Source organism: Pseudomonas sp. PIC25 (genome assembly GCF_002286785.1).
Lineage (GTDB): Bacteria > Pseudomonadota > Gammaproteobacteria > Pseudomonadales > Pseudomonadaceae > Pseudomonas_M.
Map to the genome: position 1 here is coordinate 1 of NZ_MUJY01000136.1, position 57,011 is coordinate 57,011.

The window sequence follows — 57,011 nt, forward strand, 5'->3', positions numbered from 1 at the left end:
AACCGTCGTGAGCTGGACTCCCGTCACGATGCGCTGGCCCACCCAGGCCACCCAATGGATGGACGACCTGGCGGCAGCCAAGAACCTGGCTGGCGGCGAGCTGGTCAGCACGACGGCGCGCTTGGCCTGTCTCGACGGATTGGCGACCACCAATCCCGGTCCGGTCGGCGCCGCCGCCCAGGACGCGATCACCAGTGGGCGCACCGCGCTGACCAAGCAACTGGGCGGGGTCCCGTCATGCCTCGCCGTGACGCCGTTCCAGAGTGGCATCGGACAAGGCCGTGGCCACCAACGCTTTCTGTCGGCGCCCAATCTCCTGGCCCACCTGGGCGACAAGCTGGTGGATGGCCGCGACCCCGCACGACCCGGCGGCGAGCTGTACGCCCTGGCGCTGATATTTCTTTCTACGCGCCTGGATCAACTGGCGGAGATCCTGGCCCGTTTCAACGCACTGCTACCGGTGCCAGACCTGGTGCGCGCCGAGCGGCGCGCCCGGCATCTTTCGCGACTGGAGGCGGAAAAGTGGGTGATCCCCGACGCTAGGCCGCTGCCGCGCTGGCAGCGCCTGCCGCTGGAACGCTGCACGCTGACCAAAGCGGCGAAGCGCTCCATGGCGGGCCAGCTGGCGGTGCTGGAGGGCTACGCCGCCGACAGCTCGCCGATGGCCGACCTAGCGGCCTTGGCCAGCCGCAAGAGCGCCCAGCAGCTGGGACGAGACCAGCAACTGGCCGACTTGCAGGCTCTGCTTGCGGAGGGCTCTACCGATACCAGCATACGCGCCCGGTTGGTCGGTCCCGGCGATCCGCTTCAATTGCGCTCGGCCCTGCTGGAGGGCGACGCGCCAGGACATGAGTGGGTGTTGAGCGCCGGAGTCGTACTGGTCGGCTCTTTCGACGGTTTGGCTTTTGTGCGGGAGCTGGTGGGCCTATGACACTGCTGTTGGATGGACAGAAGGTGCGCGGAAAGGGGCTCAAGGTAACTGCGAACCTGCGCATCGAAAGCGAGGATATGTCGGGCCAGACCAGCAACACCGCTGCGGCGCACAAGGGCTTCAAGCCCAAGTCCCTGACGGTCTCGCTACTCATTCCCTTCCGCGACAGCGCGCACCTGGCGCAGTTGATGAGCTGGGCCGAGGCAACGGCCGCCGGTGGCCAGCGCCGCACCTACCGCATCGTCAACGACACTGCCGAGGCCTTCGGCGTGCGGCAGGTGGAGTTCAGCGACAACCTGAGTGCCCGGGAAGACGACAGCTTGGCCGCCTGGCGGGTCCAGTTCACCCTGTCCGAAAAGCTGTCCACCGCCGAGCGCGTGGAAACCCGTCGGCCGAGTAACCCGGTCAAGCAGCAATCCGCCCCGGGGCAGGCCGTCAGTGCGTCAACCAGCGACGATGGGGCAGGCGATCAGCCCACCGAGCTGACCGGTTTCGAGGCCGTGCTGAAACGCCTGGACGATGCCCTCGCATGAAGCTGCACAAGGTTCTGACCATTGCCGGCCAGGTGTACCCGCTGGTGAGAGAGGAAGTCCGCCTGGATCTGCGCAGCCCGGGACGGGCCAGCTTCACCATCCAGGCCGGCGCGCCGGTGCGTGGGCTGGTGACGTTCGACATCAGCTACAACCAGCGCGCCCTGCAGCGCCACTTCATTGGTCACGTGGAGCGCTGCACGGCGGCCAACAGCCAGCAGCAGGTGCTGTTCTGCCGGGAGCTGACCAGCGTGCTGGCCCTGCCGCTGCCAATGAACCTGCGCCATGTGGACGTGCGGCAGGTGCTCGCCGAAATCAGCGCCCGGACAGGCCTGCGCTTTCGTGTGCCGGATCGTGCCTACGCCCGGATCAAGGCCCCGTATTTCTACAGCCTGGCCACCGGTTTCCAGGCTATGGACAGCCTGGCCCAGGTCTATGACATCGCCGATTTCACCTGGCAGCAGCAGGGCGACGGCGAGGTATTCGTGGGCAGTTGGGCCGACAGCTACTGGGGCGAGCGTCCCCCGCTGCAACTGCCGGTGGAACTGTTCGAAAGCTACCAAGGCAACCAGAGCGCCACCGTTGCGGCCCTCCCCGGGCTGCGCCCTGGCGCAACGATCAACCAAGGCGAGCGCGTCACGTCCGTGACCCTCGCCGGCACCCAGATGGCCATCCGATGGAAGACGCAATCCGCCGCACTGTAGAACGCCAGTTTCCCGAACTGACCGGCGGCTACCACCTGCCCCGATTCGGGCGCGTGGTCGCCGTGCCCGATGCCCCGGAATCACAGGGCCTTTGCGACGATTACCGCCCGCGCTTCGGCGTCGATGTAGAGGTGCTGTTGCCCGATGGCGAACCGGACCCGGCTCTGCCAATTCTGTACAGCCTGCCGGTTCCGGTGCCCATGGGTGGCCAGGAAGCCGGCTTCTACGGCTTTCCCGAAGAAGGCACCACCGTGGTGGTGTGCTTCGCCTACGGCCTGCCCCACAAGCCCTATATCCAGCAGGTTCTCCCGCACGGGCTCAGCCTGCCCCGGGTTCCGAAAGGGGATCAGGTGTGGCAGCACAGCGAGGCCTGCCAGCAGCGCGTGGACGCGGACGGCAACTGGCTGCGGCAGACGGATGGACGGATTCGCGATCAGGCCGTGGAGCGCGACGTGGAGGCCCTGGACAACGCCGAGCGCTACCAGAACAGCACGGTGGACGTGGACGATCACAGCACCGAGTCCGTGGGCGGGATCAAAAGGATCGAGGCGCTGGGCGCGCTCAAGCTGCTATCCGGTGGCTCCGCCAGCCTTGCGGCCGTGGACGACCTGCATCAGGCGACGGGGCGAGACTTGAACCTGGTGGTGGGGCAGAAGCACAACGCCACTGTGGGCGGCGACATGGTGGAGCGGATCCAGGGGCTGCGCCAGAGCGTGTCGGCCATGAGCCAACGCCTGCAGGCGCCGAAGACCTGGTTAGGATCCGGCTCGGTGAACGTGCTCCAGGTGCTCTGCGATTTGATCGACCTGGTGGAGCAAATGAACACCCAACTGGCCAGCCATACCCATAGTCCAGGACCGACACCGAGCCCTGGGGACGTCTCCGGCTTTACAGCCAAGGCGACACAAGCCGCTGGGCTTTCTGGTCGTCTCAAGCCGATAACGGCGTAAAAAGCCGGACAATTGTCCTTTGCGTCCCGTATCACATTACTGTTTGAGAGGTGAGTCTCAGCAACAAACAGTTACAAAGTGCCTGTAAACCGCATGGGCCGTGTGCCAGCGGGCGGTGCGCAAAAACCTGCCAACGAAAAAATATTTAGGGTCCGCAGCCTTGACCGTTTATTGCGGAGGACAGCGGATGTTCCAGCCTGCCGATACCCCTCAGTTCACCCTGGCCATTCCTGACGTTCGCCACGACCTGCAAGTGCTGGCGTTTACCGGCAAAGAAGCCATCAGCACCCCGTATGACTTCCAGATCGAGTGCGTCAGCGAGCATGCTGACCTGGATTTGCAGAGTTTTCTCAACCAGCCGGCCTTCCTGCGTTTCGGGCACAACGGCGAGGGTATTCACGGCCTGATCTATCAGATCGCCCAGGGCGAATCCGGCAAGCGCCTGACCCGCTATCACCTGACCCTGGTCCCGCGGCTCTTTTATTTGGCCCATCGGATCAACCACCGCATTTTCCAGAATCTGTCGGTGCCGCAGATTGTTTCCACGATCCTGAAAGAACACGGCATCCTCACGGACGCACACCGCTTCCAGCTCGGCCCCACCGTCTACCCCGAGCGCGACTACTGCGTGCAGTACGGCGAGACCGACCTCGCCTTCATCGCCCGGATTTGCTCCGAAATTGGCCTGCACTACCACTTCCGTCATAGCGAGGCCGGCCACGAGCTGGTGTTCGGCGACGACCAGACCGTGTTCCCCAAGCTCGCCCCGGTGGCCTACCAGCAGGACACCGGCTTGGTGGCCGATGAACCGGTGATCAAGCGCTTCGGCCTGCGCCTGGCGACCCGCACCAACCACATCGCCCAGCGCGACTACAACTTCGAAAAGCCCTCGGTGCTGATGGAAGCGGGCTACGTTAGCGATTTCTCGCCCGTCCTGGAGCGCTACGATTACCCCGGCCACTTCTCCGACCGGGATCGTGGCCGGCACCTGGCCAAGCGCATCCTGGAACGCGAGCGGGCCGACTACGAACTGGCCGAAGGTCAGAGCGACCAGCCCTTCCTGCGCAGCGGCCACTTCCTGCCACTGTCCGACCATCCGCGTGCGAATTGGAACGACCTCTGGCTGCTGACCGCTATTCGCCATGAAGGCAAGCAGCCGCAGGTGCTGGAAGAGTCGGTCACCAGCGGCGCCCCCGGTGATGAAGACTTCACCCAGGGCTACCGTAACCACTTCACCGCCATCCCCTGGGACGTGTTCTACCGTCCGCCGCTGCACGCCAAACCGACGATCCTGGCCACGCAGACCGCCGTCGTCACCGGCCCGCCCGGCGAAGAGATTCACTGTGATCGATTTGGCCGGATCAAAATCCAGTTCCATTGGGACCGCCGCGACCTCGGTAGCGACCAGAGCAGTTGCTGGGTTCGCGTGGCGTCGAGCTGGGCCGGCGACCGTTACGGCGCCATCGCCATTCCGCGAGTGGGGATGGAAGTCATCGTCAGCTTTCTTGAAGGCGATCCGGATTGTCCGGTGGTGACCGGCTGCCTCTATAACGCCAAGCACGTGGTGCCCTACGACCTGCCGGCGAACAAGACCCGTTCGGTGTTCAAGACGCTCAGTTCGCCCGGTGGCGGCGGCCACAACGAACTGCGCATCGAGGACCGCAAAGGCCAGGAGCAAATCTACCTCCACGCCGAACGCGACCTGGAACAGAACATCCAGCACGACCAGACCATCCACGTTGGCCACGAACGCCACGACACCGTGGAGGCCAACAGCTACAGCGACTTCATGGCCGAGGAACACCGCACCGTCCACGGCGACCGCAAGACCGAACTCAAGGCCGACGACCACCTCACCATCGCCGGCAGCGCGCATACCCGTGCCGGGCAGGTGCTGACCGTGCATGCCGGCCAGGAGGTCCACATCCAGGCCGGCGCCAAGGTCGTCATCGATGCCGGTGCCAGCCTGACGCTACAGGCCGGTGGGCAGCACATCGTCATCGGCCCTGGCGGCATCGTCAGCAGCGTCCCGATCACCCAGGGTGGCGCGCCCGTCAGCGGCACCCCGGCCGCGCCGAAGCTGCCGAAGGATGCCGAACCGGCGGACACCTCCATCCCCGGCAAGCCCACCGAAGCCCTGCGCAAGCAGGAAATGATCCTGCGCGATGCCATCGATCAAGGTGAAGGCGTGTGTGAAGTCTGCGAAGCCGTGAAGAAGGAAGAGCGGTTATGGATGTGATACGGGGACAAGGCTTTCTGTTCGTCGATGGGCTGCTGATCGACCCGGCGATGGCCTGGTGTTTCCAGTACCTGCCCGAGTGTGAGCCACCATTGCCGCTGCTGCGCGGCACCGCCTACGACGGCATGGCCGACTTCGGCCCGCTGTTGATCCCGGTGCGACCGGGGGACCAAGCCGACCGCGTTTGGCAGCAAGTGGACAGCCCGCTGCACCATGCCGTATGGCTGGAAAGCCGGCTGGACCCTTTTGCGATGCAGCCCATCCTGCGGCGTCGGCTTCAGGTACGCGATCCCAGCGGGCAACCCTACTGGCTGCGCTTCTACGATGCCCGCGCCTTGTCGCGTGCGCATCACGTGGGCCTGGAGTTTCCGCAGGGTTTCTGGCATGGCATCGATGCCGTCTGGCTGCCGCGTGACACCGGCCCCTTCCTCGCCTGGGCCAATCCGCATCCAGACGACGATGCGGCCCCACGCGACCTCGACATCGCCCCGCAAATCACTTTGGACTGGCCGTTGCTGCAAGCGTTGGCCAACACGGAAACGGAGATCCGCGCATGAACCAACTCACCAACCCCATGGACAGCTACCCCTATCCGGTCAAGGCGCTGAGCTGTCCGCTGCTGGTTGCCGTGTTGCCGTTGCGCTACGCCATCGGCCCGAATCGGGGCTTCGACGCCGCCACGCTCGGCCTGCCGCCGCTGGAGGGCGCCTTTCCGGCCCTCGGCGCCCGCTACAAGATCGATCCGTCCGCCACGCTCAACTACAGCCGACGTCTGCTGCGCGACGGCTGGCTCTACGTCTGGACGTCCCGGCATCGGCGTCTGATCGAGCACCAAGTCACGGACCACCTCATTACCCAAACTCAGCGCGCAGGATCGGTGGTGGACAAGCGCCAACTGCCCTACCTGATCCTGCGGGCGGGCGAGCCAGTTATGGTGGCTTGGTCGCCGGTGCAGTGGAGCGACGCGCAGTATCAGGCGGCCAAAACCCAGGAAGCGGTACGCCAGCGGGTGATGCGGGGCTTCACGCCCGGCGCCGGACCGTTCAGTGGTCCCACGGGCAACAGCGCGCCGCAGGAAACGCTGTCGGTGGGCGATTACATGAGCCCGGACAGCTACGCCTGGAGCTGCGAGCCCGATACCAGCAAGCGCCCCGACTGGATCAAGACCCACTTCGCCATGGGGCATTGCGAGCAGCAGGCCTGGGTGGCGGTGGACGATCCCTGGGGCGTTGCCTTGGACCTGGCCGCGCTGATGCGCACCTGCAAGCAGCGTTACGACAGCGTTCGTCGTCGGAGTGGCGAAGACTGGGCCATGGCCAACGTGCTGCGCAGCCTGGAGCGCGGCGACGAGCAACTGGGCCGCACGATGCGCGACATCACCGACTATCCGAAACTGGTGCGGACCTGGCAGGAACAGGACGCCACTGAACATCGCTACGCGGAAGACGTCCGCCGGCTCAGCGAACTGTGGGCGACCTGGTTCGAGACCCTGCGCAGCCGGGGCGTGGCCACCCTGGACACCGCCTGCGGCCACTTCGATATCACCCAGCGCGACAGCCGCGATGCACTGGAACAGCATTTCGCCGCTGCTTGCCTGGGGCCGGCCGAGACCAGTGCCGGCATCAAGGCCATCGCCCCCGCCCTGGCCCCGGCACAGGCGCCGGCCAAGCCCTGGCTGCTCTGGAGCTTGCTGGGCCTGACTCGCCGCCTAGGCCCCGGCGAACTCAAGCAACTGCTCGATGCCGTGGAGGGTACCAAGGGCAGCCTGCCGGACATCGCCGAGGCCAGCGAACAGATGGCCCGCGCCCTGGCCCTGAGTGCCGCGCTCAATGCCGGGGCCAGCCGTCTAGCCAGCTACACCCCGGCCCGTGCCCAGGAGCCGCTGTTCGCCGCGCTCGCCCCGGTGGCCGCCACCCGCGCCCGCAGCCTGCCGGAGACGGCGGACGACTTGCTGCGCTACTACACCCTCGCCGCCCTGGGGCGCAGCGGCCAGCGTCTGGACGTCCTCGCCGCCACCGAGCACGTGGTGGGCGACTGGCTCGGCAGCCTGGTAAGTACTAACCCCGCTGCGCCCCGAGGAGCCCGCAAGACGCCCATTGCCACCGCCGTCGAAAAAGCCCTGCCCATGCTGCGGCTGGTGCCGGCCAACGATCCGGGGCCGGCGATACCCAAGCCGGGCTATGGCGGCCCGACGCCTACACCGACACCCACCTCATCGGTGCCGAGCGTGCCCGCGCATGGGGGCGGCACCGCAACGCGGGTAACGGCCGACAGCGTTCTGGACCTGAGCAAGGATGCGCTGAAGCGGGCGCCGTTGAAGAGTTTGATTGCGGTGCTGGCAGCGGTGAATGTGGGGGTGGCGGTCAAGAATTTCGCCGGCGACCGGTCGGGGAAAAGTGCGCTGGACATAGTGGGAGGAGTGTTCGGAACGGGTACTGCTGTGGCAGCCGTGGTCCAGCGATTGGCGGAATTGGATTGGGAGGCCGCCGTTCGGGAGACTGGTGCGCTTTCGGCTGAAAGCCGCCGGGAATTGTTGCGGGCTCTGGGCCTAGGGATGGCCACCCAGTTTGCCCAATCCCTCACCTCCAGCGTCGACATCCTGATCTTTGGCTATGAAGCCATTGATGCCTACCGCGTGGGCGACTTCGACACAGCGGCGATCAATGCGGGCCTGACGGCGGCCTCCGCTGGCCAGTTGGCCCTGGCGGTCAAGGCGTACCGGGCATATCGTGCCGCTCGCCTGGCCGTGATGTTGGGCGAGTTGGCGGCCATTCGAGTTGGCACGTCCGTGGTCGGCGGCTGGGTCGGCGCCCTGACCTTGGGCCTGACCACCACTGTACTCGCCGGCCTGCTGGCCCGCAGCTACACCCAGAACACCCCGCTGGAGAAGTGGGTGGCGCAGACCCGCTTCGGGATCAAGCCGGCCGACTGGGCCAGCCGCTACAACGACGAGATGCGCGAACTGTACAAGACGGTGTTCCCCTTCACCTTCAACCTGGGGCGATTGGTCGAGTTGAACCCGTATAAAGGGCATATCGAAACGACTTGGCTTATCCTGCGCCTGCCTGGGCAGACTCGCCTGCAAGATTGGATGATCCACTTCAAGGGGGTGGAGGTCTGGGACAACCACGGCTGGTTCGGCCTGCGCGACATCGAGCGCCCGGTGGAGTGGACCGGCAACGCCTTCGAGGCGGACATTGGAACACGGCGTCCGCATGAGCCGGGCGTGGCGCGCTACCGCAAGCTCTATCGCGAGGAAAAGGACTTGGGACAAATCAAGAAGATCAAGGGAACGCTGACCTACTCGCCGCTGCCCGGCGTGTCGCTGCCCGCCATCGAAGTGGATGACGTGGCATGGCTTTGAAAGGCAAATTGTTGGCACTGATCGGTGAGAAGTTCGGTGCGCGATACCCCATAACGCCGCTCTTCGCGGATCGGGCCACCGGGCAGAAGCCCATGCAGCTCAACGAGGTGGACGAACAGACAGAGCACTACCTTGCCTTGAAGAGCGGGGAGGAAATGGCGAAAGGTTTGCCCACGGGGGTGACTGCAGGAATTGGTACGCCAACGTGTTTGTTGATGATGATTCCCCCTTTACAGCATGGCGAGATAGATTTCGCCTTGGGTTGCTTGGCGGTGGCCATCGCTTTTTTCGCGGTGCCATTCGCCTGGGAAATGCTTCATCCGCTGCCACTGCCCACGCTGTTCAATCGTCGCACCCGCGAGGTGTATTTCGAACTGGACGGCGAGCTGTACCACACCCCTTGGGATGGGATCGAGGCGGCCACCTATGAATACGAGATGGTGCACCAGAACACCGGCGCCATGCGCCATGCGCCCATCGAAGTGCTGATGCACCGTTACGGCAAGCCGGAGCAACAGATTCTGGTCAACTTGGTGATTCCTGTCGCCCGCAGCATTGCGATCAACCAGCACACCTGGGAATACCTGCGGGCCTACATGAACAACGGGCCGTGGTTCGACGAGAACGGCGCCAACAGCCCGTCCGATGCGTTCGTTCGAGAACAACTGGCGATTAGCAACGAAAAGCGCCGGCACGCCTACAAGTTCACTTGGAAAACGTGGCAGAAGTACCGGCGTCCTCGCTCGCTGGTCCGCATGGTTTTAGAACTTCTCTTCTACCCCATGGATGCCATTCAGGACTTCGTCTACGCCCTATCGAAACACCGTTCGCGCAACCAGTGGCCGGAAGAAGTGCTGGAACGCTTGCGCCCTGATGGCCCAACAACGCGCTTGATCGATCTGGAGCGAGAGCAAGGATTGCCTGCCGGCGTTAGCGCATGCAGTGAGTAATTCAGTCCGTTGCGGCTTCTGTTGGTTGGACATGAAATCCTCTCTCGTTCGGCGATCCATGGTGGGCATTCTCCCATTTCCCTAATCGGGACAGCGTTACATGCTGCTCGGAACCTCCATGCGACAGCTCAAAATACTATTATTTAGTAAAAACAATGAACCGGCTTCGGCCGGTTTTTGTTTGCCTGAAAAATCCAAGCCCCTGAAAAACCCAAGCATAAAATGCACTTCTCCCCCTCCCGCCGACGGGCCTTACGTGGCTTTTTTGTGCAAATAGGGATGGTGGTGAAAGAGGGTTTCGAGGCCAGCAGCGGCGCGGGCTTTTCCCATGTATGGGGTTTTCACGCTGTGAAAGGAAATGTCATAGGGTGAAGTTTTATATAGCTGGAAGCGTCCACATTGCGTCCACGCCTGTAATCAATATGTGCTGAAAATAAATGAATATGTTTCGGAAAATCAGGTGCTTAAGGCTATTTCCCTGTGGTCATGGCATATGATTCCGGACTCATAATCCTTTGGTCCAGGGTTCGAGTCCCTGCGGGCCCACCACCTTCAAAGCCGCGCATTGCGCGGCTTTGCACCTTCTACGGTTGTGACGGGTTCCAAGATCAACTTGGAACAGAAATAACCGAACCTACAGCCGAAAACCGATGCAGATACAGACTCATGCCTGGAAGCTTGTAGCCCTTGAGCTACAAATGACCTCCCGACGATGTTTCTGAAGTGTTGAAACAGGCGCATGAACCGGCTCAACCAACCCTGATCAGGAACACTTCTCAGTGAGCCGAATAGCCGGCATTATCGGCTCGCCATATGAGCCGAATAACTCCACTAATCGGCTCACAGACGAGCAACCCATGAATAACCCGCTTTGGATCTGGCGGCATCCCAACTGGCCGCATTTCAGCTGGCAAGCCGACACGCTTGCCCCCGCTGCTGCGCGCCTGCACCCAGGCTCAGGGGCGTTTGCTCGGCATGCTCGGCGCCGTGGGCAGTGACACCGAAGTGCAGAGCAGCCTGGATGCCATGCAGCAGAACATCATTACCTCTTCAGCCATCGAGGGTGAGCAACTGAATGTCGGTTCGGTGCGCTCATCACTGGCGCGGCGCCTGGGGCTGAACGAAGAAGGCAGCACCACGTCCCGCTCCGAAGGCTTGGCGGAACTGCTGCTCGATGCCACCCATGCGCATCAACAACCGCTGGACGAACAGCGACTCTTTACCTGGCACCGTTGGCTATTCCCCAGCGATGACCAACTGCTGGCGCGACCACTGCACATCGGTGCACTGCGCGGCGAAGAACCGATGCAGGTGGTTTCCGGTCGCATAGACCGCCCTACGGTACATTTTGAAGCTCCTCCTCGCGCAGGGCTGGAAGCGCAACTGACGGACTTTCTCGCCTGGTTCGAGAGCAGCCGTAGCGATGCCAGCCTCGACCCCTTTCTGCGCGCCGGCATCGCTCATTTCTGGTTCGTTACCCTGCACCCCTTCGATGACGGCAGCGGTCGCCTCACTCGTGCCATCACCGACTTGGCATTGGCCCAGGGCGAACAGCAAGCCATCCGCTTTTACGCGATGTCCGCGAGCATCCTTGATGACCGCGCCGGTTACTACCGCATCCTCGAAGCCAGTCAGAAAGGCACGCTGGATATCACCAACTGGCTGCAGTGGTTTCTCAAAACACTGCTTAATAGCCTGGAGCAAGCCCTCGCTCGCATCGACCGCGTACTGGTCAAGGCACGCTTCTGGCAGGCCCACCGCAGCCAAACCCTATCGACCGAGCAGATCAAAGTGCTGAACCGCCTGCTCGATGGCGGCGAAAAGGGTTTCGAGAACGGTATCAGCGCGGCGCAATACCAAGCCGTGGCCAAGGTATCCAAAGCCACCGCAACCCGTCATCTGAGCGACCTGCTGGAAAAGGGCTGCATCGAGCGACTGCCCGGTGGCGGGCGTAGCACCCGTTACCAGATAGCACGCTGAGCACCTGAGCCGACCAAGTCAGGCCCTGGTGCGCCATCGCGCCATAGGACAATGGTCGCGAACCCCGAGAAGGGTGCCTCTAAAAACGTAGGCGAGGCAGTCAGTACAAGGCAAAAGTAGGCGAGGAAGCGGAGTGTACTTTTGTACATGAGCATTCCGAGCCTGCTTTTAACGCAGTGATGACAACGCAGGTAGTTTTTAGGGGCTCCCTTGAGCCATTGAGAGCAATAAGCCATCATCCAGATGTGCCAGGCATCTGGATTTCGGCACACCTGCTCGCCTCTCCATCAAGCAGCTCGGCTCAAGGAAGAAAATGGATTACAGCCCGATACTCGCCCAGGTCTGGGGCATGCTGACCTGGTTCATCCCAGCAGCCCTGCTGATTGGCCTGCTCAAGTCACCCTGGGCCAAGGGGCAGACCGGTGAACTGCTGGTGCGCCTGTTCGCCCATTGGCAGTTGGACAAGCAAACCTACCGCCGCCTGCACAACGTGACCCTGAACACGCCGGACGGCACCACGCAGATCGACCACGTATTCCTCTCGCCCTACGGCATCTTCGTGCTGGAAACGAAGAACATGAGCGGCTGGATCTTCGGCAGCGAGAAACAGGCGCAGTGGACGCAGAAGCTCTACAAACGCAGCTTCAAGTTCCAGAACCCGCTGCGGCAGAACTACAAGCACCTCAAAGCGCTGGAAGCCACCCTTGGCGTCAGCCCCGCGCACCTGCACTCGGTCATCACCTTTGTCGGCGGCAGCACCTTCAAGACTGAAGTGCCGGCCAACGTGACCCAGGGCATCGGCTTTATCCGCTATATCAAGTCATTCCAGCAGCAGGTATTCAGCGCGGCTGAAGTCGACGCCATGCTGCACGCCCTGCAAACCGGTCGTCGCGCACCGACCCTCGCTACTCACCGCGAGCATGTGCAAAACCTTAAGCGCCGCAGTGATCCAACAGCCGAGCGGTGCCAAAAATGCGGCAGCGCCCAGGTTATTCGCACCAGTAAAATAGGGGCCAATGTCGGCCAACAATTCTGGGGCTGCTCCACCTTCCCCAAATGCAAAACCATGCAGAACCTTTGAAGGGCTGGCAGTGAAAGGAACAAGGACTCCCCATGCAGAAACTAAATCTGTCCCCTTTTCCTCTACGCCGTCTGGTGGCCCTCAACACCGAACCTGCCGCCGAAGAAGCCCGCAGCCATATTCGTTGGCTGCGCCCCCAGAACCCCAGCGCACAAACCGCCCCACAACAAAGCGAAGCCGAACTGGCGGACACAACGGATTTCGAATCCGCCCCCGAAGCCAGCACAGTAGCCGAGAAGCTCACCTGGCCCAAGCAGATGCGCGAGCAGGTCGCTGCCGTACGCCAGGCCCTTGTCCAAGGCCCGCTCCCAGCCGAAGCCAGCGCCGCGCAATTCAAAATCGCCGTACAGGCTGTTCTGGGTGCTCTGGAAGAGCTGAGCATGGTGCAGCAAGACGCAGATCAGTATCGTCTGGCCAGCTAATGCATAAGGAAGCCGGCAATGGCCAAGGATAACTACATAGAAGCGGTGGAGATCATCCGGCGACTGGAAGGTGGTATGACGCGGCCCTTCCTATGCCGTGCCAGCAATGGCAAACACTATGTGGCCAAAGGCTTAGAGCTGCCACCCGCCGAACGTATTGCGGAGCTGCTGTGCGCCCGCCTTGCGGCTGACTTCGGCTTGCCAATCCCCGGGCACGGCGTTATCTACATCGACCCCGCCCTGCTGCGCTACAACCCAGAAGCACGCAGCGACCTAGGGTCTGGGGACAGCTTCGCTCTGGCCTACGTCGCGGACGCTGCAGACCTGCTCTATTCGCAAGCACTGCGGGTTCCTGTCGACCTGCAAAAAGCCGTTTTCGCCTTTGATTACTGGGTTGGTAACGGTGATCGTCAGCTAGGGCCGCTGGGCGGCCGCCCCAATCTGCTGATGTGCAGCACAGACAATCAGCTGCAGCTGATTGATCATAACCAAGCGTTTCACTGGCCGCAGGATGCCCAAGAGTTTGCTAAGAGCCATGTGTTTGGCCCAAGCAATCGGGCATGGCGCCTGGACCTGGTCGATAAAGTTGAATACAGCCAGCGGATGCACGACACTGCCGAACGCTTTCGTGACCTATGCTCAGACATACCCGATGAATGGTGCGAATCTATGGGCAAACAGGGACTCGACATTCTGCTCGAAGAAATCGAAAGTAACCTGATGCGCTGCAATTCGGACGAGTTCTGGAGCGTCCTGCAATGAAATACTCCTGTCTTTACAGCATCGTGCGCTTCGCGCCTTTTGCCGAAACCGAAGAGTTCGCCAATGTCGGCATCGTTCTCTCGGCCCCGACTATCGGCCGCATGGAGTACAGGCTCGCCCGCAGAAACCTGAAACGAGTCAATCACTTCTTCGAGTGCAACAACCTGTTCGCCAAGGCCATGGAGATAGCCCAGAACGAACTGGATGCTGTACGAGCGATGACGGCAGAAGCACAAGAGAGCCAGATCGTTAACCACTTCCGCTTCCTGACCGAGCCCAAGGAGTCGCTGATTCGCTTCAGCCCCATGCGCTCGATCCTAGTGGAAAACTTTGACGCGACCCTTGATGAGCTGTTTGGCCGCTATATCGACCGCCAAGGCATGGCACGCGATCGTCGCGAAGAAGTCATGGTGCGTGAAATTCGCACCCTGTTCACGGAAGCCTCTATCCGTAGCTTCCGCGATGACACCCTGACCGGTGATCTGACCAAGCTGCACCTACCCCTGGTTCACCGCAATGAAGTTGTGGCCGCCATCAAGCCTTTAGCTTTTGACCAGGCCGAACCAAGCGGAATCCTTGACCACTGCGATCAGTGGCTGATGAAGTTCGTGCGTGCAGAGCGGGAAGGAGTTATTCAGTTGAAGAACGTGCTCATACCTGTTGCTGCCCCGGCAGAGAACGATTCGCCCCGCCACCGCAAAGCGGTGCAGATAGCCAAGGACAGCATCAAGGAACGCGGTCTGCAGTTGGTCGACTATCAGGCTACCCAGAAAATCGCTGCCTTCGCGCAGAGCTACGTTCAATAATCCCAAGCAGCTTTCCTGCTTAGCACAAGGCCCGGTAATCCGGGCCTTGTGCTTTTGTTCTTGCGTTACACCATCGAGCTATACCTCGATGATCAAATCCGAGCGAAAGCCAGTATCTTCGCCCGGTTACCCCCTTGGGTTGCAGCCCACACGCGTACCTGCCACGTCATAGTCGACGGCAGCCCATGGACCCACAGCGCCATCTGCTCGGCCATAAAGCCGTCCCAGCGGTTGGCATACGCAGCCCCCTTCCCAGTTCTCAGCTAAGCCACTGGACTTGCCCCTACCAACCCACCACCTTCGAAGCCACGTAATGCGCGGCTTCCGCCACCCAAAATCAACACCCGGTCCCCCACCACAAGCCCCCCAACCTCCCCACACAGTTCCCCCAGCCACTACTTCCCCCTCCCCCCAAACCCACCTATGCTCCGGTGGTCAATACAGGGACGGATGAACGAAGGATTCCCATGCAGGCGGGCAACCTGGAGCTACAGACTTCTTCCCGGCCTTTCCGGCTGGCCGTTTCCGGCGATTGGACGCTGGCGCACTATGCCGCGCTGAAGCGGCGGGTCGCGGAGGTGGTGCCGCAGTTGCAGGCGGATTGCCCGGTCAGTCTGGATGCCCTGGGTGCGTTGGATACGGCGGGGGCCGGGTTGTTGGTGGAGTTGCTCGGGCCGGCGCGTGCGCGCGAGGCGGCGGAGGGGTTGCCGGCGGAGCGGGTGGCGTTGTTGCGTACGGTGGCGGCCGCGCTCGATCAGGAGCCGATCCGCGACATTCCCCATCACTACGGCCTGGACGATGTGCTGGCGCATATTGGCCGGACTGTCGAGGCGGTGTGGCGGCAGCAGCGGACGCTGCTCGGCTTCATCGGCCTGACCCTGGAAAGCCTGGCCCGCACCCTGCCGCGCCCGCGCCGTTGGCGGGTGACGTCGCTGGTGGCGCACATCGAGACCAGCGGGCTGGATGCCATTCCCATCGTCGCCCTGCTGACCTTCCTGGTCGGCGCCGTGGTGGCCTTCCTCGGTGCCACGGTGCTGGCAGATTTCGGCGCCAGCATTTATACGGTCGATCTGGTGGCCTTTTCCTTCCTGCGCGAGTTCGGCGTGCTGCTCGCCGCGATCCTCATGGCGGGGCGAACGGCCAGTGCCTTCGCCGCGCAGATCGGCTCGATGAAGTCGAACGAGGAAATCGACGCCATCCGCACCCTCGGCCTCGATCCCATCGAGCTGCTGGTCCTGCCGCGTTTGCTGGCGATGCTGCTGGCGCTGCCGATCCTCACCTTCATCGCCATGCTCAGCGGCATCGTCGGCGGTGCGCTGGTCTGCGTAGTCAGCCTGGATATTTCCACCGCCATGTTCCTGTCGATGCTGCACGATCACATCGATGTGCAGCATTTCCTGGTGGGCATGGCCAAGGCGCCGGTGTTCGCCTTCCTTATCGCGGTGATCGGCTGCCTGGAGGGCTTCAAGGTCAGCGGCAGCGCGCAGTCGGTGGGCGAGCACACCACGTCCAGCGTGGTGCAGTCGATCTTCATGGTCATCCTGCTGGATGCGCTGGCCGCGCTGTTCTTCATGGAGATGGGCTGGTGACGGCGAGCGACGAAGTGCTGATCGAGGTGCGCGGGCTGGTCAACCGCTTCGGCAGCCAGATCGTCCACGACGGGCTCGACCTGGATATCCGCCGTGGCGAGATTCTCGGCGTGGTCGGCGGTTCGGGGACGGGCAAGTCGGTGCTGTTGCGCAGCATCGTCGGCCTGCGCCGGCCGAACGCCGGCAGCGTACGGGTGTTCGGCGAGAACCTGCTGGCGCTGGGCGAGGAGGCCCGCTCACGGATCGAACGACGCTTCGGCGTGCTGTTCCAGCGCGGGGCGCTGTTCTCCTCGCTCACCGTGCAGGAGAACATCGCCCTGCCATTGATCGAGCATGCCGGCCTCGGCCGCGACGACGCCGAGCACCTGGCCCTGCTGAAGATCGCCCTGACCGGCCTGCCGTCCGGCGCCGCCGAGAAGTACCCGGACGCGCTGTCCGGCGGCATGATCAAGCGCGCCGCCCTGGCCCGCGCCCTGGCCCTCGATCCGGAGGTGCTGTTCCTCGACGAACCCACCGCCGGCCTCGACCCCATCGGCGCGGCGGCCTTCGACCGGTTGATCCTGACCCTGCGCGACGCCCTCGGCCTCAGCGTGTTCCTGGTCACCCACGACCTCGACACGCTCTATTCCATCTGCGACCGCGTCGCCGTGCTGGCGAAGAAACGCGTGCTGGTGGCCGACAGCCTGGAACGGGTGGCCGCCACCGACGACGACTGGATTCGCGACTATTTCCACGGCCCGCGCGGCCGTGCGGCACAGCAGGTTGCCGCCCCCTTGCAGGAGACTCCCTGATGGAAACCCGCGCCCATCACGTGCTGATCGGCCTGTTCACCGTCGTGGCGGTGGGCGGTGCGCTGCTCTTCGCGCTGTGGCTGGCCAAGTCCAGCGTGGACCGCGAATTCGCCTACTACGACGTGATCTTCAACGAGGAGGTCAGCGGCCTGTCGCCCGGCAGCCCGGTGGAGTACAGCGGTATCAAGGTGGGCGACGTCACCCAGCTCAAGCTGGACCCGCAGGACCCGCGCAAGGTGCTGGCGCGCATCCGCGTCTACGGCGGTACGCCGATCAAGCAGGACACCCGCGCCCGCCTGGCCCTGGCCAACATCACCGGCAGCTCGCTGATCCGCATGTACGGCGGCTCGCCGGAAAGCCCGTTGCTGGAGGGCGTGGACGGCAATCCGCCAGTGATCGTCGCCGACCCTTCGCCGATCTCCAAGCTGCTGGCCAATGGCGAGGACCTCATCAGCAGCATCAACGAGCTGGTCAACCGCGCCAGCCAACTGTTCTCCCAGGAGAACGCCGAGCGCGTCGGGCAGACCCTGGCGAACCTGGAGCAGACCACCGCGGTGTTCGCTGCCCAGCGCGAGGACCTCGGCCAGACCCTGCGCCAGCTCGGCGACCTGGGCCGCGACACCCAGGCCGCGCTGCACGAGTTCACCCGTCTCGCCCACAGTGCCAACGGCCTGCTCGACGAGGAAGGACGCGGCCTGCTGGTACGCGCGGAAAAATCCATGGCCGCCCTGGAGCGCTCCACCGCACGCCTCGACCTGCTCCTGCAAGACAACGAGGAATCGCTCAACGACGGCCTCCAGGGGCTCGGCGACATCGGCCCGGCGGTGGACGAATTGCGCGCTACCCTCTCGTCGCTGCGCAGCGTCACTCGCCGCCTCGAGGAGAATCCGTCCGGCTTTCTCTTCGGTCGTGAAAAAGCCCAGGAATTCCAGCCATGAAGCGTTACCGCCTCCTGTTCCTCGTCTTCTGCGCCATGCTGTCAGCCTGCTCCGTCCTGCCGCAGTCGGAGCCGTTGCGCATCTACCGGTTGCCGAGCCAACTCGCCCCCGCAACGGCGACCGCCCCGGTCGAGTGGTCTCTGCGGGTCGGGACGCCGCTGACCAGCCGGGTGCTGGACAGTGCGCGCATCGCCGTCATGCCCGAAGGCGACCGCATCAGCAGCTACCAGGGCGCTCGCTGGAGCGATAGCGCACCGGCATTGGTACGCGACCGGTTGATCGAAGCCTTCCACGACGATGGCCGGGTACAGCGCCTGAGCAGCGACGAGAACCGCCTCCACGCCGACCTGGAACTGGTCAGCGATCTGCGGGCCTTCCAGAGTGAGTACCGGGACGGCACGCCGCACGTCGTGATCCGCCTGGACGCCCGCCTGGTGCGCAGTGCCAACCAGCGCATCGTCGCCAGCCGGCGCTTCGAGGTGAGCGAGCCGAGCCAGGGTGTGGCCGTGGAAGAGGTGGTCCGGGCCTTCGGCCGCGCCGCCGATGCCCTCGGCCGGCAGATCGTGGACTGGACCCTGGCCCAGGAAGGGGCGGCGGTCGCCCCCGTGCGCTGATCAGCGTTTGGCGATGATGTACACGGCGTGCACGATGCCGGGGATATAGCCCAGCAGCGTCAGCAGGATGTTCAGCCAGAAGGCGCCGGCGAAGCCAACCTGGAGGAAGACGCCAAGCGGCGGCAGCAGAATGGCGATGAGGATACGGACCAGATCCATGCGCGTTCTCCTTGTGAGGGGGCACGGCCGGGCGCCGGCCACGCCTTTCTACCGACACCCCGCCGCCGACCGGGTTCCTTGCCGCAGCCCCACAGCGCTGCCCATAATCGGCCGCACCTCCATCAGCGAACCCTGCGGACATGGCCATCACACGCGGCGACCTCGACGAGCACGGACTGATCATCGGCGTATCCCCCGAGCGCTTCCGCGCAGTAGCGATGCCGCTGCTGTTCGACCATCTCAACGCCCAGTGCGAGGGCACCATCGCGGTGAACCGGCAGGCACGGATCGTCTGGATCAACGACAAGTACGCCGAGAAGATCGGCATTCGCGACCCGCGCAGCGTGCTCGGCAAGGAGGTCGAGGAAGTGTTGCCGGCCAGCCAGTTGCGCCGTGTCGTCGAGAGCGGCCAGCCGAGCATGCTCGACCTGATGGCCTTCGGCGACGAACACTTCGTGGTTACCCGTATCCCGCTGCGCGACGAGGACGGCACCCTGGTCGGCGCCATCGGTTTCGTTCTGTTCGATCGCGCCCAGCACCTCAAGCCGCTGATGCAGCAGTACGCGCAACTGCAAAACCAGTTGGCCGCCACCCAGCGCGAGCTGGTCCGTGCCCGCCGTGCGCGCTACACCATCGCCGGTTTCATCGGCGCCAGCCCGGCCGCCAGCGAAGTGAAGCGCCAGGCCCGCCGTGCCGCCCAGCTCGACGCCACGGTGCTGCTGCGCGGCGAGACCGGCACCGGCAAGGAGCTGTTGGCGCAGGGCATTCACAACTTGTCGCTGCGTGCCAGCGGACCTTTCGTCGCGGTGAACGTGGCGGCGATTCCGGAAACCCTGGTGGAGGCCGAGCTGTTCGGCACCGCGCCGGGTGCCTTCACCGGCGCCGATCGTAAGGCGCGGATCGGCAAGTTCGAGGTGGCCAACGGCGGCACCCTGTTCCTCGACGAGATCGGCGACCTGCCCCTCGGCCTACAGGCCAAGCTGCTGCGGGTTTTGCAGGAGCAAGAGGTGGAGCCGCTCGGCTCCAACCAGGTGAAGCCACTCAACGTGCGGGTGATCGCCGCCACCCATGTCGACTTGGAAGCGCGGGTGGCTGCCGGCGAATTCCGCGATGATCTCTACTACCGCCTGAACGTCCTTGCCTTGCGCGTGCCGCCCCTGCGCGAGCGCCGCGAGGACATTCCGGCCCTGGTGGAACACCTGCTGGACGACATCGCCAGCCGCTCCGGCCAACCCTGCCCGGAACTCGCCGACGATGCCCTGGACTGGCTGGCGACGCGCTCCTGGCCGGGCAACGTGCGGCAATTGCGCAACCTGCTGGAGCGGGCGCAACTGGAGGCGGACAGCAGCCCACTGAGCGCAGCCGCCCTGCAACGCCTGCTGGCCGGACAGGATGCAGGGACGATTCCCAGTCCGTCGATTGAGGAAGCACCGCTCCCTCCGCCCGTGGAACCGCCCACCGAGGTGCAGCCCCTGGCCGAGACTCTCGCCGTCGCCGAGCGCGCCGCCCTCCAGGCCGCCCTTGCCGCCTGTAACGGCAACCGCCGTCGCGCCGCCGAACGCCTCGGCATCGCCCGCGCCAGCCTGTACAACAAGCTGCAACAGCATGGGCTCAGCGAGCGGTGATTCCTCCTCTCCCGGATTACGCTTCGCTCGTCCGGGCTACGACCCAAGGGGCGAATGAATTCGCCCTACATGAGTTCGATACCGCAACCGTAGCCCGGATAGCCCCCGACGCAATCCGGGTCGCATCGGGCATGCCGCGTCCATAAGGCTGGACATGCTCATCGCCCATTTTGTCCAAGGAAATGGACATGCCCAAATTCCAGACATGTCCTTCGCATCATCCAAATCCGGCTTTAATTCGCTGTAACCGCTCTAAATCGGACTATCCACGGTCCATCGCAGTGGCTGGCACGCCTTTCGCTCTCTGACCCGACAACGGGCACTGCCAGCCCGAGTGAACCGGCCGCTCGAACGGCCGCTCCGACAACAACAACAAGAAGGAACTGCCCATGGGCACCCTTGGAATCCTGATTTCCCTCGCATTGCTGATGTACCTCGCCTACCGGGGCATCAACGTGCTGATCCTGGCCCCGCTGCTGGCCCTGCTGGCGCTGCTGTTTTCCGGCGAGGCGGCGATGCTGCTGCCGACCTACACGCAAGTGTTCATGAAGGCCATGGGCGGCTACGTCATTCAGTTCTTCCCGCTGTTCCTGCTCGGCGCGCTGTTCGGCAAGCTGATGGACGACTCCGGTTCGGCCCGTGCCATCGCCCACGGCATCGTCGCCAAGGTCGGCAGCCAGCGCGCCATCCTGGCCATCGTGCTGGCCTGCGGCATCCTCACCTACGGCGGCGTCTCGCTGTTCGTGGTGGCCTTCGCGGTCTACCCGATCGGCGCCGCGCTGTTCCGCGAGGCGGGCATTCCCAAGCGGCTGATCCCCGGCGCCATCGCCCTCGGCTCCTTCACCTTCACCATGACCGCCCTGCCCGGCACCCCGGCTATCCAGAACGCCATTCCCAATCCCTTCTTCGGTACCGACGCCTTCGCCGCGCCGGGCCTGGGTTTGATCGCCGGGTTGATCATGTTCGGCCTCGGCACCTGGTGGCTGAGCGCCCAGGCGCGCAAGCTGATGGCCACCGGCGAAGGCTACGGCACCCACCGCGACGAACCGGAATCCCAGGACGGCCTGCCGATTCCCGGCTTCTGGCTGGCGCTGCTGCCGATCGTCCTGGTGATCGTGCTCAACTTCATCATGGCCAAACTGTTCCTGCCGACCCTGGACACCAGCTACTTGGCCAAACCGGAATACGGCGGCCTGCAGGACGCCAAGTCGCTGATCGGCATCTGGGCCATCATTGTCGCCCTCACGGCGGCTTGCCTGCTGCTCATCGCGATGCACTGGAAGCGCTGGCTGGACCTGAAGAAGAGCATCAACGAAGGTGCCTTCGGCTCCATGCTGCCGATCCTCAACACCGCCTCGGAGGTCGGCTACGGCACGGTGATCGCTTCGCTGGCCGGCTTCATCGTGATCCGCGATTTCGTCCTCGGCGTGTCCTCGAACCCTCTGATTTCCGAGGCGGTGGCGGTGAATATCCTGGCCGGCATCACCGGCTCGGCGTCGGGCGGCATGTCCATCGCCCTGAAGACTCTCGGCGAGCAGTACCTGGCCCTGGGCACCGCCGCCGGCATCAGCCCCGAGCTGCTGCACCGGGTCGCCGCCATGGCCTCCGGCTGCATGGACACCCTGCCGCACAACGGCGCGGTGATTTCGCTGCTGGCCATCTGCAAGCTCACCCACCGCGAGTCGTACAAGTTCATCTTCGTCAACACCGTGGCCTTCCCGCTGCTGGCGCTGGTCGTGGTCATCACGCTGGGCACGCTGTTCGGCAGCTTCTGATTTCACGCGCGGCGCTCGCCGCCGCGCCGATCCATTCGTTTTCCGAGAACGCAACATGAGCAAAGTCACCAGCGCCGCCGTAGCCGTCGCGCAGATTCCCGACGGTGCCAACCTGGCCACCGGCGGCTTCGTCGGCATCGGTTTCGCCGAAGAGCTGGCCATCGCCCTGGAGCAGCGCTTCCTCACCGAAGGCGCGCCGCGCGACCTGACCCTGGTCTACGCCGCCGGCCAGGGCGACGGCAAGGGGCGCGGACTCAATCATCTGGCTCATGAGGGACTGGTGCGGCGGGTGATCGGCGGCCACTGGGGACTGGTACCCGGCCTGCAGAAGCTCGCCGTGGACAACCGAATCGAGGCCTACAATCTGCCGCAGGGGGTGATCTCCCAGCTATTCCGCGACATCGCCGCGGGCAAGCCGGGGCAACTGTCGAAGATCGGCCTCGGCACCTTCGTCGATCCGCAGTACGGCGGCGGCAAGCTGAACGCGAAGACCACTGCCGATCTGGTCCGGCGCCTGCCCATCGACGGCGAGGACTACCTGTTCTACAGCACCTTCCCGATTCACGTGGCGCTGATCCGCGCCACCAGCGCCGATCTGGACGGCAACCTGTCCATGGAACGCGAGGCGCTGACCATCGAGAGCCTGGCCATCGCCATGGCGGCGAAGAACTCCGGCGGCCGGGTGATCGTCCAGGTCGAACGCATCGTCGAACGCGGCTCGCTGAACCCCCGCGAGGTGAAGATTCCCGGCATTCTCGTCGATCATGTGGTGGTGGCCGAGCCGCAGAATCACCAGCAGACCTTCGCCACCGCCTACAACCCGGCGTTCGCCGCCGAGATCCGCGTGCCGGTGGATAGCCTCCGGCCGATGCCGCTGGACGTGCGCAAGGTCATCGCTCGCCGCGCCGCCCAGGAGTTGAAACCCGGCGCCGTGGTCAACCTCGGCATCGGCATGCCCGAGGGCGTCGCCTCGGTGGCCGCCGAGGAGGGCGTGATCGACCTGCTCACCCTCACCGCCGAGCCCGGCGTGATTGGCGGCGTGCCCGCCTCCGGCCTGGACTTCGGCGCAGCGAGCAACCACAGCGCGCTGATCGACCAGCCCTACCAGTTCGACTTCTACGACGGCGGCGGCCTGGACCTGGCCTTCCTCGGTCTGGCCCAGGCAGATGCGGCCGGCAACCTCAACGTCTCCCGCTTCGGCAGCCGCCTGGCCGGCGCCGGCGGCTTCATCAACATCAGCCAGAGCGCCAAGGAGGTGGTGTTCGTTGGCACCTTCAGCGCGGGCGCCCAAGACATCCGGGTGATCGACGGACAGTTGCGCATCCATCAGGACGGCGCACTGCGCAAGTTCGTCCACACCGTGGAGCACCGCACCTTCTCCGGCAAGCTCGCCGCCGAACGCGGCCAGCCGGTGCTGTACATCACCGAGCGCTGCGTGTTCCGCCTCACGGGCGAAGGGCTGGAGCTGATCGAGATTGCCCCCGGAGTGGACCTGGAGCGAGACATCCTGGCGCGCATGGACTTCCGCCCGCTGGTCCGCGAGCCAAAGGAAATGGACCGTGCGCTGTTCCTCCCCGAACCCACCGGCCTGCGCACCCACCTGACCGGCCGCCCCGTTGCGTGACGGCCGGGCCGCCTTGGCCCGGTTGTTTTTTTCAGCCTGCGTGGGCGACTGAATTCGCCCCTAAAGATTGACTGCAAGCCGGCCCGCTTCTGTAGGAGCCAGCTCTGCTGGCGAAGCGTTTGCTCCGCCCATTCGCGAGCAAGCTCGCTCCTACACAGGAAATGCTGACTTGTAGGGGCGAATTCATTCGCCCAAGGGAACCCGACCATACGCCACGGCGGGCGAACTATAGTTATCCGCTCCAGTCTTCAGCCTTCTACCCGTCCCGAAAGAAGGAGCATTCATGAGCAAGGTCTATAAGGTCGCGGTCATCGTCGGTAGCCTGCGCAAGGCGTCCATCAACCGCAAGCTGGCCAATGCGCTGGTCGGGCTGGCGCCGTCCTCGCTGAACATGGAAATCGTCGAGATCGGCGATCTGCCGTTGTACAACGAGGACATCGACGTCACCCCGCCACCGGCGTCCTACAGCGCCTTCCGCGACAAGCTGAAGGCCGCCGATGCGTTTCTCTTCGTGACCCCGGAGTACAACCGCTCGATGCCAGCGCCGATGAAGAACGCCATCGACGTCGGCTCACGCCCCTATGGCCAGAGCCACTTCACCGGCAAGCCGGGCGCGGTGCTCAGCGCCTCGCCGGGGGCCATCGGCGGCTTCGGTGCCAACCATCACCTGCGCCAGTCCATGGTGTTCCTCGACGTGCGCATGATGCAGCAACCCGAGGCTTACCTCGGCGGTGCGGCCAGCTTCTTCGACGAAGCCGGCAACCTCTCCGACGGCATCAAGCCCTTCCTGCAGAAGTTCGTCGGCGCCTATGCCGACTGGGTGGCGCTGCACGCCGGCCGCTGAGTCGCCTCGCGCAGCTCTGCCATCAGAGCCTGTACCAGCTCCGCCGCTGGCAGCTCCCGCGCCAGCGGCGCACCCTGCCCGGCCCATTGCACGGCGAAATCGCCATTGCCCTGGGCCGTGGCGGCGGCGACCAGGGCCTTGGCCGCGTCGTAGGCGATGGGGTAGTCCGGCAGCGGCGGCGCATTCGGCTCGTCGACCGTCTCGAACAGGCGATTCGGCAACCCGCGCGCGGCGCGCCCGGATATCCCGGCGATCACCTGGGTACGCTGGCCGCGCTCGCTCCTGAGCGCCGCGCGGAAAGCGGCGTTGGCAGCGGATTCCGGGCAGCCGATAAAGGCGGTGCCAAGCTGCCCGGCCTCAGCTCCCAGCGCGAAAACAGCGGCCAGACCGGCGCCATCCATCAACCCACCAGCCGCGATCACCGGCAGCCGGCAACGGCTGGACAGCAAGCGCACCAGGGCAAAGGTGCCGATCCGCGCATCGCCCCGTTCGGGCTCGAACACCCCACGGTGGCCGCCCGCTTCGTAGCCCTGGGCAACCACCGCGTCGATTCCCGCCGCCTCGACCTGCTCCGCCTCGGCCAAGGTGGTGGCGCTGGCCAACAGGCGAATCCCGGCCGCGCGCAGCGCATCGATCCACTCCCGGCGCGGCAGGCCGAAATGGAAGCTCACGACGGCGGGACGCTCGGCCAGCAGCATCTCCAGCATCGCCTCGTCCTCGACGAAGCTCTTGTAGATCTCCGCCAGCCTTGCCGGCGGTTCGGCGCCGAACTCGGCGAACACCGGGCGTAAATGCGCCAGCCAGGCGGCCTCGCGTGCCGGATCGGCCTGGGCCGGGCGATGGCAGAACAGATTGACGTTGAATGGCTTGCCAGTGAGTGCGCGGGTCGCCGCGATCATTGCGCGCGCCTGCTCCGGCGTGCTGGCGCCGACGCCGATGGAGCCCAGCGCGCCAGCATTGCTGACCGCCGCGGCCAGCGACGGCGTGGACACACCCACCATCGGTGCCTGGATGATGGGATGCTCGATACCGAGCAGGCGGGAGAGGCGAGTGGTCATGCTGAATCCTTCCAGGTGATGCGACTTGACCAAGTTATCTCAAGAAAAGATGATCATTACAAATGCATTCTCTAATTGAGATATAAATGGACCTCACCACCCTGGAAATCTTCCGCCTGGTCGCCCTGGAGAACAGCATCACCCGTGCCGCCCAACGCCTGCAGCGGGTGCAGTCGAACGTCACCACGCGCATCCAGCAACTGGAAGAGGAGCTGGGCGTGGCGCTGTTCCTGCGCGACGGCAAGCGCATGTCCCTGACCGAGCAGGGCCGAGCATTCCTCGACTACGCTGAGCGCCTGCTGTCGCTGGCTGACGAAGCGCGCCAAGCGATGCACCCCGACCGCCCCGGCGGACGACTGCGCCTGGGCAGCATGGAAAGCACCGCCGCGACACGTCTACCACGGCCGCTGGCGGCGTTTCACGGCGAATGTCCCGAGGTCACATTGGAAGTGAGCACCGGCACCAGCGCCGCGCTGATCGACGGCGTGCTCGCACGACGGCTGGATTGCGCGCTCGTGGCGCTGCCGGAGAACCTGGACGCCACAGCGCTGCCGGGACAAGGCCTGCAAGGCGACGCGGTGTTCCGGGAGGAGTTGCTGCTGGCCCTGCCGCCCGGTCATCCCGTCGTGGAGAGCCCGGCGCAGGTGCGCGTGCAGACCCTCGCCGGCTTCGCCAAGGGCTGCACCTACCGCCAGATCGGCGAGCAGTGGCTGACCGCCGAGGGCACCCCGCCCGGTTTCCGCGTCCAGGAAGTCGGCTCCTACCATGCCATCCTTGCCTGCGTCGCGGCCGGCACCTGCATCGGCGTGCTGCCGCGCTCGGTACTCGACTTGCAGCGCGACCCGGCGCCGGTCGTCACTCACTCGCTGCGCGAGATCGACACCTGGCTGGTCTGGCGCGACGGCTACGCCACAGCAGCGTTCCAGCGTTTCCGTGGATTGTTTGGCCAAAACGGAGCGTAGAAGCAGCCGTTGTGACGGAGCGGATCGTCAGATCGCCTGGTCCGCGCGGAATGCCTGCGCCAGCCCGAGCTCACGAAAGCGCTCACTGAGATGATCGATGAAAGCCCTCGTCTTCGCCGGCAACAACCGGCTACTGGCGAAGTAGAGCGAGATCGGCCCGGCGTCGGCATACCACTCCGGTAACACCCGTACCAGCGCTCCGCTACGCAGATGGGGCAGCACATCAGGGACCGCCAGCAGCCCTACACCAAGACCGAGCAGCACGCTGCGGCACAGTGCTGCCGGATCGTTCATCCGCATCCTGGCGCGGAATTCCACCGGCATTTCCCGGCCGTCCCCATGGCGCAGTTGCCATTGCCGTATGCGGCCAGTGCGCATCGAGCGCATGGCAATGCCGTCCCATGCCGCCAGATCGGAAGGATCGAGCGGCAACGGGCGTCCTTCCAGATAGGCGGGCGAGGCCACCGCAACGATGTGCAGACGGGTCAGCTCCCGTGCGGCCACACCCGGCGTCAGTTCGAAGCCACCGCCGATCGCCACGTCGAAACCTTCGGCAATCAGGTCCACGGGACGGTTATCGAATTGCCATTCCAGCTCCACCGCCGGGAAACGCGCACAGAACGCCGGCATCAACGGCAGCAGATGGTCACGGCCGAACGCGGGCGCCGCACTGATCCGTAACACACCGGAAGGCTCGCTGACCGTGCCGGCCAGCTCGGCAATGGCCACCTGAATGCTTTCCAGCCCCCCGCTGACCGAACCGAGGAAGCGCTCTCCAGCTTCCGTGAGCGTGAGACGCCGGGTGCTGCGCTGGAACAGGCGTACGCCGAGGTTGCGCTCCAATTGGGCGACATTGCGGCTGATCGCAGCAGGGGTGAGGCCGAGCCGGCGAGCGGCGGCGGAAAAACTGCCGAGTTCGGCACTGCGAACGAAGGATTCCAGATTGGCCAGGGTTTCCATGATGGAGCATCTTCAACTATCGATTGAAAGTGATTCTAGCCATTACCTGCTACCGAAGGATAAGTCGAACACCGATAGTGGCTTCACCTGACAACGCAACCCGAGATCCCCCCTATGTCCACTCCCCTTTCCCAATCCATCGACAACCCGCTCCAAGGAGACGCCATGACCCTTTCCATTATCGGCGCCGGTGCCATCGGTACGGCCATTGCCCAGCGCCTGGCCGCCGCCGGCCTCGACTTCAGCATCGCCAACAGCCGGGGGCCGGAAAGCCTGACCGCCTTGGTTCGCGACCTGGGACCACATGCCAGCGCAGTAACCACTCGCGAAGCCGCCCAGGCCGATATCGTCTTCCTGGCGGTGAACTGGTCGAGATTGCCGGAAGCCGTGAAAGACCTCGGCCCCTGGGATGGGCGCATCGTCATCGACGCCAACAATGCCATCGAGGCGCCCAGTTTCACCGCGGTGGACCTCGGCAGCCGCGCCTCCAGCGACGTGGTATCGGACCTGATGCCCGGCGCGCGGGTGGTGAAAGCCTTCAACCATTTACAGGCAGCGCTGCTCGCCAGCGACCCGCAGACCGAAGGCGGCCGACGCGTACTGTTCTACTCCGGTGACGATACCCGGGCGAAAGCCGAGGTTGGCAAGCTGATCGAGCGCCTTGGTTTTGCCGGTATCGATCTCGGCACCCTGGCCGGCGGTGGCCGTCTGGCACAATTCCCGGGCGGTCCGTTGCCGGTGCATAACCTGGTGCGCTTCGGCTGAAACCAACACCCCCACGCCACTTATTCCAACAACCGCAAACCACGTCACACTTGACTTGCTTCGGACCTCTCGGAGACAGCAAGCCCACCCCCCGCATGATCTTGTGCGTCAAGCCGCCGCACCCCGGCGGCCATGACGGCAGTCCATTGGCAATACGAGAGAAACGCCATGAGAAGATTTCTGCTGGGGGCGGTGAGCGCCCTGTCCGTTTCCGTCGCGCTGGCCGCCGAGCCGACACCGCCGACGCACTGGAGCTACCAGGGCGAAAACGGCCCGGACCATTGGGCCCAGATGGATCCGGGCTTCAGCACCTGTGCACTTGGCAAGATGCAGTCGCCGATCGACATCCGTAACGCCGTGAAGGCCGATCTTCCGGAAATCCAGTTCGACTACACCGCCGGCCCGGCCGAAGTGGTGAACAACGGCCACACCATCCAGGTCACCCTGCCCGAATCCGGCAGCATCGACATCGGCGGTACCCGCTACTCGCTGGTGCAATTCCACTTCCACACGCCGAGCGAAGAGAAAGTCTCCGGCATGGCGTTCCCCATGGTCGCGCACTTCGTGCACAAGAGTGCCGACGGTCAGTTGGCGGTCGTCGCCGTGCTGATCAAGGAAGGCCACGAGAACCCGGGCCTGGCCAAGGTGCTCGACGCCCTTCCGACGAAGGAGGGTGAGAGCCATCCGCTGGAGGTCAAGCTGAATCCGGCCGACATCCTGCCGCCGCAACATGGCTACTACGCCTTCACCGGCTCGCTCACCACCCCTCCATGCAGCGAGAACGTGCGCTGGCAGGTGCTCAAGCAGCCCATCGAGCTGTCCCACAAGCAGATTGCCGAGTTCCAGCACCTCTACCCGATGAACGCGCGCCCGACCCAGCCGCTGAACGGCCGCAAGATCGAGGAAAGCCGTACCTGATGTACACCGGGGCAGCGCCCCGGTCCGAACCGATTTTCCATAACCAGCGGGTGCAGCTTCCCCTATTGCCCGCTGGTTTTTTTTATTTCTCCGTGACGGTGCGAGTGCCGGAGGATGAGCTGTAGGGGCGAATTCACTCGCCGATTCAGCATCGCCGGGCGAATGAATTCGCCCCTACAGGTTCAGGCTAAACACCACCGGTTCCGAACGCCTGCCGCTGGCAGGGGCCTAAACGTGTAGGCCCCCTTGAGAAATGGCGAGGTGTCCATGCTTATTCACAGCCTGTCCTGTCTGGACCACCGGAACGACCGGTTCAATCCCGCCTGGCTGGCCGACGAGTCGCCGCTGAACGACCTCGATCAGGCCGAGAGCGAAGACCAGCAGGAAGCCCCCGATCTCGACGAAGAGACGCTGGAAAACCTGGAAGAACTGCCCCCGCCGCCCGACCCGATCCCCGACCCTGGGCCGATGTGATCAGGGTCGGCGCGCATTCCACGGCTGTGCGGCGAGGTGCTCGCCGAGATAGTCGAGGAAACAGGCGATGCGCGAGGCAAGCGCGGTGTTGCGGTAATACACCGCGTGGATCGGCTGGCAAACATCCAGCGTTTCTTCCTTCAGTACCTGGACCAACCCGCCGTTGGCGCGGTCGTGGGCGGTCATGAAGTCGGACAGACAGACCAGCCCCTCTCCGGCCAGCGCCAGTTGGCGCAGGGTCTCGCCGCTGGAAGCCTGCAGCGTCGGCGTCACCGCCAAGCCGTCGCCATGGGCGTGGCGCAGCGGCCACTGGTTCAGGCTCTCCGGCAGGGTGAATCCGAGCAGGCTGTGCCCGGCCAGCTCATCCACGTTGGCCGGTGTCCCTCGCGCCGACAAGTAGGCCGGGCTGGCCAACACCCGCAGGCGGCTGGCGCCGAGCGCACGGGCGTGCAGGCTGGAGTCGCGCAGCGTGCCGATGCGGATCGCCAGGTCGGTACGCTGTTCGATCAAGTCGATGATCCGGTCGCTGGTATGCAGCTCCAGCTCGATGTCCGGATAACGCTGGCGGAAGCCGCCGACCAGCGGCACCAGCACGTGCAGCATGAACGGCGAGGCGGCGTTGACCCGCAGGCGTCCGGACGGGCTTTGGCGCCGCACCGCCATCTGCTCTTCCGCTTCCTCGACACTGGCCAGAATCCGCCGGGCCTGGGCGAGGAACGCCTCGCCCTCCTCGGTCAGCTCCAGGCGGCGGGTGGTACGCCGCAGCAAGGTGACTTCCAGCTTGTCCTCCAGGCGGCCGAGGGCCCGGCTGATGCCGGAGGCGGTCTGCCCCAGTTGTTCGGCGGCAGCGGTGATGGAGCCGCTGTCGACCACCGTGGCGAAGGCCTGCAATTCATCCAGCGTCGTTTTCATTCATGACTCGCAAGCAAATATCCTTGGCGTAAGACCCGGTTTTTCCGCATGAGTCTGGCGTACAGACTGCGTGCCATCAATCACCGGAGCCTCATTCCATGCCCATCGCCTTGCTCGCGCTCACCCTGAGCGCCTTCGCCATCGGCACGACGGAGTTCGTCATCGTCGGCCTGATCCCCACCATCGCCAGCGACCTCGGCGTCAGCCTGCCGTCGGCCGGCCTGCTGGTCAGCCTCTATGCCCTCGGCGTGGCGGTCGGCGCCCCCGTGCTTACGGCCCTCACCGGCCGCGTGCCGCGCAAGCGCCTGCTGTTGGCGCTGATGGCACTCTTCACCATCGGTAACCTGCTGGCCTGGCAAGCGCCCGGATACGAATCGCTGATCCTGGCGCGCATCGTCACCGGCCTCGCCCACGGGGTGTTCTTCTCCATTGGCTCGACCATCGCCACCAGCCTGGTCTCCAAGGAGAAGGCCGCCAGTGCCATCGCCATCATGTTCACCGGACTCACCGTGGCCCTGGTCACCGGCGTGCCACTGGGTACCTTCATCGGCCAGCAGTTCGGCTGGCGCGAAACCTTCCTCGCGGTGTCGGCGCTGGGCGTAATCGCCTTCCTCGGCAGCCTGTTCTTCGTCCCCGCGGATATCGCGCACAGCAAACCGGCATCGCTGCTGCAACAGCTTCGGGTGCTGAAGACCCCGCGCCTGCTGCTGGTCTACGCGATGACTGCTATCGGCTACGGCGGCTCCTTCATCGCCTTTACCTTCCTCGCGCCGATCCTGCAGGAGATCACCGGGTTCAGCGCCGGCTCCGTGGGCTTGGTGCTGCTGGTGTATGGCGTATCGGTGGCGGTGGGGAACCTCTGGGGCGGCAAGCTGGCCGACCGCCGCGGCCCCATCGGCGCGCTACTGACTATCTTCGCCCTGCTCGCGGCGGTGCTGTTCGTCTTTACCTTCACCGCCGCCACGCCCTGGCTGGCGCTGGCCACCGTACTGGTGTGGGGCGCAGTGGCGTTCGGCAACGTACCGGGCCTGCAGGTCTACGTGGTGCGCCAAGCCGAACACCACACACCGGGGGCGGTGGACGTCGCCTCGGGTTTGAACATCGCGGCCTTCAACCTGGGCATCGCCGGCGGCGCCTGGATCGGGGGACATATCGTCGCCTCCCTGGGTCTGATTCATACCGCCTGGATCGGCGCCCTGATGGTGCTGGTGGCGCTGGCGCTGACCGCCTGGAGCGGCCGCCTCGACCGCAACGGTCCGGTGTCCGCCCATTCCGGTGAAACAGCATTCGCCGCCGGCCACTGATTTTTCAATCACGGAGACAACGCATGAGCATTCCCGCATTCGGCCTCGGCACCTTCCGCCTCAAAGGCCAGCAGGTGATCGATTCGGTCCGCACGGGCCTGGAGCTGGGCTATCGCCACATCGATACCGCACAGATCTACGAGAACGAGGCCGACGTCGGCCAAGCCATCGCCGAGAGCGATGTGCCGCGCAAGGAGCTGTTCGTCACGACCAAGGTCTGGACCGCCAATCTCGGCCGTGACCGGCTGATTGCCAGTCTCGAGGAGAGCCTCGCCAAGCTGCGCCTGGAACAGGTCGACCTGGCACTGATCCACTGGCCGTCTCCTGGCAACGAACTGGACGTGGCCGACTACCTTGGCAGCCTGCTGGAAGCCAGGCGCCAGGGCCTGACGCGGTCGATCGGCGTCTCCAACTTCACCATCGCCCATCTGCAACGGGCCATCGACACCGTGGGCGCCCACGAGATCGCCACCAATCAGGTGGAAATCCACCCCTTCCTGCAGAACCATGCCCTGGTGGACTTCGCCCGCCGCCACGGCATCCACCTGACCGCCTACATGCCGCTGGCCTACGGCAAGGTGCTGCACGATCCGCTGCTCCAGGGCATCGCCGCCCATCACGATGCCACGCCGGCTCAGGTGGCCCTGGCCTGGCTGCTGCAACAGGGTTTCGCGGTGATTCCGTCGTCCACCCGCCGGGAGAACCTCGCCAGCAACCTGGAGGCCCAGCGGCTGCGCCTCTCCGACGAAGACATGGCTGCCATCGCCGGGCTGGACCGCAACGAGCGCATCGCCAATCCCAGCTTCGCGCCGAACTGGGACTGATCGCCTGCTACGCTGCGGCGACTTCGTCGCTCTGCTCGAGGAGAACCCGATGATTCATGTAATTGCCGACATCAGAACTGCACCCGGCGCACGTCCGCGTGTCCTCCAGGCGCTCGCCGCCATCACCCCGCTCGTGCGTGCCGAGGCCGGCTGCCTCGGTTACACCGCAACCCTGGACGCCGACACCGATCTGCTACGCCAGACCAGGGATGACACCAGCATCCTGATGGTGGAGCGCTGGGAAAGCCTGGAACATCTGAAGGCCCACCTCGAAGCGCCCCACATGCTGGCCTATCGCAAGCAGGTAACCGCAGACGTGGTCGACGTCAGTCTACGGGTGCTGACGGAAGCCTGATCGGGGAAAGCGCCGAACCTAGAAAACCGCGCAGGCACGAGCCGGCGCGGTTTCGCTCATACGTTACGCTCAGCGGCGTTCAGCGGGGGTTGCCGATGGTGCTGACCCTCTTCTTCCTCCACGATCTCCAGCACGACGTGATCGCCCGTTTCGTTGGTGCCCGAAGGTGGTTGGCCTCCCCCTTCCATCGTCTCCAGCTCGGTGTCGTCATGCGGCTCGCTGGGCAGTGGTTGCGAACCGGATGGGCGACCGTGCAGACGGTTGGCCGCCTGGTCGAGCAGCGAGCCCGCTTTCTCCTGAATGAGACTGGCCGCCTTGTCGAACACCGGCCCGCCCAGAACAGCAGCTGCCGTCCAGACTCCAAACACCGGAGCCGAAACGGCGGTGTTCACCGCCTGACCGATGGCCGCGGTACCGACGGCGCCGATCCCGGCCTTTTGCGCTGCTTCGGTCGCGGCGACCTTCGCTGCCACGGCGCCCGCGAAGCCGCCGCCCAGGATACCTACGCTGAGGGTCAGGTTGGTGGCCGTGCCCAGGTTGCGGATCGATGCCAGCGTTTCGGTCGTCGCATCCACCGGAATCTGGAGAAGACGCTTTCCACCATTGATCAGAGGGTCCTTCCACGGATTGACTTCCTTCAATGCCGTGTATTGCGCCTCCCAATCCTGGCGGCCCAGCAGGTATTCGGGGCCGACTCGGTGATTCTGCTCGCTCACGGCGTTGAGCCCCGCATAGGAGGCAACGCCTGCGGCCACGCCCCCCGCAGCACTCATCCAGGAATCCAGCTCCGCCGCTCCCTTTTCCGACAGTTTGTCCGCCCCGACGGCCGCCGTGCCGATACGCAGCACATTGCGCAGGCTGTAGGTCTGGAAGGCCACAGTCACCTCGGCGGCAGTCCGCCCTAATCCAGGTTCCCTGGCCTTGGCGGCATCGGCCATCACCGCTTCCAGTTGCTCCGGTTTCGCTGTCAGCCATTGAGTATCGCTGGTGGCCTTTTTTAGCAACCCGCTCCCGCCACCGACCGTATCGACAGCGCCCGAGAACAAGCCGGCGATGAAACCGACCATTTGAGGCGTCTTGGCGAAGGCCGTGAGACCGGGCACCGTATCGATCAAGCGCGAAGCGATTGCGAAGGGGACCGAGCGCGCGGCCCCTACCACCCCCTGGGATAGACGATCCAGCTTCTGCCCCTTGGCCAGCGTGGCCTCGACGCTTTCCGGCGTCTCGCCCATCTCGTTCAGGCGGATTGCCCGCTGGTCGATCAGTTGCTGGAACGCCTCCCTGTTCTGGCCGGTGATGTGCGGCTCGAAAAGCTGCTGCAGCTTGGCGCGTAGAGCGACGGCATTCGGAGAATGCTCGGGATCGGCTACGCCGACGACGGTATTCACCCAACGGGTCGAGCCCATATAGGTCGCGCCGGTGCTCGACGGAGCATTCGACCGGCCGGAAACGTTTCCGGCATCGGGGTCGTGGTCCGAGCGGAAGGAATCTCCCAGCAGGGAGAGCGGGCTTTGATTACCTGGGTTGCCTACATGCATGATGACCTCTTGAGGTGACGATTCGTTCAACAAACAAACCGGACTTGAGTCTCGTCAACCGGAGTCCCAAGCCCATTGCGGCTTTGTTTCAGTGGTATGAGCGCACGATGGGGTTCCACCCGACAGGATGAGGCCAGGCGGAAGCGGCGGTGGCAGCCGCCCTGGCGCGTTTCTGCATGATCGATGTGGTGGTGAACAACATCGGTTATGGCCAGATGGGCGGTTTCGAGGAGATCGATGCCCTGGCCATCGAACAACAGTTCGCACCAATCTATTCGGCACCTTTCACGTCACCCGCGCCGTGCTGCCCGCCATGCGCCGCCAGCGCGCCGGGTGTATCTTCAACTTGTCGTCGGTAGGCGGCATGCTCGGCTTCGCCGGTGCCTCGGTGTACTGCGCGACCAAATTCGCGCTGGAGGGCTTCTCCGAGTCCTTGGCCCTGGAGGTGGCGGACTTCGGTATCCGCGTCACCATCGTCGAGCCCGGCTTCTTCCGGACCGACTTCCTCGATGGCAGCTCGGGGCGCTACGGCAACCGCCCGGTCGATGATGCCGACTACGCCAGCCGCTCGGCGCAATGGCGCGACACCTACGAGGTGCACAACCATCGACAGGCCGGCGACCCGGCGAAACTGGGCCTGGCCTTGGTGCGCCTCGCCGGCGAGGCAAATCTACCGCTGCGTTATGCGGCCGGTGCCGATGCCCTGCAAAGCATTCTCGACAAACTCGAGCAGGTCCGCGGCGAGATGGAGCAGTGGAGCGAGTTGTCGCGTTCGACAGATGGGCCGTTCCGATCATGCCGCCGTAGGGGTTCACTCCTACGACGGCCAGGTCGGATTCCGTGGGACGAAGTCATTCGCCCCCCAGTGGAGCGAGCTCTGCTCGCGAATTCGCCAGCAGAGCTGGCTCCTACAAGGCCCGGCCATTGCAGATGAATTCGCTCCCAAATGGAGTACCTGTAGGGGCGAATTCATTCGCCCCTTTCCCCTGTCCCGCTACCAGGGCAACGGATTCAGCAGATAGGCCGCCATGTAAGCGGCAACCAGAAGAACGCTGGCGATCTCGATAAGGGTTCTGTGCATTTCCATGGCGTCCTTGCCGGGGCTCGGCGGGTCAGACGGCTCTTCCCGCTCCGACCCTCTGAAAAGCAACTTGTTCCGTCTCAGCGCCAACAATCGACGGCGTTGCCGGTCCCGCTGGTGCCTCGCTCGCCCGTCGCCGTCAAAGTGAGGTTGGCGCATTCGCTGTCCTTAGCCTGAGTGCCCTGCGCGACAGCGCTGAGCAGGTAGCCACCATCTTCGTCCTCTCCTTCGGCCAGGGTGAGCTGGTAGTAGCCGGTATCGCTGAGGCCGCTGTTGCGCAGGCCGAGCTTGGACAGGCTCACATCGCTGGTCACGTAGCCGTTGTTCTGCGCGTAGTAGCGCTCCTCCCGCGCCGCCGCCTCGTTGAGCAGGGCGATCCCTTCCGCGCGGTGGGCACGGAGGACGTAGCGCTGGTAGCTGGGGACGGCGATGGCAGCCAGGATCGCCAGGATGACCACGACGATCATCATCTCGATCAGGGTAAAGCCGTGCTGTCGACGCATTGCCGTCACTCCTTGTTCTCGATACTTCGCCAGCTTTGCCGGCCGGACGCGCTAGCACTGCCGGAGAGGGTCTCGCAGCCGTCCGAACCGCAGGCCACGACGTTACCGTCCGCGTCGCGGCTGATGGTGAAGCCCCCGGTGAGGCCGTCCATCTGTACCGCCGAGACGGAAGCACCGTCGTAGCTGTCCTGGCTGTCGACGACACCGTCATTGTTCAGATCAAGCGCGACGGAAGCGAGCGCACCGCCGGTAGTGGGGTCGAGGGTCAGCAGCCACGTGGTGACGCCGTCTTCGCAGGGGTCCTCGTTCGGAGTCAGGGTGCTGGCGATCAGTACCCCGTCGGTGACGTAGGGGTTGGTGACGACCATTTCCCCTTCCAGGGCGTTGCCCACCTTGAGGTCGAGATACCAGCCGTAGTGGTGCACGTCGCCGTCATCGTCCAGCCAGTCGATTTCGTTGTCGCTGCTCGTCCGGATAGTGGAGGTCACCGCGGTGCCGTTGTTGTCGAAGCTAGCGGTGGTCTGCAGCTCGAAGGTCTGCTCCAGCAAGTCGTCGCGGCTCAGGCTGGGCGTACTGCTGGCCGTGTCGGCGACGGTGGCCGCGGTGTCCCAGATGCCGTAGAGGCTCATGGCGACGCTGGTGTTGGGGTCGGCATCGTCGTGTTCCAGGTACTTGCCGGTGCCGAAGATGACGATGTAACCCGTGCCGTTGGGATGCTTGGCCAGGTAGGGACGGGACGTGATCGGCTGGACGGTCCCGTTGGAGGACCTGGCGCTGTAAAGCGGCTCGCCGCTGAACGACACGTCGTAGCCGCCGGTGGTCGTACCCAGCACATCGAAGCGCCACAGGTTACCGTGCAGGTCGCCGGCGTAGATATAGTCGGCGATCAGGTCGCCATTCAGATCGGCGACATAGGGGCTGGCCATGCCGTTGGCCCCGGAGGAATCGTCTTCGACGGTGATCGCCTTGATCAGGCTGCCGTCCTCGACGTCGATCAGGTAGAGCACCGCCTGGTCGCTGTCGCTGTTGTAGCCGTTGCCGGCGACCACCGCCCATTGGCCGTTGTGCAGCCGAGTGACAGCCGGCTTGGAATAGGTGAAGCCCAGCTCGCTGTAGTCGCTGTCGTCCGCGCTGATTTCCCAGAGCAGCGAGATATTGTCCGGATCAGTGACGTCCAGGGCGAACAGGCTGCGGCCGCCGCCGCGCAGGCTGCCGATCACCACACTGTGCCAGGCACCGTCGAAGAACACGTCCGCCTCCGTCGGCGAACCGTCGACGTAGTACTGGTGCGCGCTGCCGCTGTAGTCCTCGTCGGTCAGTTCGTAGAGGTTGTCGAGGACCGCGCTGGGGATGAAGGCGAAGGTCTCGCTGCCGTCTTCGTCGAAGGCATGCAACATGCCATCGTTCGCGCCCACGTAGATGCGCGTCTCACGCTCGGCGTGGGCATTCTTGAAGGCGGTGTAGGAGGTGCCGTCCGAAGCGCTCTGCCCTTCCGAGGCGTTCATCCGCGAGGCCAGCCGGCTGGGTTTGCGCACGATGACCGGGGTGGAGTCGATGATGTCGCCGAGGATGTGGTCGCGGGTACGGAACAGCCCTCCTTCGTTGCTGCGATCGCCGCGGATGAAGGCCACGCGGCTCTCGCCGTTGCTGTCGGCCACCCCATCCAGCGCCCGGTTCAGGCTGGTCTGCTGCGCGCTGGTCAGGTTGCTCCAGGTGAAACTCTGCAGATCGCCGTCACTGTCGGCGATCTTGATCTTCCGCGAGCCATAGGCCGAATTGCCGGAGCCGTAGGCGTTGTCGAGGATGTCCTGGGCGCTCCAGATTTCTTCCTTGGTGCCGGTGGCGGTGTCCTGCTGGTATTTCTTCAGGTCGCCGCTCCAGTCCTCGCTGGAGAAGCTGGGGGTGTAGGTATAGGTGTCGTAGCTGTTGCTGCCGTCGCTGTCGAGCAGCGGCGAGGTCACCGCCGGGCTGGCCGCGGCGCCGGTGCGTTCGGAGATGCGGTTGATCACCTCTTGCAGCGCGGTTACCAGCTCGCCGGGAGAATCCACGCTGAAGAATTCGCCGCGGGAGTTCAGCGCCGCGTGCCAGAGGTCGTAGACGTTGTTCTGGCTGGCCGCGGACGCCGCCGGCCAGACGATATTGCCGGAAACCAAGTTGTCGTAATCGCCGCTGTAGGTACTGCCGCCCCAGGCCGGGCTGGTCAGCGAGTTGGTCAGGCCGAGGCCGACGAAGAAGCTGGTCATGTGCTGCCAGGTCGCCGGGTTGTTCTTCGGATTCCAGTATTGGGTCGTGGCGTTGGTGCTGGTTTCCTTGGTGTAGGTCGGGACTTCGTCATCCACGTCGGGCTGGGCATCGGTGGCCCAATACTTGAACGCCAGGTCGGCCATGGTGTTGCTGGTGCTGTCCTGGTAAGGCGCCTTTGGGCTGTATTCCTGGTCGTCCGGCAGGGTCTGGCTGGCGTTGTCGTATTCGCCATGGCTGCCGGCGGTAGTCCAGATGCCGTCAGTCAGGGTGATGCTGTAGCTCGCCCGGCAGGCATAAACGGGGCTCTCGGTGCTGCCCAACGAATACGCATAGGGCCCGTTCACGCCAGTGGCGGTGAGGAAATTGCCGACCCGGTCGACCGCCGCCAGCAAGGGGGTGCCCTGGTTGTAGTAGATATCCCCCAGCCATTCGAAGAACTTGGCCCGATGCGCGCCGGAGAAGTTGCGCAGGCGGTTGTCGTAGTAGCTGGTGCTGCTGTTGCTCAGGCCACGGCAGTTATAGCTGCTCAGGTAGGAGGTGCTGGTGATGCAGGTGGCATCGGTGCCCAATGCTTGCCAGCTCAGGCGGGTGCTGTCGGATAGCGACGAGAACGCCAGGTTGGCCGCGGATTGGGTCGCCAGTTCGCGGTTGCGGTAGAAGCTGTACCAGTTGGCAAAGTTCTGCCGTTCGTCCGTGCCGCCAACACCGGATGAGGACGACACCGTGACCAGGCTGTAGCAGTCTTCATCGTTGACGGTGCCGTCGCAGTTGGTGAGCGAGCTGTCGAAGACATAGTAGTAAGCCGGTACGCCGGTGGTGGTTCGGTCCGACGTGGTGACGGTGGTGGTCGTCGTCGGCGTCGAGGTGGTGGTCGCGGAAATAGTGTAGGTGTTGCCCCACCGGCCATTGCCTCCGCGGGAACAGGTGACGTTCGAATATTGGGTGACCGTGGTGGTGACGATCGTGGTGGTGGTTCCGTTGCTGGTGCTTTCTTCGGTACTGGTGGACGAAGTGCTGTCGATGCTGGCCGAGCAGGATGAGTTGCCACTGCTGCTCACTACGACGCTGACACCATTGATGGTCTGCGTCCCGATGTTATTGGTACTGCCACTGAAGGTTCCGCTCGTCGAGTCGCCCGTCGTGGTCGTCGTGGAGGTGGTGGCGCTGGCGAAATCCGCGGACGGGTTGGCCGCCAGCCAGTACACCCGGTTCGGGCTGGCATAGCTGGAATACTTGCTATACGACCCCATGCCCGACGCGGAGGTACTGCGCTCGGTGTCGTACTCCCAGGTGACCATGTAGTTGGAACTGAGGTCATAGGTGCCCTTGCTGGTCTTGAAGCCGTTCACATAGGCGGCGGTGAAGCTGGTGCTCATCGGCGTGCTGGTGATCTCGCCGCCGCTGTAGGTGACCTGGTAGGGCGCCTGGTAGGTAACGCTCGGGTTGTAGTACAGCGGGTTGAAGGCCGACGACTTGGCCCGGCGGCTGGTGCGGATCTGGTCCGCCGTATAGCCGTTGTAGATGGTAGTACCCGTGGGGTTCATACCATCCGGTGCGAATGCCCAACGCATGCTCGCGGAGTTGTCGATGGTCACCATGATGTTCGGCGCCACGCCCTCGGTGAGGAACAGCGGGAGCTGGCTCAGCGACAGGTTGGCGGCCTGGCTGTGTGCCGAACCGAGGATGCATAGACCAGCGAGCAGGTTGGAGAGGGTCTTGCCGAAGAATGCCGGACGTTCCATCGAGTCTTTCCTCAGTAGCGACGCACGGTGACGCTTTGCAGTACTTGGGTGATGCGTTCGCCCTTCGCCTGACCGGCGCCGCTGGCGACGTAGTAGTGCGGCCCTACGCCGTAGGCCGCTTCCTCCACATTGGTGACCTCGTTGCCCGGGTCGTAGCCGTAGTAGGCGAGGTTCCAGCGGGGCGCCGGGGAGAAGCTGGAGCTTTCGTCGGTGCCGCTGTAGTCGATGGCGTACTCGTCCTGCTCCCACCAGTTTTCCAGGGAGCCATCGCTGCCGGCATGACTGGCATAGGCGAAAAAACTTTCCCCGCTCTGGAGGATGCACAGATGGGCGTGGCTGGCGACGCTCGTGGTGCAGTCGACGCTGCCTTCGTCCAGGCTGGCGTAAGCCGCCAGGCGGCGCTCCGCCTCGCGCAAGGCCGCTTCGGCGGCGTTGCCGGCCACCTTCCGCTCGGCTACGTTGCCGCTGATGCGGGCCTGGATCGTGGCTTCGCGCATGCTGTTGGTCGCCAGCAGGGTCAGGATCAGCAGCATGACCAGGGCAACGACGAGTACAGCGCCGCGTTGGTGGGCAGGAAGAATGGGCATGGCTTCCCTCATGGCATCAGGTTGCGTAGCGCGACGCTGCCTTGGGCGATCTGGTAGATCCGCTTGCTGTCGCTGGACAGCGTCTCCCCGCTGAGGCTGTTCCAGCGCGTGATCACATCGCTCTCCACTCCGCCGCGCAGGCTGGAGCCGCTGCCCAGCAACACGGCGAAGCGGATGGACTGGTTGGTGGCATCGCTGTCGGGCAGGTCGCCCACGACGAACCCGGCGACATTGTCGATCAGGACCGCGGACGCTCCGGAAACGCGGCAGGACAGAGTGCCCTCTGCGCTGTCGTACGCCAGGTTGAGCAGGACCGAGGCATCGGCCTCGACGTCTTCGCCGAGGCAGTCGAGGTCGTAGTCGCCCGCGTCTTCGGCGGCCTGGTAGCGGATGCAGAGGCCGTTGCCCGCCGAGTTGGCCTTGACGGTTTCCCCGGCCGAAAACGCCGGGCAACCGTTGCCGGCGCTGATCGCCGGGAAGGCAACAGCCAGGCTGTTCCAAGGCTCCGCGCGATAACCGGCACGGGCCAGGACCTGCTCCAGCATGAGCACGGCGAAGCGCCCCTTGTTCAGGTTGCTGGACTGCCCTTGCTGGAAGAGGTAGTTGCTCTTGTTGTCGATGTAGAACTGGGTGATGCCCAGGATCAGGAAGCTGCTGATGGCGAGCGCGATCATCAGTTCGACGAGCGAGAGGCCATTCTGGCGCCGGGAAATTCCGTTCATGTCAAAGCTCGCTGCGTAGCCGGTAGATGCAAAGGTTGTCGTCGCACTCGCCGGAGTTGTCCGTCCAGGCGATCTGGATCATCACCACCGAACTGCCGCTGGCGGAGCAACTGTCCGGGCTGGCGCTCGGGCAGATGGCGAAGCTGGCTTCGAGCGCATCGTCGGTCACCGGCAGGAGGCTCTGCACTTCCTGCCGCCAGCAATCGAGATCGGCGGTCGCCACCGTGCTGCCACCGTTGCTACGGTCACGGCTCAGGCATTCGTCAAGGCTCGTGGAGGTGCTGGCGAATGCCGAACCCGGCGCCTTGTAGTACGTCGAGGAAGTCGTGAACAGATCGTCCGTGAGGGCACCGCTCGGGTTGCTGCGCATCATTTCGAGCAGGTTGTCGGCCAGCAGGATCGCCTGGTTGTGGTTCACGGCGCTCTGGGTGTAGTGGATGCTGCGCGCCTGCAGGGCAACCATGCCGAGCACACCGATACAGGTCAGCACCAGGCCCACCAGCACTTCGATCATGCTGAAGCCATGGAAGCGGGGGAAGCGGGTGGAAAGCCCGGTCATTCGCATGAGGCGTCCTCCGGGGCGGAAACCTGGCCACTGCGGGAAATGACGATGGACTTGCCGGTGATCGCCGGATAGCCGTCGTAACAGAGGGTGATGGTGGTTGCGTTGGCGCTGGTGCCATTGGCCCGGAACACAATGCTGCTGACCGTCGAATCGGCCGCACTGGCGACGACGTTGGCGAAGTTCAGGTTGTCATAGTGACGCAGGGTCTTCGTTTCCCCGCCGCTGGCCGCCCGCACGTCCAGGGCCCCCGCCCAGGCGTCGGGCGCGTCGGCGCCGATCGTCACGCTATGGCCACGAGTGACGGCCTCCCCGCGGACATACTGCAACAGGCCGTACAACTCGTTGCTGGCCGTCTCGACGTTGCTGCGCCGCACCATGTTGGCGAAGCTGGGGACCGCGAAAGACGCGAGAATCGCCAACAGGCTGACGGTGATCATCAGCTCTATCAGCGAGAAACCGGCGATGCGTCTGAAGGAAAGCACGGGTGAAACCCCACGGAGGATATTCGACCGCGTCTTTATATCCAGGGATACGTAGAAGCTTATGGGTGAATGGTATCGGCCCGCTTACGCTAGCCTTTTGCCTGTATCGACAGAGACAAGAAGCCAGCATCTGTATCGAAAACGATACCCGATGGTGCGACGGGTGGCAGATATCGCCCCTTGCAAAAGCTGGCGGGGCAACGAAGAACCAGGCAACCGAGAGATATGAGCGCCTTGCGGTCGCACGCCACGACTGGGGAGAGAGGACTTGAAAAGACTTGGCGGAAAAAGAAAAACCCCGCAGTGCGGGGCTTTGCAGACTGAATCCTGACATCCGTGATCGAGCCGCCTCCCTGGCGGAAATCCTCGTATCCCTGTGCGTTCTTGGCGCTTCCTGCGCGACGTCCATGCGAAGAAGATTAATGGGCTGTTCAATGGGCCGGTAGAAGCGATAAGCGGCACCTTGTGTAAGCCTTTTCCTACACGGCGCCCAAACAAGCCGGAAGTCAGGCTTATTTTGTGACACAGGTCTTGTTAGACTGATTTTTGTCCTACAAAGACCAAGACACCAGGCAAACCATGCGAGCAGTTGCGATTGCCCTCTTCTGTCTGACGACCTGCGCCTCCCCCGCCTTTGCCGGCGGCCAGACCCGCAACGCGGATCACAAGGCCGTCATCGATCAGGCGTTCTGGAAAGAACTCTATGGCGCCGGCGGCAACACGCTTTACTGCGGCAAGCCCTTCTCCGGGGAAAGCAGCCAGCTCGCCGCCAGCCCGCTGTACAGCACCCGCCAGATCAAGAATGCCCTGCGCTGCATCACCGATAACCAGTGCAGCGTGGTTAATCCGCAGTACCCGTACATGCTCGCCGACCTGCACAACCTCTATCCGGCCCTGAGCCGGGTGGAGCTGGCGCGGCGCAATGCCCAGTTCGGCGACTTGGACGACAGCGTGCCGAGCAAATTCACCGACATCGACTGTGACCTGAAGGCTACCTTCCAACTGGTGGAGCCCCGCGATGCCGCCAAGGGCAACATCGCCCGGGCGATCTTCTACATGTACCGGGAATACCACTTGCCCATCCCGGGCCAGGTGCAGATGTTCAAGGCCTGGCACCGCCTCGATCCGCCCGACGACGACGAACGCCGGCGCAACGACCGGATCGAGGTGCTGCAAGGCACCCGCAATCCGTTCATCGATAATCCGGCAGCGGTAGATGAACTGATTCCGGATTGATTCAGGTAAATAGAAAAAGCCCCGCGATTCTGCGGGGCCTTTTTCGTTACGGCAGCAGGATCAGAACTGCGCGGCATCCAGCAGATAGAGCGACTCGCTGCCGGCGCGAACCGATGCGGTCAGTGAGTGGATGCGCGGCAGCAGGCGGGCGAAGTAGAAGCGCGCCGTGCCCAGCTTGCTGGCGTAGAAGTCGTCCTGCCCTTCCTTGCCCAGCGAGGTCCGTGCCATCAACGCCCACATGTAGGCATAGGCGGTGTAGCCGAACACGTGGAGGTATTCCACCGACGCAGCGCCGATCTCGTTGGGGTTGTTCTTGGCGCGATCGAGTACCCAGGCAGTCAGGTCGTCGAGGTTTTCCACGGCGGCCTTCAGCGGGCCGGTGAACTCGGCCAGCTCGTTGCTCGCAGACGCGACGAATGCCTTGATCTCCGAGGAGAAGTGCTTGTAGAACTCGCCGCCGCTACCCACCACCTTGCGGCCGATCAGGTCGAGCGCCTGGATGCCGTTGGTGCCTTCGTAGATCTGGGTGATGCGCACGTCGCGCACCAGTTGCTCCTGGCCCCACTCACGGATGAAGCCGTGGCCGCCGAACACTTGCTGGCCATGCACCGTGGTCTCCAGGCCGACGTCGGTGAGGAACGCCTTGGCGACCGGCGTGAGCAGCGCAACCAGGTCTTCCGCACGCTTGCGCACGCTCGGATCTTCGCTGTACTTGGCGGTGTCCAGTTGCATCGCCACGTAGGTGGAGAACGCGCGGCCACCTTCGTTGAGGGCCTTCATGGTCAGCAGCATGCGACGCACGTCGGGGTGGACGATGATCGGGTCGGCCGCCTTGTCCTTGGCCACCGGGCCGGTCGGCGCACGGCTCTGGATACGCTCGCGGGCATACTCGATGGCGCTCTGGTAGGAGCGCTCGCCGGCGGCCAGGCCCTGGATGCCGACGCCCAGGCGCTCGTAGTTCATCATGGTGAACATCGCGGCGAGGCCCTTGTTCACTTCGCCGACCAGCCAGCCGGTGGCGCCGTCGAAGTTCATCACGCAGGTGGCCGAGGCCTTGATGCCCATCTTGTGTTCGATGGAGCCGCAAGTGACGGCATTGCGCTCGCCCAGGCTGCCGTCAGCGTTGACCATCACCTTCGGCACCAGGAACAGGGAGATGCCCTTCGGACCGGCCGGCGCGTCCGGCAGCTTGGCCAGCACCAGGTGAATGATGTTCTCGGTCAGGTCATGCTCGCCGCCAGTGATGAATATCTTGGTGCCGGTGACCTTGTAGGACCCGTCGGCCTGGGGCTCGGCCTTGGTGCGGATGATGCCCAGGTCGGTGCCGGCATGCGGCTCGGTCAGGCACATCGAACCGGCCCAGACACCGGAATACATGTTCGGCAGGTACTTGTCCTTCAGCTCGTCGCTGGCGTGGGCGTTGATCGCCAGACAGGCGCCAGCGGTGAGCATCGGATAGAGACCGAAGGACAGGTTGGCCGAGTTGACCATCTCCTCGACCTGGGCGCCGATCACCTTGGGCATGCCCATGCCGCCGTAGACCGGGTTGCCGCCGACGCCGACCCAGCCGCCCTCGGCGTAGGTGCGGTAAGCCTCGACGAAACCGGCCGGAGTGGTCACGGCGCCGTCTTTCCACTGGCAGCCTTCTTCGTCGCCGCTGCGGTTCAGCGGGGCGATGGTGCCGCCGGTAACCTTGCCGGCCTCTTCGAGAATGGCGGAGGCGGTGTCTTCGTCGACCACTTCGGCGATGCCGGGCAGCTCGTTCCAGAGCTTGGCCACTTCGAAAACTTCATTGAGGACGAAGCGCATATCGCGCAGGGGCGCTTTGTAGTCAGCCATGGGAAGAAACCTCGCGTGACTCAACGAATGAGGCCGGGAAAAGCGGCCGTTGAACGGGAACCCAGTGTAACCGAACAACACTTTTGACTCATAGAGTCTTTTAGTGACCATAAACAAATAAAAAGTCACACCCCAATCCCATTTCCTATTGAGACAGGCAATCGATCCCATGGCTTCAATCAATTAAAAATTCGCCGGGCCTATCGGTAGTCTTTGCGGTGTTTCCTTCACATCCCATCGAGGAGTTCACATGTCCCTGATCAACACCGAAGTCAAACCGTTCAAGGCCACTGCCTACCACAACGGCCAGTTCGTCGAAGTCACCGAGGCCAGCCTGAAGGGCAAGTGGTCCGTGATCTTCTTCTACCCGGCCGACTTCACCTTCGTCTGCCCGACCGAGCTGGGCGACCTGGCCGACAACTACGCCGAGTTCCAGAAGCTGGGCGTCGAAATATACGGTGTGTCTACCGACACCCACTTCACCCACAAAGCCTGGCACGACACTTCCGACACCATCGGCAAAATCCAGTACCCGCTGGTTGGCGATCCGACCTGGGTTCTGTCGCGCAACTTCGACGTGCTGATCGAAGAAGCCGGCCTGGCCGACCGCGGCACCTTCGTCATCGATCCGGAAGGCAAGATCCAGATTGTCGAGATCAACGCCGGCGGCATCGGCCGTGACGCGTCCGAGCTGCTGCGCAAGGTCAAGGCCGCCCAGTATGTCGCCGCCCACCCGGGCGAAGTCTGCCCGGCCAAGTGGAAGGAAGGCGACGCCACCCTGGCGCCCTCTCTGGACCTGGTCGGCAAGATCTAAAAACGGCCGTGAAACTGGCCGCGAGACTACTGCGCGATGCTGATGCTGCGTTGAAATCAGGTGGGACCGCCCAGGCTCGGGCTGCTCATTTACAGCTCGTAAACTCCGCGCCCTCGCCTGATTTCGCCTTGCCTTAGCACTGCTCGCTACGTTTCCCAATCCGTTTTACGTGAGAGACGTGACCCGTTTTCTCCGTGCCCGACGCCCGGGTGCGATCCGCCCGGGTGTTTTTTCTCCGAATTCTGTAATGGGTACCGCCAATCATGTTGGACGCCACGCTTAAAACTCAGTTGAAGGCCTACCTCGAGAAGGTCACCCAGCCGTTCGAGATCGTCGCGTCCCTCGATGACAGCGACAAATCCCGCGAACTGCTGGCGCTGTTGAACGACATCGTCGGCCTGAGCGACAAAATCGCTCTGCGGACCGACGGCAGCGATGCCCGCCGGCCGTCGTTCTCCCTCAACCGCCCGAACGGGAACATCGGCCTGCGCTTCGCCGGCATTCCCATGGGCCATGAATTCACTTCGCTGGTGCTGGCCCTGCTGCAAGTCGGCGGCCACCCCTCGAAGACCGCCGCCGATGTGATCGAGCAGATCAAGAGCATCGAAGGCGAATTCAACTTCGAAACCTATTTCTCGCTGTCCTGCCAGAACTGCCCGGACGTGGTCCAGGCGTTGAACCTGATGGCCGTGCTCAACCCGAACATCCGCCACGTCGCTATCGACGGCGCGCTGTTCCAGGATGAGGTCGCGCAGCGTCAGATCATGTCGGTGCCGAGCATCTACCTGAACGGCCAACCGTTCGGCCAGGGCCGCATGGGCGTGGAGGAAATCCTCGCCAAGATCGACACCGGCGCCGCCGCCCGCGATGCCGAAAAGCTCAGCGCCAGGCAGGCATTCGACGTGCTGGTGGTCGGCGGTGGCCCGGCCGGCGCTTCCGCCGCCATCTATGCCGCCCGCAAGGGCATCCGCACCGGCGTAGCCGCCGAGCGTTTCGGCGGCCAGGTGCTGGACACCATGGCCATCGAGAACTTCATCTCCATCCAGGAAACCGAAGGCCCGAAACTGGCCCGCGCCTTGGAAGAGCACGTCAAGCAGTACGACGTGGACATCATGAACCTGCAACGCGCCGACAAGTTGATCCCGGCAACCCAGGCCGGCCAGTTGCACGAAATCCGCTTCACCAGCGGTGCCTCGCTCAAGGCCAAGACCGTGATCCTCGCCACTGGCGCCCGCTGGCGCGAGATGAACGTCCCGGGCGAACAGGAATACCGCGGCCGTGGCGTCGCCTACTGCCCGCACTGCGACGGCCCGCTGTTCAAGGGCAAGCGCGTGGCGGTGATCGGCGGCGGCAACTCCGGCGTGGAAGCGGCCATCGACCTGGCCGGCATCGTCGCCCAAGTGACGCTGATCGAGTTCGATAGCCAGTTGCGCGCCGATGCCGTGCTGCAGCGCAAGCTGTTCAGCCTGCCCAACGTCACCGTGATCACCAGCGCACTGACCAGCGAAGTGAAGGGCGACGGCCAGAAGGTCACCGGTCTGGTCTACAAGGATCGTAACTCCAGCGAGTTCCACTCGCTCGATCTGGAAGGCATCTTCGTGCAGATCGGCCTGGTGCCGAACACCGACTGGCTGAAGGGCACCGTCGAACTGTCGCCGCGCGGCGAGATCGTGGTCGACTCCCGCGGCCAGACCTCGCTGCCCGGCATCTTCGCCGCGGGTGACGTGACGACCGTGCCGTACAAGCAGATCGTCATCGCCGTGGGCGAAGGCGCCAAGGCTTCGCTGGGGGCGTTCGATCATTTGATCAGGACGTCTGCGCCGGCTTGATAACCGGGCTGGGGAAAGAAGAAAGGCGCCACTGGTGGCGCCTTTTTCATGCCCTGGCGCAACCAGCCATATCGGAATGCGCAGGAAATGGGGTAGCACTCAACTGCTACCCTCCCTTCTCAGAGCATGAAATGCTCCGCCTCCAACTTCATCAGGCACTCACTCCCCGCCTCCACTGCCGCTCGATGCGACGCCGTGCGGGGCAGCAATCGCTTGAAGTAGAAGTCGCAGGTGACCAGCTTGGCCTGGTAGAACGCCGTTTCGCCCTCGCCCGCGTCCAGCTTCTGCCGGGCGACCACGGCCATGCGCAGCCAGAAGTAGGCCAGGGTCACGTAGCCGGCATACATCAGGTAGTCCACCGAGGCCGCACCGACTTCGTCCGGGTTCTTCATCGCTGCCTGGCCGATCTTCAGGGTCAGCTCGCCCCATTCCTTGTTCAACGCCGCCAGCTCGGCAACCTGCGCGCTGAGTTGCGGGTGCCCGGCCTGGGCTTCGCAGAACTTATGGATCAGCTTGGTGAAGCCGCGCAGCAGCTTGCCCTGGCTGCCCAGCACCTTGCGGCCGAGCAGGTCGAGGGCCTGGATGCCGTTGGTACCTTCGTAGATCGGGGCGATGCGGCAGTCGCGTACCAGTTGTTCCATGCCCCACTCGCGGATGTAGCCGTGACCGCCGAAGACCTGCATGCCGAGGTTGGTGGCTTCCAGCCCGGTATCGGTCATGAATGCCTTGCAGATCGGCGTCAGGAAGGCCAGCAGGTTCTCCGCTTCCTCGCGCTGCGCGGCGTCGTCGCTGAGGTGGGCGACATCGAGCAGTTGCGCGGTGAAGTAGGCCAGGGCGCGGTTGCCTTCGTTGAAGGCTTTCATGGTCAGCAGCATGCGCCGCACGTCGGGGTGGACGATGATCGGGTCGGCCGGTTTGTCCGGCGCCTTCGGCCCGGTCAGGGCGCGCATCTGCAAACGGTCGTTGGCATAGCGAACCGCACCCTGGTAGCTCGCTTCGCCGAGGCAGAGGCCCTGCATGCCGGTGCCCAGGCGGGCATGGTTCATCATGGTGAACATGCAGTTGAGGCCCTTGTTCGGCTCGCCGATCAGGAAGCCGATGGCCTCGTCGAAGTTCATCACACAGGTGGCCGAGGCCTTGATACCCATCTTGTGCTCGATGGAACCGCAGGACAGCGCATTGCGTTCGCCCACGCCGCCGTCGGCGTTCGGCAGGAACTTCGGCACGATGAACAGCGAGATGCCCTTGGTCCCGGCCGGCGCGTCCGGCAGCTTGGCCAGCACAAGGTGAACGATGTTCTCGCTCATGTCGTGCTCGCCGGCGGAGATGAAAATCTTGGTGCCGGAAATTGCGTAGCTGCCATCGGCGCGGGGCACGGCGCGGGTCTTGATGATCCCGAGATCGGTGCCGCAGTGCGGCTCGGTCAGGCACATGGTGCCGGTCCAGCGGCCCTCGGTCATGCGGGTCAGGTAGGTCTGCTTCTGTTCTTCGCTGCCGTGGGCGTGGATCGCCGACATGGCGCCGTGGGTCAGGCCGGGGTACATCGCCCAGGACTGATTGCTGGAGGCAACCATCTCGCTGAAGATCAGGCCGAGCGAATGCGGCAGCCCCTGGCCGCCGTAGGCCGCATCGGCCGACAAGCCCATCCAGCCGCCCTCGGCGTACTGGGCGAAGGCTTCCTTGAAGCCTTTCGGGGTGGTCACCACGCCGTTGTCGAACCGGCACTCTTCCTCGTCGCCGGAACGGTTCAACGGTGCCAGCACCTGCTCGCAGAACTTCGCGCCCTCTTCGAGAATCGCGCCGACCATGTCCGGCGTCGCATCGCTGGCGCCCAGCGCCGCGTAACGCGCGGGGAAATCGAAGACTTCATCGAGCAGGAAGCGCATGTCGCGCAGCGGGGCCTTGTACTCGGGCATGGACGGTTCTCCTTGGCAGGGGCGCGATCGCGCGATCCGGCCACGCTATGCCCAGCCGCCAGGAGGAACAACGACATTGCGCCGGCTGAATGCAGGGCCATAAATGCCCGCCTTCTACTCTGCGCCGGCCACCCGCACGGCGCCACGCCGGTTCTGGCCATGGGCCCGCACGCAATTGCGGCCCGCACTCTTGGCGCTGTAGAGCGCCTGGTCGGCGGCCTTGATCACCTCTTCCGGGGTGCGCTGCTCCTGCTGGCGCTCGGCCACGCCGAAGCTCATCGTCACCGACACGCTGGTAGCCGTGGCCGCACCGCGACGCTGGCGGCCCTGGCGATCGTTCTTCGGCCGGCTGCCTTTGTCGCGCAATTGCAGTTGGTAGTTCTCCACCGCTTGGCGCACCGCTTCCAGGTGCGGCAGGCACTCCTCCAGCGTCTTGCCGGAGAACACCAGGGTGAATTCCTCGCCGCCGTAGCGATACGCACGGCCGCCCCCACGCACCTTGCGCAACTGGCTGGCGACCAGGCGCAGGACCTGATCGCCGACATCGTGGCCGTGGGTGTCGTTGAAGCGCTTGAAGTGATCGACGTCGGCCATGGCGATCACGTAGTTGCGCCCGAGCCGCTGCAGCCGCTCGTTCAGGGCGCGACGGCCAGGCAGACCGGTGAGCTCGTCGCGGAACGCCATGTGATACGCCTCATGGGCTACCGCTGCGACCAACACCAGCATGACCTGGCTGCTCATCACATTCAGCCCGTGTGGCAGGAGAAAGACATTGGGCAGCATCCACAGCAGACCGAGCAGGCCGAGCAATTGCGCCGCATGCAGGGGACGCGGTTGCCGCAGGTACTGCACCAGCAGCAGGAAAAAGGCCAGCGCGAAGAGCGGATAGGCCAGTTGCACCAGGCTCATCCAGTCGCCATGCAGGCTCGGCCAACGCACCTCGGCCACCCAGACGAGCAGCGCGCCGGGGTAGCGCTGGGCCAGCCCCACCGTCACCGCACCGACGGCCAGCAGCACGGCGCCGCGGGCAATCAGGTCCTGCGCGAGATGGGTACGTTCCTGCCAGGCGGCATAGAGCCCGTACAGCAGAGGCAACAGCAGACTGGCCAGATGAAACACCAGCGCGGCATCGTCACGGATCTTGCCGGTGGCACGGTAATGGTCGACCTGGGTGTCGAGCAGGTAATAGCCCAGATAAATCACCACCAGCAGGAACAGCTCGCGCTGGCGGCCATACACCAGGCAGAGCGCACCACCGAGCAACAGCAGCAAGGTGGGCAGAACGTTGAACAGCGAAGTGAAGAACTCACTGAGGGCGGGGAGCCGGGCGATCAGCCACCCGGCAGCGAGCAACAGTACCGTCGGGAGAAAATGAGTCAGGCGCACCGCAGCGAAGCGAGGCAAGGGGGGCTCCGGAGCTGGCGGAACGGGAGAAAGCTAGCATTTTGCCAGCCACCGCTGAAGGGTAGAGCATACCGGATCGCCAGCCAACCGGCGCCGGACGACTCGCCGGTCAGCCTGTGGCATTCCGTGGATTGAACGCATTCGCCCAACCCACTCGCCGGGCGAATGGACTTCTCCCCATGCCAGCGTTCGTAGGAGCCAGCTCTGCTGGCGAAGCGTTGGTGCGCGGTCCCGTTCGCGAGCAAGCTCGCTCCTACAAAATGCCCGACAGAAAAAATGCCGCGCCCCCTAAAGGTACGCGGCATTTTTCGAACCGATGCAGACGAAGGCTTAGAAGCCCAGAGCGAAATGCTCTTCGTCCATCTCCATCAGGTTGTCGGCGCCGGACAGCATGGCTTCGACATGGGTGCGGGTACGCGGCAGGATGCGCTTGAAGTAGAAGCGCGCGGTCTGCAGCTTGGCGGTGTAGAAAGCGGCATCGCCTTCGCCGGCTGCCAGCTTCTCGGCGGCCAGTCGTGCCATGTCGGCCCAGAAGTAGGCCAGGCAGGCGTAGCCGGAGTACATCAGGTAGTCCACCGAAGCGGCACCGACTTCCTCGCGGTCCTTCATGGCGGCCATGCCGATCTTCATGGTCAGCTCGCCCCACTCCATGTTCAGCTTGGCCAGCGGCTCGACGAATTCCTTGACGGACGCGTTGCCTTCGTTGGCCTGGCAGAACTTGTGGACGATCTTGGTGAAGCCTTTCAGCGCTTCGCCCTGGGTCATCAGGATCTTGCGACCCAGCAGGTCGAGGGCCTGAACGCCAGTGGTGCCTTCGTACATCATGGAGATGCGGCAGTCGCGCAGGTTCTGCTCCATACCCCATTCGCTGATGAAGCCGTGGCCGCCGTAAATCTGCATGCCATGGGAAGCGGACTCGAAGCCGACTTCGGTCATGAAGGCCTTGGCGATCGGCGTCAGGAAGGCCAGCAGGGAGTCGGCGGCCTTGCGCTGCTCCTCGTCCTGGCTGTACTTGACGATGTCCACCTGCTTGGCGGTGAAGTACACCATGGCGCGGTTGCCTTCGGCGAAGGCCTTCATGGTCAGCAGCATGCGGCGCACGTCCGGATGCACGATGATCGGGTCGGCGGGCTTCTCGGGCGCCTTCGGACCGGTCAGCGAACGCATCTGCAGACGCTCGCGGGCGTACTTGATGCCGCCCTGGAACGCCACTTCGGCGTGGGCCAGGCCTTGCAGCGCGGTACCCAGGCGAGCGGTGTTCATGAAGGTGAACATGCAGTTCAGGCCCTTGTTCGCCGGGCCGATCAGGAAGCCGGTGGCGCCGTCGAAGTTCATCACGCAGGTGGCGTTGCCGTGGATACCCATCTTGTGCTCGATGGAACCGCAAGACACGGCGTTGCGCTCGCCCACGCCGCCATCGGCGTTCGGCAGGAACTTCGGCACGATGAACAGGGAAATACCCTTGGTGCCGGCCGGTGCGTCGGGCAGGCGGGCCAGGACGATATGGACGATGTTGTCGGCCATGTCGTGCTCACCGGCGGAGATGAAGATCTTGGTGCCGGTGACTTTGTAGGTGCCATCGGCCTGGGGCTCGGCCTTGGTGCGCAGCATGCCCAGGTCGGTACCGCAGTGCGGCTCGGTCAGGCACATGGTGCCGGTCCACTCGCCGGATACCAGCTTGGTCAGGTAAGTGTGCTTCTGCTCGTCTGTGCCGTGGGCGGACAGGGTGTTCATCGCGCCGTGGGACAGGCCGGGGTACATGCCCCAGGACCAGTTGGCGGAACCGACCATCTCGCTGATGGCCAGGCCGAGGGATTCCGGCAGGCCCTGGCCACCGTGATCCACGTCGTGGGCCAGGCTCGGCCAGCCGCCTTCGACGAACTGCTTGTATGCCTCTTTGAAGCCGGTCGGGGTCTTCACGCCGGATTCGCTCCAGGTGCAACCCTCGATGTCACCCACACGGTTCAGCGGAGCGATCACCTGCTCACAGAACTTGGCGCCTTCCTCGAGAATGGCGTTGACCATGTCCGGGGTCGCATCTTGGCAAGCCGGCAGGCTCTGATAGTGCGCTTCGTAGCCGAGCAGCTCGTCGCGTACGAAACGAATATCACGCAAGGGGGCCTTGTACTCAGGCATAGCGGTAAACCTCTGCGGTGGATTCCTAGTTATCAGGGGGACCGGGTTTCCGGTCGCTTGCGGGATCGATTCCCGGCCGCTCGAGAGCCGGTATGCGGCCCAGCGGTCAAACAGGCGTTTGAAACATACGTTTACGCCAACCCCTTGTCAAGCACTGGCAGCGTGCCGCCTACGCGTACAGATCGACCACCGATGCGACGGGCCCGTCGTCCTGAAGACGCCGGTATAGATCCAGCTTAGGCCCGCTCCCGGTTGCCTGCCGGCCTGGCTCGGCTTCCTTCTCCTCTGCCTCTTCGGCTCTCTCGCCCGTGCTTTCCCCGCGCTGCTGCACCGCCAGTTCTAGACGAGCCTGCATCGCCTGGACCTGAGCCTCCGCGGCAATCCGCAGATCCTGGGCGGAGGGTTCGGCCGGGGCCAGCGCGGCCCGCTGAACGACCTCCATCTTGCGCAGGGTCGCCGCCGGATCGCCGGGTACCGGAGCGGTATCGATGCCTACTTCACCGCCGACGGCATAGAGCCGCCCATCCGGGCCGCGCGAGTAGGTGTAGCTCGGCGCCCCGGCATAACCGCCACCGGCAGCCGCATGCGCCTGCTCGTGGGCGCGAACTTCGCGGTCGCGCTGGATCAATTCGTCCAGGGCAGCGAGGCGCAGACGCTCCTCTGCGGCCCCGGCCGGCGAGCGCCCAGTGCGGGAGGGGTCATCGGCAGTCGCCGACGAGGGCGTTTCAGGACGGAGACCGGCGCGGGAGGCCGAGGGAGGAAAGGACGTGGAGGCCGGCGGGATGTTCACGCGGTTGCTCCTTGGCCCGCCCTAGCGGCGGACCAGGGTGACAAGACGCCTCAGGCGTGGGTATCGATCAACGTACCGAGCACCTCGTCGGCCGTCTCGATCACCTTGGCGCCAGCCTGTGCCTGGGTTTCGCCGACCCGCAGTTCGACCAGGCTGTCGGCCAGGTCGGCCGAGGCACTGTCGGTCGCCTGGGCCGGCGGGGTGGGTGCCGGCTGCTGGACGGGAGGCAGGGCGCCGGCAGCGATCTCCGCTGCCGCCCGGTCAGCACGTTGCTGGCCGGCCTGGAAGGCACTCACCCCTGCGCTGAGGATATTGCTCGATATCTGCATGGGACACGGCTCCTGAGATTCCAGCTTATTGAAGCAGACGACAGGCCTCGGTTGTAGGAAGAAACGATTATGGCAAAACGCCTTTATATAGCCGAGTGAGCGTTTGCCTGGCTTTGCCCGTTGATCCAACCGTCCTGAACGAACTGCACGAGCCGACAGTCAGCTGGAAAGTGACCGTTTTCAGGAGGCCGCCGTGAATCACGATCATCCCACTCTCGTCTCGACCCGCCATCCCGTCGGGGGCTCCGACCAACCCAATGTCCAGGGCCTGGAACGCATCGCCTCGCTCGTCACTGGCGCTGTGCTGCTGTGCCATGGCTTGCGCAGCAGCGGACTGGGCGGCTGGCTGCAAGTCCTGCTGGGCGGGCTGGCCCTCGCACGGGGCACGACAGGGCGTTGTCCGGCCAAGCGGGCACTGACCCCAACGCCGCTGGAAAGCGAACTGGCGGAAGAAAACCGCTGGAGCAGCGCGAAAACCCTGTCGCGCAGCATCACCATCGACAAGCCACGCACCGAGCTGTATCGCTTCTGGCGCGACTTCAGCAACCTGGCACGCTTCATGACCTTCATCGAGCGCGTCGAGGTGCTGGCCAGCGATCGCGCCCACTGGGTCGCCCGCCTGCCGATGGGCAAGACCCTGGAATGGACCACCCGCCTCACGGAGGATCGTCCCGACGAGTTGCTCGCCTGGATGTCCGAACCGGACGCGCCGATCCGCAACCTCGGCTGGGTCAGCTTCCGCGACGCGCCCCAGGGCAAGGGAACGGAAATCAAGGCGGTGATCGCCTACGAACCGCCCGCCGGCAAGCTGGGCTATGCCCTGGCACAAACGCTGGAACTGCTACCGACCATGAAGGCCGCCCAGGACCTGCGCCGGCTCAAGCAACTGATGGAAACCGGCGAGATCGCCACCAACAGCACCCGCCCCGCCACCGTGCGCCGACCGGTCGAACCCACCCCGACCGTGTTCCATCACGGCTCCACGGGGGTGCACTGATGCGCGCACTGACCTGGCAAGCCCCCAACCGGCTGAGCGTCGAAACGCTTCCCGACCCGGGCATCGTCAATCCCAAGGACGCCATCCTCAAGGTGATCATGTCCTCGGTCTGCGGTTCCGACCTGCACTTGCTGGATGGCTACGTGCCGACCATGCACCCGGGCGACGTGCTCGGCCACGAATTCCTCGGCGAGGTGGTGGAGACCGGCGCGGCGGTCACCGGCCTGAAGAAGGGCGACCGGGCAATCGCCATTTCCATCATCGGCTGCGGCGAGTGCGGCTATTGCAGCGAGGGCCATTTCAACTGCTGCGATAACTCCAACCCCAACGGCCAGCAGACCGAGCTGGCCTACGGCTACAGCTGCGCCGGCATCTTCGGCTACAGCCACGCCTTCGGTGGCTATGCCGGCAGCCACGCGACCTATGTACGCGTGCCCTATGCCGACGTGAACCTGTTCAAGGTGCCGGACGGGGTGAGCAACGAGCAGGCGGTGTTCGTCTCCGATGCCGCGCCGACCGGCTACTTCGGTGCCGACCGGGCGGATATTCAGCGCGGCGACACCGTGGCCGTGTGGGGCTGCGGCGGCGTCGGCCAGATGGCGATCCGCAGCGCCTACCTGCTGGGCGCCGAACGGGTCATCGCCATCGACCGCTTCGCCGACCGGCTGAGGCTGGCGGAAGAAAAGGCCGGCGCCATCTCCCTGGACTACACCCGCACCGACATACACGAAGCCCTGCTGGAACTGACCGGTGGACGCGGGCCGGATCGCTGCATCGACTGCGTCGGCATGGAAGCCCACGGCACCGGCATCGAGCAGGTCTACGACAAAGCCAAGCAGCAGCTACGCCTGCATACCGAGCGCGGCGCGGCACTGCGCCAGGCGATCCGTGCCTGCCGCAAGAACGGGACGGTATCGGTACTCGGGGTCTACGGCGGCCTGCTGGACAAGTTCCCCATGGGCGCCATCGTCAACAAGGCACTGACCCTGCGCTCCGGCCAGCAGGCGGGGCAGCGCTACGTGCCGCGTCTGTTCGAGCACATCCAGA

At 64.3% G+C, this 57,011-nt stretch carries 51 protein-coding genes and 1 pseudogene (1 of these 52 running past the window's edge); 35 read left to right on the forward strand and 17 right to left on the reverse strand.

Annotation, left to right across the window (positions count from 1 at the left end; all coding sequences use genetic code 11):
* The first annotated feature begins 7 nt into the window (after positions 1-7).
* From BZL41_RS16985 to BZL41_RS17065, 17 genes and pseudogenes are all read left to right on the forward strand, one after another.
* A complete protein-coding gene (locus tag BZL41_RS16985; protein WP_095600461.1) occupies positions 8-931 on the forward strand; it encodes a hypothetical protein in 924 nt (307 codons plus the stop codon).
* On the forward strand, positions 928-1,464 hold the full coding sequence (locus BZL41_RS16990; RefSeq protein ID WP_095600402.1) for a DNA-binding protein: 537 nt from the start codon (positions 928-930) through the stop codon (positions 1,462-1,464). The genes BZL41_RS16985 and BZL41_RS16990 overlap by 4 nt, the downstream gene beginning before the upstream one ends.
* Entirely contained in the window at positions 1,461-2,165 is a 705-nt protein-coding gene (locus BZL41_RS16995) for a hypothetical protein (RefSeq protein WP_095600403.1), read from the forward strand. Before BZL41_RS16990 ends, BZL41_RS16995 begins: the two co-directional genes overlap by 4 nt.
* The gene (locus tag BZL41_RS17000; protein ID WP_095600404.1) at positions 2,138-3,115 is read left to right on the forward strand and encodes a hypothetical protein; all 978 of its coding nucleotides are present in this window, start codon (positions 2,138-2,140) and stop codon (positions 3,113-3,115) included. The genes BZL41_RS16995 and BZL41_RS17000 overlap by 28 nt, the downstream gene beginning before the upstream one ends.
* 187 nt (positions 3,116-3,302) lie before the next feature.
* Positions 3,303-5,354: a type VI secretion system tip protein VgrG gene (locus BZL41_RS17005; RefSeq protein WP_095600405.1), complete on the forward strand. Its 2,052-nt coding sequence runs from the start codon at positions 3,303-3,305 to the stop codon at positions 5,352-5,354.
* Positions 5,345-5,911 (forward strand): DUF4123 domain-containing protein, encoded by a 567-nt coding sequence (locus BZL41_RS17010; protein WP_095600406.1) that lies wholly within the window; start codon positions 5,345-5,347, stop codon positions 5,909-5,911. Before BZL41_RS17005 ends, BZL41_RS17010 begins: the two co-directional genes overlap by 10 nt.
* On the forward strand, positions 5,908-8,718 hold the full coding sequence (locus BZL41_RS17015) for a toxin VasX (RefSeq protein WP_095600407.1): 2,811 nt from the start codon (positions 5,908-5,910) through the stop codon (positions 8,716-8,718). Before BZL41_RS17010 ends, BZL41_RS17015 begins: the two co-directional genes overlap by 4 nt.
* Complete coding sequence (locus BZL41_RS17020; protein ID WP_256578181.1) at positions 8,709-9,668, forward strand: hypothetical protein; 960 nt, start codon at positions 8,709-8,711, stop codon at positions 9,666-9,668. The genes BZL41_RS17015 and BZL41_RS17020 overlap by 10 nt, the downstream gene beginning before the upstream one ends.
* 857 nt (positions 9,669-10,525) lie before the next feature.
* Positions 10,526-11,648 (forward strand): annotated as a pseudogene (locus BZL41_RS17025) (Fic family protein).
* 313 nt (positions 11,649-11,961) lie between these two features.
* Positions 11,962-12,729 carry a nuclease-related domain-containing protein gene (locus BZL41_RS17030; protein ID WP_095600408.1) on the forward strand — a complete coding sequence of 256 codons (768 nt, stop codon included), beginning with the start codon at positions 11,962-11,964 and terminating at the stop codon, positions 12,727-12,729.
* A 32-nt stretch (positions 12,730-12,761) separates the two neighbouring features.
* A complete protein-coding gene (locus tag BZL41_RS17035; protein WP_174706181.1) occupies positions 12,762-13,151 on the forward strand; it encodes a hypothetical protein in 390 nt (129 codons plus the stop codon).
* 18 nt (positions 13,152-13,169) lie between these two features.
* A complete protein-coding gene (locus BZL41_RS17040; protein ID WP_095600409.1) occupies positions 13,170-13,913 on the forward strand; it encodes a HipA family kinase in 744 nt (247 codons plus the stop codon).
* Positions 13,910-14,719: a DUF3037 domain-containing protein gene (locus tag BZL41_RS17045; RefSeq protein WP_095600410.1), complete on the forward strand. Its 810-nt coding sequence runs from the start codon at positions 13,910-13,912 to the stop codon at positions 14,717-14,719. Before BZL41_RS17040 ends, BZL41_RS17045 begins: the two co-directional genes overlap by 4 nt.
* Positions 14,720-15,186: 467 nt before the next feature.
* A complete protein-coding gene (locus BZL41_RS17050) occupies positions 15,187-16,308 on the forward strand; it encodes an ABC transporter permease (protein ID WP_095600411.1) in 1,122 nt (373 codons plus the stop codon).
* A complete protein-coding gene (locus BZL41_RS17055; protein WP_095600412.1) occupies positions 16,305-17,099 on the forward strand; it encodes an ABC transporter ATP-binding protein in 795 nt (264 codons plus the stop codon). Before BZL41_RS17050 ends, BZL41_RS17055 begins: the two co-directional genes overlap by 4 nt.
* Entirely contained in the window at positions 17,099-18,037 is a 939-nt protein-coding gene (locus BZL41_RS17060; protein WP_095600413.1) for an MlaD family protein, read from the forward strand. The genes BZL41_RS17055 and BZL41_RS17060 overlap by 1 nt, the downstream gene beginning before the upstream one ends.
* Entirely contained in the window at positions 18,034-18,651 is a 618-nt protein-coding gene (locus BZL41_RS17065; RefSeq protein WP_095600414.1) for an ABC-type transport auxiliary lipoprotein family protein, read from the forward strand. Before BZL41_RS17060 ends, BZL41_RS17065 begins: the two co-directional genes overlap by 4 nt.
* Here the strand turns inward: BZL41_RS17065 and BZL41_RS17070 are convergent, their stop codons facing one another.
* Positions 18,652-18,810, reverse strand: a complete 159-nt coding sequence (locus tag BZL41_RS17070; RefSeq protein ID WP_095600415.1) for a YqaE/Pmp3 family membrane protein — start codon at positions 18,808-18,810, stop codon at positions 18,652-18,654. It abuts the gene before it with no gap.
* A gap of 140 nt (positions 18,811-18,950) precedes the next feature.
* Between BZL41_RS17070 and BZL41_RS17075 the strand changes: the two genes are divergently transcribed.
* The 4 genes from BZL41_RS17075 to BZL41_RS17090 all read left to right on the forward strand — a co-directional run bounded on the left by BZL41_RS17075 (position 18,951) and on the right by BZL41_RS17090 (position 24,678).
* Complete coding sequence (locus BZL41_RS17075) at positions 18,951-20,435, forward strand: sigma-54-dependent Fis family transcriptional regulator (RefSeq protein ID WP_095600416.1); 1,485 nt, start codon at positions 18,951-18,953, stop codon at positions 20,433-20,435.
* A 389-nt stretch (positions 20,436-20,824) separates the two neighbouring features.
* Complete coding sequence (locus tag BZL41_RS17080) at positions 20,825-22,210, forward strand: GntP family permease (RefSeq protein WP_095600417.1); 1,386 nt, start codon at positions 20,825-20,827, stop codon at positions 22,208-22,210.
* Between the two features lie 55 nt (positions 22,211-22,265).
* Positions 22,266-23,834 carry an acyl CoA:acetate/3-ketoacid CoA transferase gene (locus BZL41_RS17085; protein WP_095600418.1) on the forward strand — a complete coding sequence of 523 codons (1,569 nt, stop codon included), beginning with the start codon at positions 22,266-22,268 and terminating at the stop codon, positions 23,832-23,834.
* Between the two features lie 283 nt (positions 23,835-24,117).
* A complete protein-coding gene (locus BZL41_RS17090; RefSeq protein ID WP_095600419.1) occupies positions 24,118-24,678 on the forward strand; it encodes an NADPH-dependent FMN reductase in 561 nt (186 codons plus the stop codon).
* Here the strand turns inward: BZL41_RS17090 and BZL41_RS17095 are convergent.
* A complete protein-coding gene (locus BZL41_RS17095) occupies positions 24,642-25,736 on the reverse strand; it encodes a nitronate monooxygenase family protein (protein WP_095600420.1) in 1,095 nt (364 codons plus the stop codon). The two genes, BZL41_RS17090 and BZL41_RS17095, sit on opposite strands and share 37 nt — an antisense overlap.
* Positions 25,737-25,822: 86 nt before the next feature.
* Between BZL41_RS17095 and BZL41_RS17100 the strand changes: the two genes are divergently transcribed.
* Positions 25,823-26,698 (forward strand): LysR family transcriptional regulator, encoded by an 876-nt coding sequence (locus BZL41_RS17100; RefSeq protein ID WP_095600421.1) that lies wholly within the window; start codon positions 25,823-25,825, stop codon positions 26,696-26,698.
* A 27-nt stretch (positions 26,699-26,725) separates the two neighbouring features.
* Here the strand turns inward: BZL41_RS17100 and BZL41_RS17105 are convergent, their stop codons facing one another.
* Entirely contained in the window at positions 26,726-27,658 is a 933-nt protein-coding gene (locus tag BZL41_RS17105) for a LysR family transcriptional regulator (RefSeq protein WP_095600422.1), read from the reverse strand.
* Between the two features lie 114 nt (positions 27,659-27,772).
* Between BZL41_RS17105 and BZL41_RS17110 the strand changes: the two genes are divergently transcribed.
* The 3 genes from BZL41_RS17110 (at position 27,773) to BZL41_RS17120 (ending at position 29,815) form a co-directional block, all read left to right on the forward strand.
* Positions 27,773-28,423 (forward strand): NADPH-dependent F420 reductase, encoded by a 651-nt coding sequence (locus tag BZL41_RS17110; RefSeq protein WP_371916543.1) that lies wholly within the window; start codon positions 27,773-27,775, stop codon positions 28,421-28,423.
* Positions 28,424-28,591: 168 nt separating this feature from the next.
* A complete protein-coding gene (locus BZL41_RS17115; RefSeq protein WP_095600424.1) occupies positions 28,592-29,341 on the forward strand; it encodes a carbonic anhydrase in 750 nt (249 codons plus the stop codon).
* A gap of 267 nt (positions 29,342-29,608) precedes the next feature.
* Complete coding sequence (locus BZL41_RS17120) at positions 29,609-29,815, forward strand: hypothetical protein (protein WP_095600425.1); 207 nt, start codon at positions 29,609-29,611, stop codon at positions 29,813-29,815.
* Here BZL41_RS17120 and BZL41_RS17125 read toward each other — a convergent pair whose 3' ends face one another.
* The gene (locus BZL41_RS17125) at positions 29,816-30,727 is read right to left on the reverse strand and encodes a LysR substrate-binding domain-containing protein (RefSeq protein ID WP_095600426.1); all 912 of its coding nucleotides are present in this window, start codon (positions 30,725-30,727) and stop codon (positions 29,816-29,818) included. It abuts the gene before it with no gap.
* A 98-nt stretch (positions 30,728-30,825) separates the two neighbouring features.
* Between BZL41_RS17125 and BZL41_RS17130 the strand changes: the two genes are divergently transcribed.
* The 3 genes from BZL41_RS17130 to BZL41_RS17140 are packed head-to-tail and all read left to right on the forward strand — an operon-like array spanning position 30,826 to position 33,210.
* A complete protein-coding gene (locus BZL41_RS17130) occupies positions 30,826-32,031 on the forward strand; it encodes an MFS transporter (RefSeq protein ID WP_095600427.1) in 1,206 nt (401 codons plus the stop codon).
* 23 nt (positions 32,032-32,054) lie between these two features.
* Positions 32,055-32,855 carry a 2,5-didehydrogluconate reductase DkgB gene (dkgB, locus tag BZL41_RS17135; protein WP_095600428.1) on the forward strand — a complete coding sequence of 267 codons (801 nt, stop codon included), beginning with the start codon at positions 32,055-32,057 and terminating at the stop codon, positions 32,853-32,855.
* Positions 32,856-32,904: 49 nt separating this feature from the next.
* On the forward strand, positions 32,905-33,210 hold the full coding sequence (locus BZL41_RS17140; RefSeq protein WP_095600429.1) for a putative quinol monooxygenase: 306 nt from the start codon (positions 32,905-32,907) through the stop codon (positions 33,208-33,210).
* Between the two features lie 56 nt (positions 33,211-33,266).
* Here BZL41_RS17140 and BZL41_RS17145 read toward each other — a convergent pair whose 3' ends face one another.
* On the reverse strand, positions 33,267-34,748 hold the full coding sequence (locus tag BZL41_RS17145) for a hypothetical protein (protein WP_095600430.1): 1,482 nt from the start codon (positions 34,746-34,748) through the stop codon (positions 33,267-33,269).
* 149 nt (positions 34,749-34,897) lie between these two features.
* Between BZL41_RS17145 and BZL41_RS29120 the strand changes: the two genes are divergently transcribed.
* Together BZL41_RS29120 and BZL41_RS17150 are read left to right on the forward strand one after the other, a co-directional pair.
* Positions 34,898-35,107: a hypothetical protein gene (locus BZL41_RS29120; protein WP_256578187.1), complete on the forward strand. Its 210-nt coding sequence runs from the start codon at positions 34,898-34,900 to the stop codon at positions 35,105-35,107.
* The gene (locus BZL41_RS17150; RefSeq protein ID WP_256578185.1) at positions 35,050-35,682 is read left to right on the forward strand and encodes an SDR family NAD(P)-dependent oxidoreductase; all 633 of its coding nucleotides are present in this window, start codon (positions 35,050-35,052) and stop codon (positions 35,680-35,682) included. The genes BZL41_RS29120 and BZL41_RS17150 overlap by 58 nt, the downstream gene beginning before the upstream one ends.
* Before the next feature lie 227 nt (positions 35,683-35,909).
* Here BZL41_RS17150 and BZL41_RS17155 read toward each other — a convergent pair whose 3' ends face one another.
* The 6 genes from BZL41_RS17155 to BZL41_RS17180 are packed head-to-tail and all read right to left on the reverse strand — an operon-like array spanning position 35,910 to position 42,674.
* Positions 35,910-36,332, reverse strand: a complete 423-nt coding sequence (locus tag BZL41_RS17155) for a type IV pilin protein (RefSeq protein ID WP_095600431.1) — start codon at positions 36,330-36,332, stop codon at positions 35,910-35,912.
* A 5-nt stretch (positions 36,333-36,337) separates the two neighbouring features.
* Complete coding sequence (locus tag BZL41_RS17160) at positions 36,338-40,318, reverse strand: pilus assembly protein (RefSeq protein WP_095600432.1); 3,981 nt, start codon at positions 40,316-40,318, stop codon at positions 36,338-36,340.
* 11 nt (positions 40,319-40,329) lie between these two features.
* Complete coding sequence (locus BZL41_RS17165; protein ID WP_095600433.1) at positions 40,330-40,905, reverse strand: PilX N-terminal domain-containing pilus assembly protein; 576 nt, start codon at positions 40,903-40,905, stop codon at positions 40,330-40,332.
* An 8-nt stretch (positions 40,906-40,913) separates the two neighbouring features.
* Positions 40,914-41,627, reverse strand: a complete 714-nt coding sequence (locus BZL41_RS17170; RefSeq protein WP_095600434.1) for a PilW family protein — start codon at positions 41,625-41,627, stop codon at positions 40,914-40,916.
* A gap of 1 nt (position 41,628) precedes the next feature.
* Positions 41,629-42,192, reverse strand: coding sequence for a type IV pilus modification protein PilV (gene pilV, locus BZL41_RS17175; protein WP_256578186.1), 564 nt, complete (start codon positions 42,190-42,192; stop codon positions 41,629-41,631).
* Positions 42,183-42,674, reverse strand: a complete 492-nt coding sequence (locus BZL41_RS17180; protein WP_143518114.1) for a GspH/FimT family pseudopilin — start codon at positions 42,672-42,674, stop codon at positions 42,183-42,185. The genes pilV and BZL41_RS17180 overlap by 10 nt, the downstream gene beginning before the upstream one ends.
* Positions 42,675-43,253: 579 nt before the next feature.
* On the opposite strand from BZL41_RS17180, the gene BZL41_RS17185 reads away from it, so the two are divergent.
* Positions 43,254-43,910, forward strand: a complete 657-nt coding sequence (locus tag BZL41_RS17185) for an endonuclease (RefSeq protein WP_095600437.1) — start codon at positions 43,254-43,256, stop codon at positions 43,908-43,910.
* Between the two features lie 60 nt (positions 43,911-43,970).
* Here BZL41_RS17185 and BZL41_RS17190 read toward each other — a convergent pair whose 3' ends face one another.
* Positions 43,971-45,749, reverse strand: a complete 1,779-nt coding sequence (locus BZL41_RS17190) for an acyl-CoA dehydrogenase C-terminal domain-containing protein (protein WP_095600438.1) — start codon at positions 45,747-45,749, stop codon at positions 43,971-43,973.
* 250 nt (positions 45,750-45,999) lie between these two features.
* Here BZL41_RS17190 and ahpC point away from each other — a divergent pair, with 250 nt between their 5' ends.
* Positions 46,000-46,563, forward strand: coding sequence for an alkyl hydroperoxide reductase subunit C (gene ahpC, locus BZL41_RS17195; protein WP_084336021.1), 564 nt, complete (start codon positions 46,000-46,002; stop codon positions 46,561-46,563).
* Between the two features lie 263 nt (positions 46,564-46,826).
* Complete coding sequence (gene ahpF, locus BZL41_RS17200; protein ID WP_095600439.1) at positions 46,827-48,392, forward strand: alkyl hydroperoxide reductase subunit F; 1,566 nt, start codon at positions 46,827-46,829, stop codon at positions 48,390-48,392.
* Between the two features lie 119 nt (positions 48,393-48,511).
* Here the strand turns inward: ahpF and BZL41_RS17205 are convergent, their stop codons facing one another.
* From BZL41_RS17205 to BZL41_RS17225, 5 genes are all read right to left on the reverse strand, one after another.
* Positions 48,512-50,308 carry an acyl-CoA dehydrogenase C-terminal domain-containing protein gene (locus tag BZL41_RS17205; RefSeq protein WP_095600440.1) on the reverse strand — a complete coding sequence of 599 codons (1,797 nt, stop codon included), beginning with the start codon at positions 50,306-50,308 and terminating at the stop codon, positions 48,512-48,514.
* A 114-nt stretch (positions 50,309-50,422) separates the two neighbouring features.
* Positions 50,423-51,712: a diguanylate cyclase gene (locus BZL41_RS17210; RefSeq protein ID WP_095600441.1), complete on the reverse strand. Its 1,290-nt coding sequence runs from the start codon at positions 51,710-51,712 to the stop codon at positions 50,423-50,425.
* A 330-nt stretch (positions 51,713-52,042) separates the two neighbouring features.
* Positions 52,043-53,848, reverse strand: coding sequence for a phenylacyl-CoA dehydrogenase (locus BZL41_RS17215; RefSeq protein ID WP_095600442.1), 1,806 nt, complete (start codon positions 53,846-53,848; stop codon positions 52,043-52,045).
* A 169-nt stretch (positions 53,849-54,017) separates the two neighbouring features.
* Entirely contained in the window at positions 54,018-54,638 is a 621-nt protein-coding gene (locus tag BZL41_RS17220; RefSeq protein ID WP_095600443.1) for a putative metalloprotease CJM1_0395 family protein, read from the reverse strand.
* A 50-nt stretch (positions 54,639-54,688) separates the two neighbouring features.
* Positions 54,689-54,967 (reverse strand): hypothetical protein, encoded by a 279-nt coding sequence (locus BZL41_RS17225; protein ID WP_095600444.1) that lies wholly within the window; start codon positions 54,965-54,967, stop codon positions 54,689-54,691.
* A gap of 193 nt (positions 54,968-55,160) precedes the next feature.
* Here BZL41_RS17225 and BZL41_RS17230 point away from each other — a divergent pair, with 193 nt between their 5' ends.
* Positions 55,161-55,964, forward strand: coding sequence for an SRPBCC family protein (locus BZL41_RS17230; protein ID WP_095600445.1), 804 nt, complete (start codon positions 55,161-55,163; stop codon positions 55,962-55,964).
* On the forward strand, positions 55,964-57,011 hold the 5' portion of the coding sequence (locus BZL41_RS17235) for a zinc-dependent alcohol dehydrogenase (RefSeq protein WP_095600446.1). The gene runs 122 nt beyond the window's last position; the window shows 1,048 of its 1,170 coding nt (coding positions 1-1,048); the start codon lies at positions 55,964-55,966; its stop codon lies beyond the right edge, outside the window. The genes BZL41_RS17230 and BZL41_RS17235 overlap by 1 nt, the downstream gene beginning before the upstream one ends.

Excerpts from the sequence above, each read along its gene's own strand:
- BZL41_RS16990 (WP_095600402.1), top strand. The coding sequence starts at position 928 with ATGACACTGCTGTTGGATGGACAGAAGGTGCGCGGAAAGGGGCTCAAG.
- BZL41_RS16995 (WP_095600403.1), top strand. The coding sequence starts at position 1,461 with ATGAAGCTGCACAAGGTTCTGACCATTGCCGGCCAGGTGTACCCGCTG.
- BZL41_RS17000 (WP_095600404.1), top strand. The coding sequence starts at position 2,138 with ATGGAAGACGCAATCCGCCGCACTGTAGAACGCCAGTTTCCCGAACTG.
- BZL41_RS17005 (WP_095600405.1), top strand. The coding sequence starts at position 3,303 with ATGTTCCAGCCTGCCGATACCCCTCAGTTCACCCTGGCCATTCCTGAC.
- BZL41_RS17010 (WP_095600406.1), top strand. The coding sequence starts at position 5,345 with ATGGATGTGATACGGGGACAAGGCTTTCTGTTCGTCGATGGGCTGCTG.
- BZL41_RS17015 (WP_095600407.1), top strand. The coding sequence starts at position 5,908 with ATGAACCAACTCACCAACCCCATGGACAGCTACCCCTATCCGGTCAAG.
- BZL41_RS17020 (WP_256578181.1), top strand. The coding sequence starts at position 8,709 with ATGGCTTTGAAAGGCAAATTGTTGGCACTGATCGGTGAGAAGTTCGGT.
- BZL41_RS17030 (WP_095600408.1), top strand. The coding sequence starts at position 11,962 with ATGGATTACAGCCCGATACTCGCCCAGGTCTGGGGCATGCTGACCTGG.
- BZL41_RS17035 (WP_174706181.1), top strand. The coding sequence starts at position 12,762 with ATGCAGAAACTAAATCTGTCCCCTTTTCCTCTACGCCGTCTGGTGGCC.
- BZL41_RS17040 (WP_095600409.1), top strand. The coding sequence starts at position 13,170 with ATGGCCAAGGATAACTACATAGAAGCGGTGGAGATCATCCGGCGACTG.
- BZL41_RS17045 (WP_095600410.1), top strand. The coding sequence starts at position 13,910 with ATGAAATACTCCTGTCTTTACAGCATCGTGCGCTTCGCGCCTTTTGCC.
- BZL41_RS17050 (WP_095600411.1), top strand. The coding sequence starts at position 15,187 with ATGCAGGCGGGCAACCTGGAGCTACAGACTTCTTCCCGGCCTTTCCGG.
- BZL41_RS17060 (WP_095600413.1), top strand. The coding sequence starts at position 17,099 with ATGGAAACCCGCGCCCATCACGTGCTGATCGGCCTGTTCACCGTCGTG.
- BZL41_RS17065 (WP_095600414.1), top strand. The coding sequence starts at position 18,034 with ATGAAGCGTTACCGCCTCCTGTTCCTCGTCTTCTGCGCCATGCTGTCA.
- BZL41_RS17070 (WP_095600415.1), bottom strand. The coding sequence starts at position 18,810 with ATGGATCTGGTCCGTATCCTCATCGCCATTCTGCTGCCGCCGCTTGGC.
- BZL41_RS17075 (WP_095600416.1), top strand. The coding sequence starts at position 18,951 with ATGGCCATCACACGCGGCGACCTCGACGAGCACGGACTGATCATCGGC.
- BZL41_RS17080 (WP_095600417.1), top strand. The coding sequence starts at position 20,825 with ATGGGCACCCTTGGAATCCTGATTTCCCTCGCATTGCTGATGTACCTC.
- BZL41_RS17085 (WP_095600418.1), top strand. The coding sequence starts at position 22,266 with ATGAGCAAAGTCACCAGCGCCGCCGTAGCCGTCGCGCAGATTCCCGAC.
- BZL41_RS17090 (WP_095600419.1), top strand. The coding sequence starts at position 24,118 with ATGAGCAAGGTCTATAAGGTCGCGGTCATCGTCGGTAGCCTGCGCAAG.
- BZL41_RS17095 (WP_095600420.1), bottom strand. The coding sequence starts at position 25,736 with ATGACCACTCGCCTCTCCCGCCTGCTCGGTATCGAGCATCCCATCATC.
- BZL41_RS17100 (WP_095600421.1), top strand. The coding sequence starts at position 25,823 with ATGGACCTCACCACCCTGGAAATCTTCCGCCTGGTCGCCCTGGAGAAC.
- BZL41_RS17105 (WP_095600422.1), bottom strand. The coding sequence starts at position 27,658 with ATGGAAACCCTGGCCAATCTGGAATCCTTCGTTCGCAGTGCCGAACTC.
- BZL41_RS17110 (WP_371916543.1), top strand. The coding sequence starts at position 27,773 with ATGTCCACTCCCCTTTCCCAATCCATCGACAACCCGCTCCAAGGAGAC.
- BZL41_RS17115 (WP_095600424.1), top strand. The coding sequence starts at position 28,592 with ATGAGAAGATTTCTGCTGGGGGCGGTGAGCGCCCTGTCCGTTTCCGTC.
- BZL41_RS17120 (WP_095600425.1), top strand. The coding sequence starts at position 29,609 with ATGCTTATTCACAGCCTGTCCTGTCTGGACCACCGGAACGACCGGTTC.
- BZL41_RS17125 (WP_095600426.1), bottom strand. The coding sequence starts at position 30,727 with ATGAAAACGACGCTGGATGAATTGCAGGCCTTCGCCACGGTGGTCGAC.
- BZL41_RS17130 (WP_095600427.1), top strand. The coding sequence starts at position 30,826 with ATGCCCATCGCCTTGCTCGCGCTCACCCTGAGCGCCTTCGCCATCGGC.
- dkgB (WP_095600428.1), top strand. The coding sequence starts at position 32,055 with ATGAGCATTCCCGCATTCGGCCTCGGCACCTTCCGCCTCAAAGGCCAG.
- BZL41_RS17140 (WP_095600429.1), top strand. The coding sequence starts at position 32,905 with ATGATTCATGTAATTGCCGACATCAGAACTGCACCCGGCGCACGTCCG.
- BZL41_RS17145 (WP_095600430.1), bottom strand. The coding sequence starts at position 34,748 with ATGCATGTAGGCAACCCAGGTAATCAAAGCCCGCTCTCCCTGCTGGGA.
- BZL41_RS17155 (WP_095600431.1), bottom strand. The coding sequence starts at position 36,332 with ATGCGTCGACAGCACGGCTTTACCCTGATCGAGATGATGATCGTCGTG.
- BZL41_RS17160 (WP_095600432.1), bottom strand. The coding sequence starts at position 40,318 with ATGGAACGTCCGGCATTCTTCGGCAAGACCCTCTCCAACCTGCTCGCT.
- BZL41_RS17165 (WP_095600433.1), bottom strand. The coding sequence starts at position 40,905 with ATGCCCATTCTTCCTGCCCACCAACGCGGCGCTGTACTCGTCGTTGCC.
- BZL41_RS17170 (WP_095600434.1), bottom strand. The coding sequence starts at position 41,627 with ATGAACGGAATTTCCCGGCGCCAGAATGGCCTCTCGCTCGTCGAACTG.
- pilV (WP_256578186.1), bottom strand. The coding sequence starts at position 42,192 with ATGCGAATGACCGGGCTTTCCACCCGCTTCCCCCGCTTCCATGGCTTC.
- BZL41_RS17185 (WP_095600437.1), top strand. The coding sequence starts at position 43,254 with ATGCGAGCAGTTGCGATTGCCCTCTTCTGTCTGACGACCTGCGCCTCC.
- BZL41_RS17190 (WP_095600438.1), bottom strand. The coding sequence starts at position 45,749 with ATGGCTGACTACAAAGCGCCCCTGCGCGATATGCGCTTCGTCCTCAAT.
- ahpC (WP_084336021.1), top strand. The coding sequence starts at position 46,000 with ATGTCCCTGATCAACACCGAAGTCAAACCGTTCAAGGCCACTGCCTAC.
- ahpF (WP_095600439.1), top strand. The coding sequence starts at position 46,827 with ATGTTGGACGCCACGCTTAAAACTCAGTTGAAGGCCTACCTCGAGAAG.
- BZL41_RS17205 (WP_095600440.1), bottom strand. The coding sequence starts at position 50,308 with ATGCCCGAGTACAAGGCCCCGCTGCGCGACATGCGCTTCCTGCTCGAT.
- BZL41_RS17215 (WP_095600442.1), bottom strand. The coding sequence starts at position 53,848 with ATGCCTGAGTACAAGGCCCCCTTGCGTGATATTCGTTTCGTACGCGAC.
- BZL41_RS17225 (WP_095600444.1), bottom strand. The coding sequence starts at position 54,967 with ATGCAGATATCGAGCAATATCCTCAGCGCAGGGGTGAGTGCCTTCCAG.